This window comes from Romboutsia sp. (assembly GCF_035470145.1).
GTDB lineage: Bacteria > Bacillota > Clostridia > Peptostreptococcales > Peptostreptococcaceae > Romboutsia_D.
In genome coordinates this window covers 1-57,671 of record NZ_DATIRC010000168.1, presented here as the reverse complement: position 1 = coordinate 57,671, position 57,671 = coordinate 1, and the positions used below count along the sequence as shown (strand labels likewise).

54 protein-coding genes and 1 pseudogene (1 of these 55 running past the window's edge) are annotated in these 57,671 nt (G+C 29.0%); 45 read left to right on the top strand and 10 right to left on the bottom strand.

From position 1 onward, the window contains the following. A pseudogene (locus VLM92_RS06970) lies at window positions 1-140 on the top strand (Tn3 family transposase); its annotated part reaches 250 nt to the left of the window's first position; the annotation flags it as partial. Between the two features lie 107 nt (window positions 141-247). Further along, the gene (locus VLM92_RS06965) at window positions 248-1,543 is read left to right on the top strand and encodes a RidA family protein (RefSeq protein ID WP_325275623.1); all 1,296 of its coding nucleotides are present in this window, start codon (window positions 248-250) and stop codon (window positions 1,541-1,543) included. 186 nt (window positions 1,544-1,729) lie between these two features. Here the strand turns inward: VLM92_RS06965 and VLM92_RS06960 are convergent, their stop codons facing one another. Then, window positions 1,730-2,176, bottom strand: coding sequence for a hypothetical protein (locus VLM92_RS06960; RefSeq protein ID WP_325275622.1), 447 nt, complete (start codon window positions 2,174-2,176; stop codon window positions 1,730-1,732). 20 nt (window positions 2,177-2,196) lie between these two features. Continuing rightward, complete coding sequence (locus VLM92_RS06955; RefSeq protein WP_325275621.1) at window positions 2,197-2,430, bottom strand: recombinase family protein; 234 nt, start codon at window positions 2,428-2,430, stop codon at window positions 2,197-2,199. A gap of 365 nt (window positions 2,431-2,795) precedes the next feature. On the opposite strand from VLM92_RS06955, the gene VLM92_RS06950 reads away from it, so the two are divergent. Further along, window positions 2,796-3,611 (top strand): MerR family transcriptional regulator, encoded by an 816-nt coding sequence (locus VLM92_RS06950; RefSeq protein ID WP_325275620.1) that lies wholly within the window; start codon window positions 2,796-2,798, stop codon window positions 3,609-3,611. Between the two features lie 390 nt (window positions 3,612-4,001). Continuing rightward, on the top strand, window positions 4,002-4,346 hold the full coding sequence (locus VLM92_RS06945) for a zinc ribbon domain-containing protein YjdM (protein ID WP_325275619.1): 345 nt from the start codon (window positions 4,002-4,004) through the stop codon (window positions 4,344-4,346). 109 nt (window positions 4,347-4,455) lie between these two features. On the opposite strand, the gene VLM92_RS06940 is transcribed toward VLM92_RS06945, so the two are convergent. After that, complete coding sequence (locus VLM92_RS06940; RefSeq protein WP_325275618.1) at window positions 4,456-5,418, bottom strand: L-threonine 3-dehydrogenase; 963 nt, start codon at window positions 5,416-5,418, stop codon at window positions 4,456-4,458. 39 nt (window positions 5,419-5,457) lie between these two features. Next, the gene (locus VLM92_RS06935; protein ID WP_325275617.1) at window positions 5,458-6,666 is read right to left on the bottom strand and encodes a glycine C-acetyltransferase; all 1,209 of its coding nucleotides are present in this window, start codon (window positions 6,664-6,666) and stop codon (window positions 5,458-5,460) included. 608 nt (window positions 6,667-7,274) lie between these two features. Between VLM92_RS06935 and VLM92_RS06930 the strand changes: the two genes are divergently transcribed. The 7 genes from VLM92_RS06930 (at window position 7,275) to VLM92_RS06900 (ending at window position 16,355) form a co-directional block, all read left to right on the top strand. Then, window positions 7,275-8,465 (top strand): MerR family transcriptional regulator, encoded by a 1,191-nt coding sequence (locus VLM92_RS06930; RefSeq protein WP_325275616.1) that lies wholly within the window; start codon window positions 7,275-7,277, stop codon window positions 8,463-8,465. A gap of 416 nt (window positions 8,466-8,881) precedes the next feature. Then, window positions 8,882-10,105 carry an arginine deiminase gene (arcA, locus tag VLM92_RS06925; protein ID WP_325275615.1) on the top strand — a complete coding sequence of 408 codons (1,224 nt, stop codon included), beginning with the start codon at window positions 8,882-8,884 and terminating at the stop codon, window positions 10,103-10,105. Between the two features lie 160 nt (window positions 10,106-10,265). Beyond that, entirely contained in the window at window positions 10,266-11,261 is a 996-nt protein-coding gene (gene argF, locus VLM92_RS06920; protein ID WP_325275614.1) for an ornithine carbamoyltransferase, read from the top strand. Window positions 11,262-11,466: 205 nt separating this feature from the next. Continuing rightward, window positions 11,467-12,423: a carbamate kinase gene (gene arcC / locus VLM92_RS06915; protein ID WP_331681707.1), complete on the top strand. Its 957-nt coding sequence runs from the start codon at window positions 11,467-11,469 to the stop codon at window positions 12,421-12,423. A 202-nt stretch (window positions 12,424-12,625) separates the two neighbouring features. After that, window positions 12,626-14,167 carry a YfcC family protein gene (locus VLM92_RS06910; RefSeq protein WP_325275613.1) on the top strand — a complete coding sequence of 514 codons (1,542 nt, stop codon included), beginning with the start codon at window positions 12,626-12,628 and terminating at the stop codon, window positions 14,165-14,167. A 148-nt stretch (window positions 14,168-14,315) separates the two neighbouring features. Continuing rightward, window positions 14,316-14,741 carry a hypothetical protein gene (locus VLM92_RS06905; RefSeq protein WP_325275612.1) on the top strand — a complete coding sequence of 142 codons (426 nt, stop codon included), beginning with the start codon at window positions 14,316-14,318 and terminating at the stop codon, window positions 14,739-14,741. A 138-nt stretch (window positions 14,742-14,879) separates the two neighbouring features. Next, entirely contained in the window at window positions 14,880-16,355 is a 1,476-nt protein-coding gene (locus tag VLM92_RS06900; RefSeq protein ID WP_325275611.1) for a phytoene desaturase family protein, read from the top strand. A 135-nt stretch (window positions 16,356-16,490) separates the two neighbouring features. Here VLM92_RS06900 and VLM92_RS06895 read toward each other — a convergent pair whose 3' ends face one another. Then, a complete protein-coding gene (locus tag VLM92_RS06895) occupies window positions 16,491-17,216 on the bottom strand; it encodes a tRNA 2-thiocytidine biosynthesis TtcA family protein (RefSeq protein WP_331681706.1) in 726 nt (241 codons plus the stop codon). A 265-nt stretch (window positions 17,217-17,481) separates the two neighbouring features. Between VLM92_RS06895 and VLM92_RS06890 the strand changes: the two genes are divergently transcribed. The 4 genes from VLM92_RS06890 (at window position 17,482) to VLM92_RS06875 (ending at window position 22,216) form a co-directional block, all read left to right on the top strand. After that, the gene (locus tag VLM92_RS06890) at window positions 17,482-17,937 is read left to right on the top strand and encodes an S-ribosylhomocysteine lyase (RefSeq protein ID WP_325275610.1); all 456 of its coding nucleotides are present in this window, start codon (window positions 17,482-17,484) and stop codon (window positions 17,935-17,937) included. A gap of 5 nt (window positions 17,938-17,942) precedes the next feature. Continuing rightward, window positions 17,943-18,668 (top strand): vitamin B12 dependent-methionine synthase activation domain-containing protein, encoded by a 726-nt coding sequence (locus tag VLM92_RS06885; protein ID WP_325275609.1) that lies wholly within the window; start codon window positions 17,943-17,945, stop codon window positions 18,666-18,668. Further along, window positions 18,640-21,030 carry a homocysteine S-methyltransferase family protein gene (locus tag VLM92_RS06880; protein ID WP_325275608.1) on the top strand — a complete coding sequence of 797 codons (2,391 nt, stop codon included), beginning with the start codon at window positions 18,640-18,642 and terminating at the stop codon, window positions 21,028-21,030. Before VLM92_RS06885 ends, VLM92_RS06880 begins: the two co-directional genes overlap by 29 nt. 226 nt (window positions 21,031-21,256) lie before the next feature. After that, window positions 21,257-22,216: a carbohydrate kinase family protein gene (locus VLM92_RS06875; protein WP_325275607.1), complete on the top strand. Its 960-nt coding sequence runs from the start codon at window positions 21,257-21,259 to the stop codon at window positions 22,214-22,216. A 392-nt stretch (window positions 22,217-22,608) separates the two neighbouring features. On the opposite strand, the gene VLM92_RS06870 is transcribed toward VLM92_RS06875, so the two are convergent. Then, window positions 22,609-23,838: an aminopeptidase gene (locus tag VLM92_RS06870; RefSeq protein ID WP_325275606.1), complete on the bottom strand. Its 1,230-nt coding sequence runs from the start codon at window positions 23,836-23,838 to the stop codon at window positions 22,609-22,611. Between the two features lie 326 nt (window positions 23,839-24,164). Here VLM92_RS06870 and VLM92_RS06865 point away from each other — a divergent pair, with 326 nt between their 5' ends. From VLM92_RS06865 to carB, 4 genes are all read left to right on the top strand, one after another. Then, the gene (locus VLM92_RS06865; protein WP_325275605.1) at window positions 24,165-25,013 is read left to right on the top strand and encodes a nitroreductase family protein; all 849 of its coding nucleotides are present in this window, start codon (window positions 24,165-24,167) and stop codon (window positions 25,011-25,013) included. A 452-nt stretch (window positions 25,014-25,465) separates the two neighbouring features. Next, window positions 25,466-26,182 (top strand): orotidine-5'-phosphate decarboxylase, encoded by a 717-nt coding sequence (gene pyrF / locus VLM92_RS06860; protein WP_325275604.1) that lies wholly within the window; start codon window positions 25,466-25,468, stop codon window positions 26,180-26,182. Window positions 26,183-26,194: 12 nt separating this feature from the next. Beyond that, a complete protein-coding gene (locus VLM92_RS06855) occupies window positions 26,195-27,241 on the top strand; it encodes a carbamoyl phosphate synthase small subunit (protein ID WP_325275603.1) in 1,047 nt (348 codons plus the stop codon). A gap of 32 nt (window positions 27,242-27,273) precedes the next feature. After that, entirely contained in the window at window positions 27,274-30,480 is a 3,207-nt protein-coding gene (gene carB / locus VLM92_RS06850) for a carbamoyl-phosphate synthase large subunit (RefSeq protein WP_325275602.1), read from the top strand. Window positions 30,481-30,605: 125 nt separating this feature from the next. On the opposite strand, the gene VLM92_RS06845 is transcribed toward carB, so the two are convergent. Both VLM92_RS06845 and VLM92_RS06840 read right to left on the bottom strand, forming a co-directional pair. Further along, window positions 30,606-31,346 (bottom strand): DUF3298 and DUF4163 domain-containing protein, encoded by a 741-nt coding sequence (locus VLM92_RS06845; protein WP_325275601.1) that lies wholly within the window; start codon window positions 31,344-31,346, stop codon window positions 30,606-30,608. Between the two features lie 127 nt (window positions 31,347-31,473). Beyond that, the gene (locus VLM92_RS06840) at window positions 31,474-31,980 is read right to left on the bottom strand and encodes a ferritin (RefSeq protein WP_325275600.1); all 507 of its coding nucleotides are present in this window, start codon (window positions 31,978-31,980) and stop codon (window positions 31,474-31,476) included. A gap of 156 nt (window positions 31,981-32,136) precedes the next feature. On the opposite strand from VLM92_RS06840, the gene VLM92_RS06835 reads away from it, so the two are divergent. From VLM92_RS06835 to VLM92_RS06815, 5 genes are all read left to right on the top strand, one after another. Beyond that, the gene (locus VLM92_RS06835) at window positions 32,137-33,009 is read left to right on the top strand and encodes a class I SAM-dependent methyltransferase (RefSeq protein ID WP_325275599.1); all 873 of its coding nucleotides are present in this window, start codon (window positions 32,137-32,139) and stop codon (window positions 33,007-33,009) included. Further along, complete coding sequence (locus tag VLM92_RS06830; protein ID WP_325275598.1) at window positions 33,009-33,680, top strand: RluA family pseudouridine synthase; 672 nt, start codon at window positions 33,009-33,011, stop codon at window positions 33,678-33,680. The genes VLM92_RS06835 and VLM92_RS06830 overlap by 1 nt, the downstream gene beginning before the upstream one ends. A gap of 15 nt (window positions 33,681-33,695) precedes the next feature. Beyond that, window positions 33,696-34,400: a UPF0489 family protein gene (locus tag VLM92_RS06825; protein ID WP_325275597.1), complete on the top strand. Its 705-nt coding sequence runs from the start codon at window positions 33,696-33,698 to the stop codon at window positions 34,398-34,400. Between the two features lie 105 nt (window positions 34,401-34,505). Further along, on the top strand, window positions 34,506-35,003 hold the full coding sequence (locus VLM92_RS06820; RefSeq protein ID WP_325275596.1) for an SEC-C metal-binding domain-containing protein: 498 nt from the start codon (window positions 34,506-34,508) through the stop codon (window positions 35,001-35,003). A gap of 27 nt (window positions 35,004-35,030) precedes the next feature. Then, the gene (locus VLM92_RS06815; RefSeq protein ID WP_325275595.1) at window positions 35,031-35,174 is read left to right on the top strand and encodes a hypothetical protein; all 144 of its coding nucleotides are present in this window, start codon (window positions 35,031-35,033) and stop codon (window positions 35,172-35,174) included. 184 nt (window positions 35,175-35,358) lie between these two features. On the opposite strand, the gene VLM92_RS06810 is transcribed toward VLM92_RS06815, so the two are convergent. Together VLM92_RS06810 and VLM92_RS06805 are read right to left on the bottom strand one after the other, a co-directional pair. Then, complete coding sequence (locus VLM92_RS06810) at window positions 35,359-36,282, bottom strand: pseudouridine-5'-phosphate glycosidase (protein ID WP_325275594.1); 924 nt, start codon at window positions 36,280-36,282, stop codon at window positions 35,359-35,361. Beyond that, window positions 36,276-37,370, bottom strand: coding sequence for a PfkB family carbohydrate kinase (locus tag VLM92_RS06805; RefSeq protein WP_325275593.1), 1,095 nt, complete (start codon window positions 37,368-37,370; stop codon window positions 36,276-36,278). The genes VLM92_RS06810 and VLM92_RS06805 overlap by 7 nt, the downstream gene beginning before the upstream one ends. A gap of 170 nt (window positions 37,371-37,540) precedes the next feature. Between VLM92_RS06805 and yabG the strand changes: the two genes are divergently transcribed. From yabG to VLM92_RS06700, 21 genes are all read left to right on the top strand, one after another. Continuing rightward, window positions 37,541-38,401, top strand: a complete 861-nt coding sequence (gene yabG, locus VLM92_RS06800; protein WP_325275592.1) for a sporulation peptidase YabG — start codon at window positions 37,541-37,543, stop codon at window positions 38,399-38,401. A 140-nt stretch (window positions 38,402-38,541) separates the two neighbouring features. Further along, on the top strand, window positions 38,542-38,808 hold the full coding sequence (locus VLM92_RS06795) for a Veg family protein (protein WP_325275591.1): 267 nt from the start codon (window positions 38,542-38,544) through the stop codon (window positions 38,806-38,808). 92 nt (window positions 38,809-38,900) lie between these two features. After that, window positions 38,901-40,451, top strand: a complete 1,551-nt coding sequence (locus VLM92_RS06790) for a DUF3794 and LysM peptidoglycan-binding domain-containing protein (protein ID WP_325275590.1) — start codon at window positions 38,901-38,903, stop codon at window positions 40,449-40,451. 105 nt (window positions 40,452-40,556) lie between these two features. After that, window positions 40,557-41,438: a 4-(cytidine 5'-diphospho)-2-C-methyl-D-erythritol kinase gene (ispE, locus tag VLM92_RS06785; RefSeq protein ID WP_325275589.1), complete on the top strand. Its 882-nt coding sequence runs from the start codon at window positions 40,557-40,559 to the stop codon at window positions 41,436-41,438. Further along, window positions 41,431-42,111, top strand: coding sequence for a GntR family transcriptional regulator (locus VLM92_RS06780; protein ID WP_325275588.1), 681 nt, complete (start codon window positions 41,431-41,433; stop codon window positions 42,109-42,111). The genes ispE and VLM92_RS06780 overlap by 8 nt, the downstream gene beginning before the upstream one ends. 95 nt (window positions 42,112-42,206) lie before the next feature. Then, window positions 42,207-42,857, top strand: a complete 651-nt coding sequence (gene spoIIR, locus VLM92_RS06775; RefSeq protein ID WP_325275587.1) for a stage II sporulation protein R — start codon at window positions 42,207-42,209, stop codon at window positions 42,855-42,857. Between the two features lie 31 nt (window positions 42,858-42,888). After that, a complete protein-coding gene (locus tag VLM92_RS06770) occupies window positions 42,889-43,407 on the top strand; it encodes a cell wall hydrolase (protein WP_325275586.1) in 519 nt (172 codons plus the stop codon). Between the two features lie 143 nt (window positions 43,408-43,550). Then, a complete protein-coding gene (locus tag VLM92_RS06765) occupies window positions 43,551-44,618 on the top strand; it encodes a D-alanine--D-alanine ligase family protein (RefSeq protein ID WP_325275585.1) in 1,068 nt (355 codons plus the stop codon). 14 nt (window positions 44,619-44,632) lie between these two features. Then, entirely contained in the window at window positions 44,633-45,442 is an 810-nt protein-coding gene (gene murI / locus VLM92_RS06760) for a glutamate racemase (protein ID WP_325275584.1), read from the top strand. A 65-nt stretch (window positions 45,443-45,507) separates the two neighbouring features. Continuing rightward, window positions 45,508-45,924, top strand: coding sequence for a DUF1934 domain-containing protein (locus VLM92_RS06755; protein ID WP_325275583.1), 417 nt, complete (start codon window positions 45,508-45,510; stop codon window positions 45,922-45,924). Between the two features lie 206 nt (window positions 45,925-46,130). Beyond that, complete coding sequence (tilS, locus tag VLM92_RS06750; RefSeq protein ID WP_325275582.1) at window positions 46,131-47,516, top strand: tRNA lysidine(34) synthetase TilS; 1,386 nt, start codon at window positions 46,131-46,133, stop codon at window positions 47,514-47,516. 31 nt (window positions 47,517-47,547) lie between these two features. Continuing rightward, complete coding sequence (gene ftsH / locus VLM92_RS06745; RefSeq protein ID WP_325275581.1) at window positions 47,548-49,527, top strand: ATP-dependent zinc metalloprotease FtsH; 1,980 nt, start codon at window positions 47,548-47,550, stop codon at window positions 49,525-49,527. A 136-nt stretch (window positions 49,528-49,663) separates the two neighbouring features. Beyond that, window positions 49,664-49,774: a methylmalonyl-CoA mutase family protein gene (locus tag VLM92_RS17265; RefSeq protein WP_331681709.1), complete on the top strand. Its 111-nt coding sequence runs from the start codon at window positions 49,664-49,666 to the stop codon at window positions 49,772-49,774. 342 nt (window positions 49,775-50,116) lie between these two features. Next, complete coding sequence (locus VLM92_RS06735) at window positions 50,117-51,094, top strand: biotin--[acetyl-CoA-carboxylase] ligase (protein WP_325275580.1); 978 nt, start codon at window positions 50,117-50,119, stop codon at window positions 51,092-51,094. Next, window positions 51,087-52,046 carry a P1 family peptidase gene (locus VLM92_RS06730; RefSeq protein ID WP_325275579.1) on the top strand — a complete coding sequence of 320 codons (960 nt, stop codon included), beginning with the start codon at window positions 51,087-51,089 and terminating at the stop codon, window positions 52,044-52,046. The genes VLM92_RS06735 and VLM92_RS06730 overlap by 8 nt, the downstream gene beginning before the upstream one ends. A 134-nt stretch (window positions 52,047-52,180) precedes the next feature. Then, entirely contained in the window at window positions 52,181-52,810 is a 630-nt protein-coding gene (locus VLM92_RS06725) for an ECF transporter S component (protein WP_331681705.1), read from the top strand. A 17-nt stretch (window positions 52,811-52,827) separates the two neighbouring features. Further along, window positions 52,828-53,598, top strand: coding sequence for a type III pantothenate kinase (locus tag VLM92_RS06720; RefSeq protein ID WP_325275578.1), 771 nt, complete (start codon window positions 52,828-52,830; stop codon window positions 53,596-53,598). Window positions 53,599-53,700: 102 nt separating this feature from the next. Then, entirely contained in the window at window positions 53,701-54,675 is a 975-nt protein-coding gene (dusB, locus tag VLM92_RS06715; RefSeq protein ID WP_325275634.1) for a tRNA dihydrouridine synthase DusB, read from the top strand. Between the two features lie 101 nt (window positions 54,676-54,776). Beyond that, the gene (gene greA / locus VLM92_RS06710) at window positions 54,777-55,256 is read left to right on the top strand and encodes a transcription elongation factor GreA (RefSeq protein ID WP_325275577.1); all 480 of its coding nucleotides are present in this window, start codon (window positions 54,777-54,779) and stop codon (window positions 55,254-55,256) included. A 15-nt stretch (window positions 55,257-55,271) separates the two neighbouring features. Next, a complete protein-coding gene (lysS, locus tag VLM92_RS06705; RefSeq protein ID WP_325275576.1) occupies window positions 55,272-56,798 on the top strand; it encodes a lysine--tRNA ligase in 1,527 nt (508 codons plus the stop codon). 406 nt (window positions 56,799-57,204) lie between these two features. Next, the gene (locus VLM92_RS06700) at window positions 57,205-57,390 is read left to right on the top strand and encodes a hypothetical protein (RefSeq protein ID WP_325275575.1); all 186 of its coding nucleotides are present in this window, start codon (window positions 57,205-57,207) and stop codon (window positions 57,388-57,390) included. Window positions 57,391-57,671 lie beyond the last annotated feature (281 nt).

The window sequence follows — 57,671 nt, the reverse complement described above, 5'->3', positions numbered from 1 at the left end:
ATCTGAAAGATGAGGGTATTGAGATTTCGAAACAGGATATTAAGAATTTAAGTCTTTATTTGACCAGTCATATTAATGTGTGTACAGAAGATGTGGCTGGTTTTTACACGTATCTCGGTCTCCTCCGTACTTCAGAATAATAATAATAATAATACCTATTGACATTGGAGCTAGTCCAAGGTTTATTATTTACTTAGATGAATTTTAATGATTCTATCAATAAATATTACAAAAGGGGAATACTATCATGAATGGATGTAACGCAGTATTAACAAGAAATACGGAAAACGCAGTATTAGCAAGAAATACGGAAAATGCACCAAAAAGTTCTCTATATTCACAAACTGTAGCTTTCTCTCATTACAATAATCTTTCAGCTCAATTACCTATCGATCCAAAATCTGGTGAATTAGTAGCTGGTGGTATAAAAGAGCAGGCTGAACAGTGCTTTAAAAATATCAAGGCAATTGTAGATAGCATCGACCATGCTATGAGCGATGTTGTTAGAATCACTGTATTCGTTAAGAATATAAAAGATATTGACGCTGTAGACGAAGTTTATAAAACATTCTTCACAAGCTATGTTCCTACACGTACGATAGTTGCAGTTGCAGCTTTACCTATGGATGCTTTAGTACAAGTTGAAGCACTTGTTTCAAACGGTGAAGGTACAATTCCAAACGCACCACAAGCAGGCGACCTAATAAAGCTTACAAATAACACAGCAAATGCGCCAACAAGTACTCTATCTACGCAAACTGTAGCTTTCTCTCATTACAATAATATTTCAGCACAATTACCTATTGATCCGAAATCTGGTAAATTGGTAACTGGTGGTGTAAAAGAGCAAGCTGGACAATGCTTAAAAAATATAAAGGCAATTTTAGAAAGTATCGATGTTCCTTTTGACGACATTGTCAAAATTAATATCTTCCTTAAAAATATATCGGATATTGAAGCTGTAAATGAAGTTTATACAACATTTTTCCCAGACTCGGCTATCGCTAGGGCAGTAGCTTATGTTCCTGCACGTACAATAGTTGCAGCTTCAGATTTACCTATGCATGCTTTAGTTCAAATTGAAGCAGTTGTATCACACGGAGATGGTACACCTCCACAAGCTGTTGAAGACAGACATGGAATCATCATAAATGCAAACAATACAGAAAATGCACCAATATGTCCTCTATCTACACAAACTGTAGCTTTTTCTCATTACAATCATATTTCAGCTCAATTACCTTTAGATGCAAAAACTAATGAAATTGTAGCCGGTGATGTGAAAAAACAAGCTGGACAATGCTTAAAAAATCTAAAGGCAATTGTAGAAAGCATCGATCACGTTATGGACGATGTGGTTAAGGTAAACATTTTCCTTAAAAATATCGCAGATATTGATGCTGTAGACGAAGTTTACTCAACATTCTTCCCAGGCGGTGTTCCTGCACGAAGAACAGTTGGAGTATCAGCTTTACCTAAAGATGCTTTAATACAAATCGATGCAGTTGTATCAAACGCTGAAGGAACACCTCCAAAAGCATAACAGGCATTTGTTTGTAAATACAGGAACTATCAAAGTTACTTGTTGATGCCGACATACATATAAAAATAGGCCACATACTGGAATCAATATCCAGCATGTGGCTTTAGTTATTGAACAATATAAGAAGATAGCGAACCAATTTAACTACATGTTATGCTTATTAGTGGCTGTTAAAGAAGTAATTTATTAGGATTTCTCTACTACATAAATGATATTCATTCTGCAGTCAAGAGTTCCTTGTAGTTTTGTAAATTCAATCTCTTGCTTTACAATAAGTTCCCAAAACTCTTTATCTTGTCTTGCATTTTCTAATGCATCATTTCTTGATTGAGAGAACAAATCTGCTGAACTTTTTTCTACAACTTTTACTGAAAAATTTGAAAAGAGGGTATCCATTTCAGAACTCCTCATCATATGCACATAGTGCTTACTTGGGACAGGATAATGTTCTTCATCTTGAACCTCTGTATCAAATAACCATTTAGTTGCTTCAATTCCAAATAAGTTTTTTTCCTCCTGGATACCATCTAAATAAAATAATGATGCACCTATGAAACTCATGGCTACGATAATCAGTTTGCCTCCCGGTCTTAACACTCTAGGCCAACCTACGTTTTTTCTGCAAAATCGCACCAAAGTTTGCTCAATATAAGTTATGCCAATGAATGTATTAATTTAATAGGATAGATTCTTTTTTTATATTTAGGTCTATCAGTTGATTTACCTGATACTGCTTTATCTATGAACATTTTATCTATCACGATATCGTGAAGCTTAGAATACATTTTGATTTTATCTTCTTGGTTCTTTAATGATGTATTATCTACTTGCATTATTGTAGATATCCTACAATAGCCTACTGCTCTTTTCTTAATGTTTTCCTCCAAATGTATTTTATATAATAGTGTATCTCTTCCTAGGGACAACGAGATACGTGTAAAAATCGGCCACTTAATTTTGAAGTTCTTGCAATTACTGTCTTTGGTGATATTTTAGTATCTGCGTTTTTTTCGACTTTTTTGATCAAGCAAACTTTGGTGACTTTTTTCGCAAATGTGCTAGTAAGCCCTACAGAGCTTGGCGTTACTCAAAGGTCAACACGAAATTTTCAATTAATTTAATAATTCTAAGTATTGTATCTAGGTAGGATGGAGGGAATATATTTATAAGTTATTGATACAAAAAGTCTAGTAGAGTATAATTATTTTAGCTGATTTGAAGATTTTAATGGAAGGAATGTGTGAATATACTTATGAAGGATAAATTCATAATAGGAGATATGGCAAAGCTTTTTCATGTAAGTACAGATACACTAAGACACTATGATAGAATTGACCTATTAAAACCTGAGCATAATATGCAAAGTAAATACAGGTATTACAGTATCAGAAGCTTCTTCAAGTTAAGTAGAATCCTTTTTCTTAAGAATCTTGATATTTCCCTAGAGGAAATCAAGACGTATATGAATAATAAAAATAGAAGTAATTTATTGAGCTTGCTTAGGAAGAAGGAAGAGGAAATTGATGCTAAAATCATTACACTGATGAACCTAAAGAAGAAAATTAATGCTAAGCTTGGGCTGCTGGAAAGCATAAACGGTGAGCTAGACCAGGTAAAAGTAAAAAGAATTTCAGAGCGAATCGGTGTTTTTCTGGACATGAATTATATTGAGAACGACTTTGAAATTATAGAGAACTTTAAGAAAAATAAAAAATACTTAAAAAATAGCTCTTGGCTTATTGAGGGCCAAGTGTATACTTCATTGTCAAAAGAAAATATGGAGAGTGGAATTCTAAATAAGTTTAGATATTTTATTGAAGTTATAACATTAGACTCTCAACCATGCAAACAGGTGAAGATAATCCCTGAAAATGATTATGCATGCATTGCTTTTCTAGGGCCTTATAGAGATATGGGAAAACATTACAAACTACTTATACAATGGATTGAAGACAACGGATATCAAATAGTAGGAGATTCCATCGAAAAGAACATTGTAGATTATGACTTCTCAGATTTAGAACATGAGTACATTTCTGAGATACAAATACCCATTAAGAAATTATAGTGATAGAAATGGTGTTGGGTATCAAAGTTATCCAGTTGTTGAGATTGATATCAAAATTGAAAGCTACACATACATTTAATACAGTGAATAGTATTACAAGTAGTGGATTTTTTACAATAAATAATAAAAATATATAGACTAACCTTTGAAATGTTTATGAGTAACAATAAAGGGTTAGTTTTTTGGTTATAATAGAAGATATAAAATACATATGCTAATTTGAGCAAAGTTTGTCAATATAGGAAGAATATGATATTATATAATCCTATAAAAACTTCCTATTTTTACGAATTTTGAGTTTACAATTATTGTTATTGCAAAGTTGTAAAAAGGGAATTTAAAATAATTTTTATATATTAATTAATAATAATGAACGGAGGAAATAAAATTATGGAAAATTTACCAAATTGTCCTAAATGTAATTCAGAATATACTTACGAAGATGGAAGTCTTCTTGTTTGCCCAGAATGTTCTTATGAATGGTCTTTAGAATCAGGAAACGATGAAGATTCAAATGTTATAAAAGATGCAAATGGAAATGTATTAAACGATGGAGATGCTGTAACAGTAATAAAAGACCTTAAAGTAAAAGGAAGTTCATCATCTATAAAGATAGGAACAAAAGTAAAAAGTATACGTTTAGTTCCTGATGCAGCTGATGGACATGACATTGAGTGTAAAATAGATGGTTTCGGAGCGATGAAGTTAAAATCTAGTGTTGTTAAAAAAGCATAAATGTGGTTTTAAAATAGATAAACATATTTATATATTAAATTAAGATTTTAAGTCAATTAAAAAATATGATACCTATAGACTTAGGTATCATATTTTTATTTTTGGACAATTAATTATTAATGCCTATACCTTTTGATTTAAGTTTTTCTAACATATCTTTAGTCATCTTAGCCAAATCATACTCAAATTTAAATCCCCATTCATTTACAGCACATGATGCATCTAATGAATTAGGCCAAGATTCAGCTATAGCTTGACGTACAGGGTCCACATTGTATCCAAATTCAAAATCAGGTATATGTTTTTTGATTTCAGCAGAGATTTCTTCAGGATCAAAATTCATAGCAGTTATATTGAATGCATTTCTATGAATTAATTTAGAACCATCAGCTTCAATTAGATCAACTATAGCGGCAAGAGCATCTGGCATATACATCATATCCATTTTTGTTCCTTTAGCTATAAATGAATCATATTTTTTATTCTTTAATGCTTCATAATATATATCAACCGCATAATCTGTAGTACCGCCTCCAGGAGGTGTTACATATGATATTAAGCCAGGAAATCTCACACCCCTAGTATCTACTCCGTATTTATTAAAATAATAGTCACATAATAACTCTCCTGCTACTTTAGTTACTCCGTACATAGTACTAGGTCTTTGAATAGTATCTTGTGGAGTTAAGTCTTTAGGAGAACTAGCACCAAAAGCAGCTATAGAGCTAGGAGTGAATAATTTACAGTTAAGCTCTTTACAAACCTCTAAAACATTAGTTAATCCACCCATATTAAGTTTCCAAGCAAATTGTGGGTTTTGTTCACCTACTGCAGAAAGTAGTGAAGCTAAGTGAATTATAGTATCTACATTATATTTTTTTGCAATTAACGCCATAGAGTCAATGTCCATAACATCTAGTGTTTCAAAAATACCATCTTTTGCAACTTCACTATTTTCAATATAACGTATATCCGTAGCTATAACATTATTAATTCCATATTCATTTCTAAGTTTTGAAGTTAACTCAGACCCTATTTGTCCTAGTGCTCCTGTAATAAGTACTTTTTTCATCAAATTTTACCCCCTGTAAATTAATTTGAAAATAAAGCTTTATATTATTCCTAACTCTTTACCTACTTTTTCATATATAGCTAAAGCATTATCTAACATATCCTTTGTATGAGCAGCAGTTGGCATATTTCTAACTCTTCCTGTTCCCTTTGGTACTGTAGGAAAGACGATAGACTTAGCATAAACCCCTTCTTCTAAAAGCCTCTTACTAAATAATTGAGTTTTAGTTTCATCTCCTATTATGCAAGGTGTTATAGGTGTTTCGCTATTACCTATGTTAAAGCCTAAAGATTTTAAACCATTTTTCAAATAATTTCCATTTTCCCATACCTTATTAACTAAAAAATCACTTTCTATAAGAAGGTTTATAGATTCTGTACAAGCAGCTGCAGCTCCAGGAGTTAAAGATGTTGAGAATAAGAACGGTCTACCTCTTACTTTTAACCAATCAATAAGGTCTTTTGAGCCAGCAACATATCCGCCAACAACACCTATAGCTTTAGATAAAGTACCTATTTGAAAATCTATTTTATGAGATAGTCCAAAATGTTTGCATGTTCCAGCACCTTTTCCAGTAACACCAGAACCATGAGCATCATCAACATATGTAATTAAATCAAATTCTTCTGCTATTTTAACTATCTCAGGTAATTTTGCAATATCTCCATCCATTGAGAATACGCCATCAGTTATAACCATTATTTTATTATATTGACCACTTTCTTGAGCAACCTTAGCCTTTTCTCTTAAATCATTCATATCTGAATGCTTGTATCTTATAACTTTAGCTCCAGATAACCTGCATCCATCTATTATTGAGGCATGGTTTAATTCATCTGATAATATAGCATCATTTTTATCCATAATCGCAGATATAGCACCCATATTACAGTTAAAACCTGACTGAAAAGCAATAGCAGACTCAGTTCCTTTGAACTTAGCTATAGTATTTTCAAGTATATCATGAACTTCAAGCGTTCCATTGATAGTTCTTACAGCACCAGCACCAACACCATATTTATTTACTGCATTAATTTCAGCCTTTTTTAATCTATCATTTGTAGCAAGTCCAAGATAATTATTAGAAGATAAATTTATTAAATTCTTGTTATTTATTGTTATTATTGGACCATTAGAGCTTTGAAGTGAATCTATTTTATTATAAAGACCTTTTGATTTAAGCTCTGTTAGATTTTGTGATAAAAATTTAGATAAAGATTTATTTTTAGTAGCAATATCAATACTCATTTAAACCCTCCTTTAATTAAAAAACTTTTATATATAAAGTTTTTTTATAGAATACTGTAAATAATAACTATTTTTATAGATTAAACATATTTAAAATAGTATCATTATTATATATATGTATGTTTTAAGCTAATAAATAATTCGGAATTTAATAATTAGGGTAATGAAAAGGAAAGATTACGATGACAAAAGATACTACTAAATTCATTAGAAAGTTTAGTAGTATCTTTTGTTTTATAACTAGTATTAATGGTATAATTAAAATATATATTTTAATTACATAAAGGGAATAAAATTAAAAGTTAAAAAAAATAGTCATTTGAAATTTAAACTATAAAATTAAACTTAATATATAAATAAGAGAAAATTTATGAAAATTAAATATATATGTAAAATTTAAGAAAAACTTGAGAAAATAAAAATCAACAAAAGAGATTAAAAAATAATAAAAATCTAGAAAAAAACTTAATAAAACAAAGTCGAAATATAATTTTTCATGATTTATATATTGTTTTTTAAAAATTTAAAAAAATTAAAAAATATCTATTGACCATTACGTAACGTAACCTTATAAAATGATATTAGGCAATAGCTTTGGGGGAGATATAATGAAAGAAGAACGTTTATATACTACAGGTGAATTTGCTAAAATGGCTGGGGTAACAATAAGAACCATTAGATACTATGATACTAAAGGTATACTTAAACCCTCTCATCATAATAGCTCAGGACATCGGTTATACTCAAATGAAGATTTTATAAAGCTAAAGAAAATATTAGCTTTAAAATACTTAGGTCTATCATTAGACGAAGTTATGAACACTGAATTATATAGTTTTGAAAAAGATGATATGGTTAATTCTTTAAGATTACAAAAAAATATCATTAAAAATAAAATAAATCATATGAAAACAGTGTTAAATGCCATAGAAACAGCAGAAGTTAGCATTCAAAATGATGAAAACTTAGACTGGAATAAGACTATAGACATAATAAAAATACTAGAAAATGAAAAAGTATTATTACAACAATATGTAGACTCATCAAATTTAAATGCGATTGTTAAACTGCAAGATAGATTTAGTTCTAATAAACATGGTTGGTACAACTGGACATTCAGCAATCTAAAGTTAAAGAAAAATTATAAAGTTTTAGAAATAGGATGTGGGAATGGAGCTTTATGGGCTAAAAATATAGAGTATTTAAATGACAGCATAGAAGTAACCTTAACAGATATCTGCCAAGATATGATTAATGATGCACAAGTTAATCTTGATGGATATGATAAAAGGTTCAATTTTCAGATAGCAGACCCAAATAACATTCCTTTTGAAGGTGAAAGCTTTGATATTTTCATAGCGAATCACGTATTATTTTATATGAAAGATTTAAATAAAGTTCTTTCTGAAATTAAGAGAGTATTAAAAATAGGAGGACATTTCTATTGTTCAACTATTGATAATCATCATATGAAAGAATTAGAAGAACTTATGCTAGGATTTAATAATAATATAAAAATTTCTGAAGAAAGACTCTCAAGTAAATTTGGATTAGATAATGGCGAAAGCATTTTAAAAAAATATTTCTCTGATATACAGAAACATTTATATGAAGATAAGTTAATAGTTAATGATACAAAAGGTATACTAGAATATATATACTCTATACCAGGAAATATTTTAGAAGTAATAGATACTAAGAAAAAAGAATTTGAAATTTATGTTGATAAAAATATACAACAAAATGGAGAAATTCATATAACAAATAGTCAGGGTCTATTTGAAAGTATAAAAATTTAAATTAAAAAAGAATTGATTTTTAGTTTTAGTTTAAATTTAATCCAACAATGTTTAGAATGGTATTTTTAATTAAGCTTTTAATAAATTTATATTTTGTGTTTGAAATATATTTAAAAGTTGTATTTTATGCTTTTAAGATAACGGTTTCAATGTTAAAAAATAATCAAAAATAGGTTATTTTTAATGATAAATATTTAAAATGTTTATTTATTTATTAAAAAATAAAATTAAACATTTTTTTATTTAAAAACATAGAAAACGTTTTTTTCAGACAATAAAATAAAAAATTTTTAAAAAATATATTGATTTTTGTAAAAAAATGGATTACAATGAAATTGTCAATAAGTTAACATAAAAAGAAATAAGTTAACGAGTTTATTAGACAAAATTTTACAACAGATGGAGAGGGAATAGTTATGGGAATTAAAGTAACAAGTGAAATCAAACCGTTAAAAAAAGTTCTACTTCATAGACCAGGTGCAGAAATAGAAAATTTAACACCTGACTATTTAGAAAGATTATTATTCGATGATATTCCATTCTTAGAAGTAGCTCAACAAGAGCATGATGCATTCGCAGAGACTTTAAGACAAAATGGGGTAGAAGTTGTTTACTTACATGAATTAGCAGCTGAAGTTATAGCTGATGAAGAAATAAGAGAGCAATTTTTAAGTCAATTCATAGAAGAAGCTGGAATAACAAGTCCAGAATTACATAAAAATGTTTATGAATTCTTAAATAATATAGAAAACAATGAAGAGTTAATCAGAAAGACTATGGCTGGTATAAATAAAAATGAATTACCACAATTAAATAAAAAGAGCTTATCTGATTTAGCAGAAGATGATTATCCATTTGTAGCTGATCCAATGCCAAACTTATACTTTACAAGAGATCCATTTGCAAGTATAGGAACTGGAGTAAGTTTAAACAAAATGTACTCTGTAACAAGAAACAGAGAAACAATATATGCTGACTATATATTCAAATATCACAAAGACTTTAAAGGTGAAGTAGAAAGATTCTACGATAGAGATTTTGAATCTCATATAGAAGGTGGAGATATATTAATCTTAAATGAAAAAACATTAGCAATAGGTATATCTCAAAGAACTCAAGCTGATGCAATAGAGCATATAGCTAAACAAATATTCTTTAAGAGTACTAATAAAGATATAGAAACAATATTAGCATTTAATATTCCAAACAATAGAGCTATGATGCATTTAGATACAGTATTTACTCAAATAGATGTTGATAAGTTCACTATACATCCAGGAATACAAGGACCTTTACAAGTATTCGAAGTAACTAAAGGAGAAGTAGAAGGTGAATTAAAGATAGAAGAAGTTAATGCTCAATTAGAAGAAGTATTGGCTAAACACCTTGGAGTAGAAAAAGTTACATTAATCCAATGTGGTGGTGGAGATAAAGTTATAGCTGATAGAGAACAATGGAATGATGGTTCAAATACATTATGTATAAAACCAGGTGAAGTAGTTGTTTACTCTAGAAACTATGTAACTAATAGAATATTAGAACAAAATGGTATAAAAATACACGTAATACCATCAAGTGAGTTATCAAGAGGACGTGGGGGCCCAAGATGTATGTCAATGCCTTTAGTTAGAGAAGTATAATAATTGATAATTACTCAATAAAATTAAAAAATAGCTTAAAAACATATATATAAATAAAAAAAACTTCTTTAAAGGTTCAAAACTTGAGTCTTTAAAGAAGCAAATAAAATAAATTTTTAAAATATAAATTTTATTATAACTTATTAGGAGGATTTTTACAATGGCAGTTAATTTAAGAGGACGTTCATTTTTAAAATTATTAGATTTTTCAAGTGCGGAAATAAGATATTTATTAGATTTATCTAAAAACTTAAAGGATTTAAAAAGAGCTGGTGTGGTAAATAGAACTTTAGAAGGTAAAAACGTTGTTATATTATTCGAAAAAGATTCAACTAGAACTAGATGTGCATTCGAAGTTGGAGCAATGGATTTAGGAATGGGTGTTACTTACTTAGGGCCAACTGGTTCTCAAATGGGTAAAAAAGAATCTATAGCAGATACTGCTAGAGTTTTAGGAAGAATGTACGATGGTATAGAGTACAGAGGATTCTCTCAAGAAATAGTTGAAGAATTAGCTGCTCATGCTGGAGTACCAGTATGGAACGGATTAACTGATGAATTCCATCCAACTCAAATGATAGCTGACTTATTAACTATAGAAGAAAAATTAGGAAGATTAAAAGGCGTAAATTTTGTTTACATGGGAGATGCTAGAAACAACATGGGTAACTCTTTAATGGTTGCTTGTGCTAAGATGGGATTAAACTTTACAGCTTGTGCTCCTAAAGAATTATTCCCAGATGCAGAATTAGTAGCTACTTGTGAAGCAATAGCTAAAGAAAACGGATGCACTATAACACTAACTGAAGATGTTATGGCTGGAACTAAGAACGCTGACGTTATATACACTGACGTTTGGGTATCTATGGGAGAACCTGCAGAAGTTTGGGAAGCTAGAATAGCTCAATTAAAGCCATTCCAAGTTAACAAAGCTGTTATGGATAACGCTCATCCAGAAGCTATATTCATGCACTGTTTACCAGCGTTCCATGATACAAAAACTAAAACAGGAGCTGAAATGGCTGAAAAATTCGGTATAACTGAAATGGAAGTTACTGATGAAGTATTTGAATCTAAGCAATCTGTTGTATTTGATGAAGCAGAAAACAGAATGCATACTATAAAAGCTATAATGGCTTCTACTATAGGACAATAATCTATAGTAAACAAGTTAAGTTAAGGAAACTACCACTTTCAAGTGTGTAGACAGCTCATAATAATATGATTTAAGTTAAACATTGAGATGGTGGTTTAAATAGTAAAAGTTGTATAAAGGAAATTAAGTAACCCCCATTTTGTTATAGAAAAATATAGATGGGGGTTATATTTATCTAAAATATATTTAATAGAGGTGTAATATTATGAAGAGATTAGTTATAGCACTAGGGGGAAATGCATTAGGAAATAATCCAGAAGAACAATTAGAATTAGTTAAACATACAGCAAAAACAATAGTTGATCTTTCTGAAGAAGGTTACAACGTAATAGTTGGACACGGAAATGGACCACAAGTAGGAATGATAAATTTAGCTATGGATTTTGCAGCTAATAATGGTGCAAATACTCCAAGTATGCCATTTGCAGAATGTGGATCAATGAGTCAAGGATATATAGGATACCATTTACAACAATCTATAAAAAATGAATTAAATGCTAGAAAAATAAATAAGAATGTTGCATCTATAGTAACTCAAGTTGTAGTTGATGAAAATGATGAAGCATTCAAAAATTTAACTAAGCCAGTTGGTATGTTCTACTCTAAAGAAGAAGCTGACAAAATAGCTGCTGAAAAAGGATTTACATTTGTAGAAGATGCAGGAAGAGGATATAGAAGAGTTGTTGCTTCTCCACAACCACAAAAGATAGTAGAATTAGAAACAGTTAAGCAATTGGTTGATAACGGAAGTATAGTAATAACTGTTGGTGGTGGTGGTATACCAGTAATAGAAAAAGAAGACGGATCATTACATGGAGTAGCTGCTGTTATAGATAAAGATAAATCAAGTGCTAAATTAGCTAAAGATCTTGATGCTGAAATGTTAGTAATATTAACTGCTGTTGATAGAGTTTGTATAAACTTCAATAAACCAAATCAAGAAGCATTAGCATCTATAAATCTAGAACAAGCTGCTAATTATATAGAAGAAGGTCACTTTGCACCAGGATCTATGTTACCTAAAGTAGAAGCATGTGTAGATTTCGTACAGTCATCTACTGGTGGTAAAGCTTTAATAACTTCTTTAGAAAAAGCTAAAGAAGCTTTACATGGAACAACAGGAACTATAATATGCAAAGCTAAAGAAACGTGTAACGCATAAAGAATATATTATAAAAGGAAATGTTATTCTTATACAGGATAATATTTCCTTTATTTTTAAAAAATGCTATTATATAAAAAATGTGTAGTTTGAAATTATAAATAAAAAATTGAAGTTTTATGTAATGATTTTAGAGGTTTTTATAGAGGTATACTCTTAAAAATAATAGACAAAATTAAAAAACAAAAGGGGGAGAAACAAAATGTCTCAAGACAAAAAGAAAAAATTTAAATTCCCATCTGCGTATACTGTATTATTAGCAATAATGATATCTATCGCATTAATAACTCAAGTTGTACCTGGAGTTAAGAAAGCTCAATTACCTGATTTAATTATGGCACCAGTAACAGGTATGATTGGGGTAAAAGATTTAGCTCTAGATGAAGCTATAAGTACTTCTATGGATGAAGGTGGAGTAGACGCTGCATTAAAAACAATAAATGACGCAGAAGGTTCATACATGAATGTATGGAATGATGGACAACTTAAAGGAGCAATAGATGTTGCTTTATTCGTACTTATAATAGGTGGTTTCTTAGGAGTTGTAACAAAAACAGGAGCTTTAGATGCTGGAGTTGGAGCACTTGTTAAGAAATTAAAAGGAAAAGAATTAATGTTAATACCAGTTCTAATGTTTTTATTCTCATTAGGTGGTACTTCTTACGGAATGGCTGAAGAATCTTTAGCATTCTATGCATTAATAACTGCAACTATGATGGCAGCTGGATTTGACCCAATAGTAGGGGCAGCTACATTATTACTTGGTTGTGGTGTAGGAGTTTTAGGGTCAACAGTAAATCCATTTGCTATAGGTGCTGCAGTTTCAGCAGCAGGAGCAGTAGGTGTAGAAATAAATCAAGGTAGTATAATAATATTAGATACTGTATTATGGCTTGCAACTTTAGCAATATCAATAATGTATGTTATGAGATATGCTAAAAAAGTTTATGCAGATAAAAATGCTACAATATTATCTAAACATGAATTAGATGCAGCTAAGGAAGCATTCAGTAAAGATTCAGGCGAAATATTAGAACTAGATGGAAAGAGAAAGTTAGTTTTAGTTGTATTCGCATTATCTTTTGTAGTAATGATAGCAAGTGTTATACCATGGAATGATTTTGGGGTAACTATATTCGATAATACTACAGCATGGCTTAATGGCTCTCCTTTAGGTACTTGGTGGTTCCCAGAGTTAACAGTATGGTTCTTCTTAATGTCTGTTATAATAGGTTTAGTTTACAGAATGCCAGAAGAAGATATAGTTGGTTCATTTATAGCAGGAAGTGCTGACATGGTTGGAGTTGCTCTTGTTATAGGTATATCAAGAGGGGTATCTTTCATGATGGCAAACTCAGGATTAGACTTATACATATTAGACAGAGCATCAGGAGTATTAAGTGGAGTATCAGGTATGTTATTTGCTAACATGGCATACTTAATATACATAGCATTATCATTCTTAATACCATCAACTTCTGGACTTGCCTCAGTTTCTATGCCAATATTTGCACCATTAGCACAAAAGTTAAATATTGCGCCAGAAGTAGTAGTTGCTGCATTCTCTGCAGGAAGTGGTATAGTAAACTTAGTAACTCCAACATCAGGAGTTGTTATGGGTGGTTTAGCAATAGCAAAAGTAGATTATTCTACATGGGTTAAGTTTGTAACTAAATTATTAGTAATAATATTTATTGTTACAGTAATTGTATTAGCTGTTGGACCTATGATATTAGGAATGTAATATAAGATTAAAAACTATTGGTAATTGAATAAATATACATTTAAAAAACAAAACCATAAGGCTTTTAAATACAAGCTTTGTGGTTTTGTTTATATAATAGTATAATTTATATATGCATAAAAGTTTTCGATAAGGATAGGTGAGTGACATGAGTTTAACTAGCTTTTTAAGTTGTTTCTATTTTGCATTTACAATATTACTTTTACTAAAGAAAAATACTATGGGGAAGACATATATTATATTTGGTGTGTTAACATATGTTTTTGTAATAGGATATTCATCGATTCCAAAGATTCCAGTAGTAATTCAAGGATTTAGTATATTTATTATTTTCTCTTTAATGGTAATGCTATTTGGGTTAATGTTTGGTCTTATAATGAAGATGTTTAAGAAAAGTAATAAAATTTCTACAATAATGGCAATATTATCTTCAAGTTTATTAATAATTATATTATTCAATATTAGAGGATATCTAACATACATGTATATACCAGTATTATTATATATGATACAAAATAAACTTAATGTAAAAATAGATGAATCAACAGTTGTACTAAATAAAAAATACATATAGTTAAGAATAAAGACCTCAAAGTATCTTAGGATTTGATATTTGTAGGTCTATTATTTTGAAAAAATATCACAAATAATAATGTACTTACTAGGAATACTAACTATATTATAAAAAATTAGTATTAAGGGAGTGTATATTATGAAAAAAGTACTTATTGTTGGAGCTGGAATTGGAGGGCTTTGTACAGCAATAAGATTGTTAAAAAAAGGGTATAATGTAACTATATTAGAAAAAGAGAAAGCTATAGGCGGTAAGGTTAATATAAAAATTAGAGAAGGCGCTCGGTTTGATTTAACAGCATCTATATTAATGACTCCTCAAATATATACTGAAATTTTTGATACAGTAGGAAAAGACTATAGAGATTATTTTGAACTAGTAAAAGTAGATCCAGTATATAGAGTAAATTATAGTAATGGAGATAGATATGATTTTCATAGTGATTTAATTAAAATGGTAAGAAGGTTAGAACATATGCAAGAAGGCTTATCTGTTGAGTACTTAAGTTTTTTATCTAAGTCATTAGAAAAATATTTACATAGCAAAAAATATTTTCTAAATGAACCAATGACAAATATAAATAATGTGACAAATATTAGAACTTTAAAAAAGTTGATAGATATAAGGCCATTTACAACGGTTAATAATTACTTACAAAACACGATAAACAATAAACAACTAATAGAGTATATGATATTTCAGTCTATGTATATAGGTATAAACCCATACACTAATTCTAATTTATATACTTTAATACCTGCTATATCACACATTTATGGTCTGTGGTATATAAAAGGAGGATTTTATAAATACATAGAAGCTTTAGAAAAAATAATTTTAGAATTAGGTGGAAAGATAGAAATCGAAAATAATGTGGAAAAAATATTAGTAAATAATAATAATATTGTAGGGGTTAAATCCAATAAAGGAATTTATAAGTCTGATATAGTAGTATGTAATGCTGATTATCCATATGCTATAAATAACTTGATAAAAAAAACAAAAAATGCGAAGCCTAAAAAAATAAAAAAAGAAGATTATTCTTGTTCTGTATTTATTATGTACTTAGGCCTTAATAAAAAATATAATGATTTACAAGTACATAATATTTATATAGGAGAAGATTTTAAAAATAATATAGAAAGTCCATTTAAAGGTAAAATACCAGAAAATCCATCATTATATTTATACTATCCAAGCAAAATAGATGAATCAATATCAGGGGAATTTAAAAGTATTTTAAATGTAGTGGTAAGAGTGCCTAATTTACAATATAAAAATATAAAATGGAATAAACTTAATATACGTAAACTTAGAAATAATATTGTAAAACAATTAAAAAATATAACAGGATTAGAAGATATAGAAAGAAATATATTATATGAATCTTATTTAACTCCGATACAATTAAAGTATAAATTTAATTCATATAATGGAACAGCATTTGGACTAAGTCATAAATTAAATCAGACTATCTATTTTAGACCTCATATACAAGATAAAGACATAGAAGGCTTGTACTTTATAGGTTCATCTACACATCCTGGTAATGGTGTATCTGTAATAATTGAGGGTAGTAAAATTATATCAGATATAATATGTGAAAAGTATTAAGATGATATAATTTAAAAATACAGACTATAATTTAGATATAGATAAGCGTAGATATAAAAAGCATGGATATACTACTAATACATCCATGCTTTTTATATGATAATATATAAAATTAAATACACCCAATATAGTCAATTATCTTATTTTATCTTTATCCCATATAAATAGCTTTTCGGAGTTATTCAAAGCTCCAAATATATTTTTTTTAACTCCAGGCATATCTTTATTTAATTTAGTTATAAGTTCTTTAATATCTTGTCGTTTTGTATGACCATTAGCAGGACATGGGTTTTGTATAACAGGATAGTTAAATTCTTTAGTAATCTTTTTAGTCATATATTCTTCTATATAAACCATTGGTCTTATAATCGTTAAGTCTTGTTTAGTCAAATAAGTTTTAGGAGAAAAACAATTAACTCTACCTTCATAAAGCATTGACATTAAGAATGTTTCAATAGCATCATCTTTATGATGTCCTAAAGCTACCTTATTGCATCCTAGTTTTCTTGCATTATCATTTAGTGCACCACGTCTTAAATTGGCACATAAAGAACAAGGATTTTTTTCTTTTCTTATATCGAATACTATTTCTTTTATATTTGTTTGAATCTCGTAAAAAGGAACATCTAATTCTTCACAAAATTTGTATAAAGGAGAATTATCTACTCCTCCAGGATTTAGTGTTATTGCTATTAATTCAAATTTTTCAGGTGAAAATTTTTGATAGCTTTTGAGAATATGGAGTAAAGTTAAACTATCTTTACCACCAGAAAGACCAACGGCTATCTTATCATTTTCTTGTATCATATCGAAATCTTGTATAGCTTGACGAGCTTTACTAAGAAGTTTTTGCATAGGCATAATTATGTCCTCCATTAAAATAATACTATATTAATAAGTATTTATGTTTTTTAGTTATTTAAAACTATCTTGTAAAAATAACTAAAATATTATAACAAACTAACTAGTACTAAACAATAATAACATTATAAATGTTTTATGTGAAACTATGGCGAAATATGTAATTGAATATATTTATAGAGAAAAGATGCTATATATGTTTATTTTGCTATCTTGAATCATAATATTATCATGTAAATAAAATTAAAACAAAGGAGGAATTAAAATGCAAAAAGTAGAAAGTTTTAAATTGGATCATACAAAGGTTAAATCACCATATGTAAGAAAATGCTGTGTATTAGATGGAGTAAATGGAGATAAGGTAACTAAGTTTGATTTAAGATTTTTACAACCTAATGCTGAAACTTTTGGGACAGCTGCAATGCACGGATTAGAGCATTTATTAGCTACTTATTTAAGAGAAACATTAGATAATATAATAGACTTATCTCCAATGGGATGTAGAACAGGATTTTATTTAATATTATGGGGAGATGTAAAACCCCAAGTAGTTAAAGAAGGTTTAGAAAAAGCATTAAAGATGGTATTAGAAGCTAATGAAATGCCAGCGGCTACAGCTATAGAATGTGGAAACTACAAAGACTTATCCTTATTTGGAGCTAAAGAATATGCTAGAGAAGCTTTAGAAAAAGGATTTGCTCTTAATATATATGGAGAATAATTAATATGGCGCTTAACTTTGCTAATCTAATTGATATAAATAAAAATGAAGTTTTAAGATATTTAGAGTACAAAGACCAAGACATCAGTGACAATCTTAAAAATACTATTAATGAATGTATTGAAATAACTAAAGATAAGATAAATCCTCGATATGTTTTGAGGGTTTATCCTATATCAAGAGAAAATAAAAGCTTAAATAGGAATGAAGTATATATAAAAGGAAGTAATTTTAAGTTGAAGAGTAAAGATTTATATACCTTACTACATAGTTGCAATGAATGTATTATTATGAGCGCTACATTAGGAATAGAGATTGAGAAAGAAATAAGGAAATATTCATATTTAGAGTTAACAAAAAGTATAATAATAGATGCTTGTGCGACTACGGCAATAGAAGAAGTATGTGATTTAATACAAAGTGAAATAGAAAAAGATTTAAATAAACAAGGTAAATACATAACTATGAGATATAGTCCAGGTTATGGAGACTTATCAATAGAGTCGAACAAAGAAATCATAAACCTTTTAAATTTACATAAAGAAATAGGACTAACGATAACTGATAGTAAAATTATGATTCCTAGAAAATCAGTAGTGGCAATAATCGGTATAACATCAAATCAAGTAAATCAATCCCAAAAGTTATGTTCAAACTGTTCAAATTATAAAACTTGTAAATATAAAAAAGGGGATGAAACAAATGAATGTAATGGAATATATAAAAAATAATATATTAATATTTGATGGTGCAATGGGGACTATGCTTCAGCAAAAAGGTTTAAACTTGGGTGAAAATCCTGAGATATTTGGATTGGAAAATCCAAGTAAGCTTATGGAAATACATAAAGCGTATTTAGATGCAGGTTCTAATGTAGTTACTACAAATACTTTTGGAGCTAACGAATTAAAATTAGATAAGCTAGGATATACAGTTGAAGAAGTGGTAGGGAATGCTGTTAATATGGCTAAGCTTGCAATAGAGAATGCTGATAAATCTAAACCTAGATATATAGCATTAGATATGGGGCCAATAGGGGAAATGCTAGAACCTATGGGTACTTTGAGTTTTGACAAGGCTTATGAAATATTTAAAAGACAAGCTATACAAGGCGAAAAGTCTGGTGCACATATTATAATAATAGAGACTATGATGGATTTGTATGAAGCCAAAGCAGCTGTTTTAGCAGCAAAAGAAAACACAAACTTACCTGTATTTTGTACAATGACATTTGATGAAAATGGAAGAAGTTTTACTGGGTGTATGCCAGAGTGTATGGTTGCAACAATTGAAGGCTTAGGAGTAGATGCTATTGGAGTAAATTGCTCATTAGGTCCTAAACAACTTTTACCGATAGTTGAAAAGATAGCTAATATAGCTACTATGCCTGTTATAGTTCAAGCTAATGCAGGGTTACCTAATATAGTAGATGGTCAGTCCATATATGATGTTGATGCAGATGAATTTTATGAGGGTGTAAAAAAATTCATAACAGTAGGAACATCTATAATAGGAGGGTGTTGTGGTACAAATCCATCTTTTATAAGTAAAATATCACAAAACTTACATAATCTTAAAATGGTTAATATAGAAAAGAAAAATAGTTGTGTGGTTTGCTCACCATCCAAATATATAGAAATAAAATCACCAACAGTGATAGGAGAGAGATTAAATCCAACAGGAAGAAAGCTTTTAAAAGAAGCTCTTAAAAATGGTAATTTTGATTACATAATAAATTTAGGATTAGAACAAATTAGCGGAGGAGCTGAGATTTTAAATGTTAATGTTGGTTTGCCCGATATAGATGAAGCTAAAATGATGCCTAAGGTTTTAAAGGAAATACAGTCAGTTATAGATGTTCCACTACAAGTGGATTCATCAAATATAAAAGCTTTAGAACAAGGTCTTAGATATTATAATGGTAAAACTATAGCTAATTCTGTAAATGGAAAAGAAGAATCATTAAATAGTATATTACCAATAGTAAAAAAATATGGAGCTTGTGTAGTAGGTCTTACTTTAGACGAAAATGGGATACCTAATACAGCACAAGGAAGGTTTGAAATTGCAAAGAAAATAGTAGATAGAGCTATTTCTTATGGTATAAAGAAGGAATATATATTTATAGATTGTCTGTCGCTAACAGTATCATCACAACAAGAAGAAGCCGTACAAACTCTAAAATGTATAGAGATGGTTAAAGAAAAATTAGGAGTAAAAACTATACTAGGGGTGTCTAATATATCTTTTGGAGTTCCAAATAGGAAAGCTTTAAATAATGTATTTTTAACTCTAGCATTAGAATATGGATTAGATTTACCTATAATAAATCCTAATGAAGATAGCATTATGAAAGCTATAAACTCTTTTAAAGTTATAAAAAATATAGACAAAAACTGTGTTGATTATATAAATAAATATAGTGGAATTATAAATAATAAAAATACTGGAAAAACTAAAGAATGTAACATAGAGCTATCATTAGATAAAATAGTTGAAAGAGGATTGAAAGAAGAAGTAAAATATGCCACATTAAATCTTCTAAATAAACATACAGAAAACAAAATTTTAAATGAAATATTAATACCTGCATTAGATAAAGTGGGAAGCAGATATGATAGTGGAGAAATATTTTTACCTCAATTGATTCAATCAGCAGAAACGGTTAAAGTAGCATTAAATGTAATAAAAGAAAGTTTGATGAAAAAAAACAATAGAGTAGTATCTAAAGGGAAAATAATAATAGCTACTGTAAAAGGTGATATTCACGATATCGGAAAGAACATAGTTAAGATAATGCTTGAAAACTATGGATATGAGGTAGTGGATTTAGGTAAAGATGTACCTATTGAGTTAGTGGTTAAAGAAGCTAAAAGAAGAAATATAAAATTAATAGGTCTGAGTGCATTAATGACAACAACAGTAATTAGCATGAAAGAAACAATAGAGGCATTAAGAAATGCTAATATAGATGTAAAAGTATTTGTGGGTGGAGCAGTTCTTACAGAAGAATACGCACAAAATATAGGCGCAGATTTTTATTCTAAAGATGCAAAATCTGCAGTAGAAATAGCTAAATTAAACTTTAAATAAAAACAAGAATTATTTTGTGTATTGTTTTTATACCAATAAAATAAAAAAAATTCTCTTAAAATGGTAAAATCAATATAAAAAAGATAGATTTATTACAAAATATAGCAAAAAATAACAAAATTTTTGTAAAAATATGTATAAATGACATTAAAACATAAAATATATAGAAAAAAAGTATAAGAATGTGATAAAATAGGTAGGTGATTCTTAGGGAGGGTAGACAACGATGATTGAAAAAAGACAGCCTTATGCATTAGTTTTCGGAGTATCAGTTTTTGATATCTGCGGATTTACAGATAGAAATTATAGATGTAATGACTCTAATCCTGGTAAAATAAAGACTTCTTTTGGAGGCGTTTGTAGAAATATAGCAGAATGTATGGCGAGAGTAGGCGTTAATACACAGTTTATATCTATTTTAGGTGATGATGAAGCTGGAAATAGAATGATTGAACACTCTAAAATGATGAAATATGATATGAGCGAATCTTTAATTATTGAAGGTGGCCATACACCTACATACATGGCTATTTTAGACGAACAAGGTGAAATGGTATCAGCTATAGTAGATATGAAAATAATAGATATGTTTACTACAGAATTTATAGATTCAAAATCAGATATAATAAAAAAAGCAGAGTATATGATACTAGATTCAGATAGACCGGATATAGTAGAGTATATAATAAAGACATTTAGTGGACAGACTAAATTTATACTAGATCCAGTGTCTGCAGCAAAAGCAAAGAATGTAAAACATTTAATACAACATTTCCATACAATAAAGCCAAATAGATATGAAGCAGAAATAATGTGTGGATTTAAAATACACAATGATGAAGATTTAAGAAAAGCAGGACAATACTTTATAGAATTAGGGATACAAAATGTATTTATAACATTAGATGAAGATGGTATATACTATAACAATGGAACAGAAGAAGGTAAGATAAAAGCTAACGATGTTAAAGTCGTTAATGTTACTGGTGCAGGAGATTCTTTTGTTGCAGGTATTGCTAAGGGATATATGAATAATGTAAATATGGTTGATACTGTAAAATATGCAATAGCTATGTCGTCTATAACTATAGCTACAGAAGAAACTATACATCCAGATATGAGTAATGATTTAGTAGAGAAATATGTGGGTAATATAAAGTGGACTGAATTAAATTATAATAAATAAAAATTTACTATATCAAAAAAATTATATATAATTAAGTTATAGATTAATCTGTAATACATGAGATTAATTAATATAAAAAACATTTGTCGTCAACATATAAAAAGACTAATAGGAATTAAAAAACCTATTAGTCTTTTTATGTATTTAAAATAAAAATATAAAATATGTATATTAATTTTATTTATGTCCATAATCAAAATATAGGAGATATTTACTCCCCCTAAATAATAAATATCTCTTAATCTCCCCCAATAAGCATCTATAACGAAAAATAGATGCTTTTTTTATTACTAATGTTATAAAACATAAAAAAATATAAGATAAATAGTAAACTATTTATCTTATATTTAAAATTTAAAAAGAAGTAGAAACTTCAATTTAAGCTTACTATATTAAAAAGCCCAGTTTCCATCTTTAAATATTTGTATTTCCTTTCCATCATGAGTTTCTCCAACTATATTCATATCACTAGAACCAATCATAAAGTCAACATGAGTTAAACTTTCATTTATTCCATGTTTATCTAACTCTTCATCTTTAATAGTATCACTATTTTTGATGCATGTTTTGTATGCAGAACCAAGAGCAAAGTGACAAGATGCATTTTCATCATATAAAGTATTGAAGAATACTATATTAGTATCTGATATAGGTGATTTAAAAGGTACTAAAGCAACCTCTCCTAAGTAATGAGAACCTTCATCTGTATCTATAAGTTTACCTAAAGTTTCAGCACCTTTTTCAGCTGTAAAATCTATTATTTTTCCGTCTTTAAAAGTTAAAGAGAAATTATCTATAACATTACCACCATAAACAAGTGGTTTAGTACTATGAACAACACCATTAACTTTAAATTTATGAGGCATAGAGAAAACTTCTTCAGTTGGAATATTTGGATTGAAATCTATTCCATTAGGGTCTTGAGAAGCTCCACTTAACCATACATGACCTTCAGGTAAATCCATAGTAATATCAGTTTTTGATGATTTAAATTTTAAAGTCTTAAAGTTTTTATCATTTAAGAAGTTCATTCTTAGCTTTAAATCTTCATTATGATTTTTCCAAGCTTCTATTGGGTCTTGTTCATCTACTCTTGAACATTTGAATATTGCATCCCATAGTTTATCAACAGCTTCTTTTGAAGATACATCAGGGAAAACTTTCTTAGCCCAAGATTCAGTTGGAACAGATACTATGCTCCATTTACACTTATCAGATAAAGTATAAGATCTCCATTCTTTTAAAGCCATAGCAGAAGCTTTTTGGAAATTAGCTACTTTTTGAGGGTCCACATCTTTTAATAAATCCGGATTTTGAGCATAAACAGTCAAGAATGCCCCTCCCTCTTTTGCTATGTCTACATACTGTTCAGCTATCCATTTTGGGAATTCGTTAAATGTTTCTTCTGGAGCATTTAAATACTTTAATAAGGTACTTTCTTCATCTGACCATTCTATATGTACGTTTTTAGCACCAGATTTGTAAGCATGTACTAAAACTTTTCTTACAAAAGGAGCACACTCTATTGGTGACCTAACAAGTAAAGTTTGGCCAGGTTGAATGTTAACCCCAACTTTAACTGATAGTTCAGCATATTTGTCTAAATTTATTTCAAGTTCCATAAATACAACCTCCTAAAATTAATTATTTTTTAATTCTAATTATATTTTAATACATAAATCATTTAAAAATACAAAAAAAATAAAAATGTTAGATAAATTTTCCAATATAAATAATATATTTTTATTGGAAAAGTGTACAAAAAATCTAAAAAAAACTTATAATATAATATAGTATATAGATTTATTAAACTATTAGTAAATATATTATTTTTAGATATAAATCAAGTTAATAAATTTCAGATATAAACTAGCATAATTAGAAACGGTTAATTATATTAGTAAAGAGAATTTTTTATATACAGACGTAATTGATTAGGAGGACGTGAATGGAGTTATATGATGCTATTTTTTATAGAAGAACTATAAGAAATTACTCTAATAAAAATATAAATGCACCTTTGATGGAAGAAGTAAAAAAAATATGTAATGATATAACTTATCTAAATGAAGATTTAAGAATTAAGGCTCATGTTGTGGAAAGGGGACATTTAATTCACTTATTGATGGGGAAAAAGTGTAAAATAAAAGCACCTCATTATATAGTAGTAACATCAAACAAGGGTGAAGATTACTTACAAAATATTGGGTTTGCAATTGAAAAGGTAGTGTTACAGTTAACTACTTTAGGATTGGGAACGTGTTGGTTAGATTGTAGCTTAAAAAGAGAAGATATTATGGAGTTTATAGACCTGGATGATATAGAAACAGATGATGTTAATTTAAATGATTTTGAAGATTCATGTGAAAATGAGAATACAAAAAACAATAAAGAGGATGATATTGAAAATCCATATATCATAATAGCTTTTGGATATGCTCAGGAACAAGAAAAATTATTTAAAGCTATAAAAGTTGATCAAGATAGAAAGAGTATAAAACATATATCCAAGAAAATGGATAGAAAATGGATAAAGGTGCTAAATGCAGTGAGGGTAGCGCCATCTATAAAAAACTGCCAACCTTGGATGTTCTATTATTCTAAAGATGGAATTCATATATATGAAGAAAAACAAAAAAAATCGTTAGAAAATATGACCCATATAAGTATGGGCATTGCATTAAGACATTTTGATATGGCTTGTGAAAAATATAATATATCTGTGACGTATAATAAAATTGATAAAAAAAGAAAAATAGGAAAAAAATATTACATAAGTATATTAGAAGAATATTAAATTATATTAAAATAGAAATTATATAATTTAATATAAACAGTCAAAAGAATAGTTGACATGAAAGCTAATAAATGTAATAATTGTATACAAGATAAAGCTTTAAAATATCCCAGAGAGGATATGAAGCGATTAAATTGAAAATAAAATTCCTTGAAAGTAGTCCAGAGAGGCTAAAAAGGTTAAGTATAAAATGACTATTTAAATTTATATTTATAACCTCTAGCTGGATTAGTTAGAGGTTTTTTATATTAATAAAAAAATAAAAAAATAAAATAATAAAGTCTTTTAAACTAGTCCAGAGAGGCTGGGAAAGATATCTCATAGCTAAAGTATAAACTATAAAAGTTATGCATAGATAAAATCCTTATACCTCTATTGGTGTAAGGATTTTTTTAAAATCATATTTAAATAAATATGGATAGTTAGGGCTTTATTAAAAAGGAGAGTTCAAGATGATAAATGGAAAAGAAAAATTAATAGTTGCAATTGACACTAATGAATTTGATAAAGCTAAAGAATTGATAGATAAGTTAGAAGATAGCGTAGACATATTTAAAGTTGGTTTAGAACAATATGTATCAACTAGGGGAAAAACAATAGATTACTTAAAAGAAAAAGGAAAGAAAATATTCTTAGATCTTAAGTTTCACGATATACCAAACACTATGGAAAGTGCTGTAAGAGCAGCGGTAAGAGATAATGTATGGTTAATGACAATACATGTATCTGATATGGAAGGTATGAGAAGATGTGCTTTAGTTGCTAAGGAAGAAGCAAAAAGATTAAACATAGAAAAGCCATTAGTAGTAGGGGTTACAGTTCTAACATCATTAAGTAATCAAGATTTACAAGATATAGGATGTAACATGACTACAGAGGAATTAGCTATAAAAAGAGCCAAATTAGCGAAAGAATCAGGAATAGACGGAGTTGTTTGTTCAGCTCAAGAAGTTCATAAAATAGTAGAAGTATGTGGGAATGACTTCATAACTGTATGTCCAGGAATAAGACCAGCTACAGCAGAGGTGGGAGACCAAAAGAGAGTTGTTACTCCAGCAGATGCGATAAATAGAGGAGCGCACTACTTAGTAGTTGGCAGACCTATAACTCAAGCTGAAAATCCAAGCGAATCAGCAACTAGCATAGTAAATGAAATAGAAAATGCTTAGGAGGTAAGATAAATGAAGGGGAAATTAATATTGCAAGACGGAACAATATTTGAAGGAAAAGCCTTTGGATATCTAAATGACAGTATAGGTGAAGTGGTATTCAATACTTCTATGATAGGATATGGGGAAGTACTAACGGATCCTTCATATTATGGACAGATAGTAACAATGACTTACCCTCTTATAGGGAATTATGGAATAAATTTAGAAGATGTAGAATCAACAGGAGTTCATGTAAAAGGATTTATAGTAAGGGAAAAGAGTGATAATCCAAATAATTTTAGATGTGAAATGGATTTAGACACATATTTAAAACAAAATAAAGTTATAGGACTTGAAGGTATAGATACAAGAGCCTTAACTAAAATATTAAGAAATAATGGAACTATGAAAGGTATAATAACTTTAGAAAATGCTTCATTAGAAGATGTTCAAGCTAAATTAGATAGTTTCTCAAATACAACAGCTGTAAAAACAGTAACTAGAAAAAAAGTAGAACATATAAGTGGAGGGGGACCTAAGGTAGCTGTTATGGACTTTGGGGTTAAGCAAAATATCTTAAGATCATTTGCCAATCGTGGATGTGATATAACTGTATTCCCTGCAACAACTAAATCAGAAGAATTATTAGCAATAAACCCAGATTTGATATTCTTATCTAACGGACCTGGAGATCCAGAAGATTTGGAAGATGTCATAGAAAATATAAAAGAATTAGTTGGTAAAAAGCCTATAGTTGGAATTTGTTTAGGGCATCAACTTTTAGCCTTAACACTAGGTGGAAAAACATCTAAGTTAAAATTCGGACATAGAGGTGGAAATCACCCAGTTAAGGATTTAGAACAAAACAAAGTTTTCATAACGTCTCAAAATCATGGATACTATGTTTCTCAAATGCCAGAGAACATGGAAGTAACTCATATAAACTTAAATGATAATACTGTAGAAGGAATGAGACATACTCAATTACCTATATATAGTGTGCAATATCATCCAGAAGCTTGTCCAGGACCAAAAGACAATGATTATATATTCGACAAGTTTTTAGAATTAGTATAAATCATAAATTGTTTAGATAAGGAGAAAAAATCATGCCTAAAATAGATAGTATAAAAAAGACGTTAGTATTAGGTTCAGGACCTATAATAATAGGGCAAGCAGCGGAGTTTGATTACTCAGGAACACAAGCATGCCAAGCTTTAAAAGAAGAAGGAATAGAAGTTGTATTAATAAATAGTAATCCAGCTACAATTATGACTGATAGAGAAGTAGCGGATAAAATATATATAGAGCCATTAACAATAGAATTTATAGAAAAAATAATAGAAAAAGAAAGACCAGATAGCTTACTTGCAGGAATGGGTGGACAAACAGGACTTAACTTAGCAGTTGAATTACATGATGCTGGTATATTAGAAAAGTACAATGTAAAAATTATAGGTACTTCTATAGAATCTATAAAAAAAGGTGAAGATAGAGATACTTTCAGAGACGTAATGAGAGCAATAAATCAGCCAGTTATAGTTAGTGATATAGTAACGAGTTTAGAAGGTGGACTACAATTTGCACAAGAAATAGGATATCCAGTAGTTGTTAGACCAGCATACACATTAGGTGGAACTGGTGGAGGTATAGCTGAAACAGTAGAGGAATTAACAGAAATACTTACTCAAGGTTTACAACTAAGTCCAGTTAAGCAAGTATTATTAGAAAAAAGTATAAAAGGTTGGAAAGAAATAGAATATGAAGTAATGAGAGATGGTAACGGAAACTGTATAACTGTATGTAATATGGAAAATATAGATCCAGTTGGAGTACATACAGGAGATAGTATAGTTGTAGCGCCTAGCCAAACTTTAAGTGATAAAGAATATCAAATGCTTAGAAAAGCATCTATAGACATAATAAATGCAATAGAAGTTAAGGGTGGATGTAACGTACAGATAGCATTAAATCCGCATAGCTTAGAATATGCAATAATAGAAATAAATCCAAGAGTTAGTAGATCATCAGCACTAGCTTCAAAGGCTACTGGGTATCCAATAGCAAAAGTTGCAGCTAAAATAGCTTTAGGATATACATTAGATGAAATACAAAACGCAGTTACAAAGAAAACTTATGCGTGTTTTGAACCTACATTAGATTATGTAGTAGTTAAAATACCAAAGTGGCCATTTGATAAGTTTAAGCAAGCTAATAGAAAATTAGGAACAAAGATGATGGCAACTGGAGAAATAATGAGTATAGGAAGTAACTTTGAAGCAGCTATACTTAAAGGAATAAGATCTCTTGAAATAGGAAAATACTCTTTAGTTCATGCACCATCAGAAGAAAAGAGTATAGAAGATTTAAAGAAGAGTATAGTAGTTCCTGATGATGAAAGATTATTTGACTTAGCTGAAATGATAAGAAGAGGCTACAAATTAGAAATGATAGAACAAATCACTGGAGTAGATAAGTGGTTTATAAATAAATTTAAGTGGATAGTAGAACAAGAAGAGAAATTAAAGGAAATGAAGATAGAAGACTTAAATAAAGAATATCTATTACAATTAAAGAAAAAAGGATTCTCTGATAAAGGTATAGCTGATTTAATGAAGATAAGTCCAGAGAGATTATGTGAGTTAAGAAAGTTATACAACATACAACCATCTTACAAAATGGTCGATACTTGTGGAGGAGAGTTTGATGCATTATCTCCATACTACTACTCTACATATGAACAATATGATGAAGTTGAAGTGAGCGATAAGAAAAAGGTGATTGTTTTAGGTTCTGGACCTATAAGAATAGGTCAAGGTATAGAATTCGATTACTGTTCAGTGCACTGTGTAAAATCGTTAAGAAACATGGGAATAGAAACTATAATAGTTAACAATAACCCAGAAACAGTAAGTACAGACTTTGATACATCTGATAAACTATACTTCGAGCCATTAACGGAAGAAGAAGTATTAAATATAATAGAAAAGGAAAATCCGGATGGAGTTATACTTCAATTTGGTGGTCAAACAGCTATAAAATTAGCTAAGTTCTTAGATGAAAAGAAAATAAAAATATTAGGAACTGATTTTGCGGATATAGATGCTGCAGAAGACAGAGAGAAGTTTGAAGAATTACTAGAAAAATTAGATATAAACAGACCAAAAGGAAAAGCTATATGGTCAGTTGAAGAAGGTATAAAAGAAGCTAAAAAATTAGGTTATCCAGTGCTAGTTAGACCATCTTATGTACTTGGTGGGCAAGGTATGGAAATAACTTATGATGAAAATAAATTAGCTAGATATTTAGAAAGTGCTTTCCAAAGAGATAGTAAAAATCCAGTACTTATAGATAAGTACTTAGTAGGTAGAGAAATAGAAGTAGATGCTATATGTGATGGTAAAGATATATTAATACCTGGAATAATGGAACACTTAGAAAGAGCAGGAGTTCACTCTGGGGACAGTATAACGATGTACCCAAGTCAAAATATAAGTGATGAAATAAAGGCTAATATATTAGACTACACGAAAAAAATTGCATTAGAATTAAACGTACTTGGAATGGTTAATATACAATTTATAGAATTCCAAAATGAATTATATATAATAGAAGTTAATCCAAGAGCAAGTAGAACAGTACCGTATATAAGTAAGGTAAGTAATGTGCCTATAGTAGACTTAGCAACTAGATGTATGTTAGGTGAGAAGTTAGTAGATTTAGGATACGGAACAGGTGTATATAAAGAACCTAAATTAATATCAGTAAAGGTACCAGTATTCTCTATGTCTAAGTTAGCTAGAGTAGATGTAAGCTTAGGGCCTGAAATGAAATCTACTGGAGAAGTATTAGGCGTAGGTGAAAACCTAGAAGAAGCATTATACAAAGGATTTATAGCGGCAGGTAAAACTATGTCTGATAAAAAAGGTGTAGTATTAGCTACTATAAATAACTATGATAAAGAAGAGTTTATGGAAATAGCAAAGGATATGAAAGAATTAGGATATACTTTCGTAGCCACAGAAGGAACAGCGAGTTCTTTAAGAGAAAATGGAATAGAAGCTGCTATAGTTAATAGGGTAGAAGAAGCTAGACCTAATATATTAGATGCTATAAGAAACAAAGAAGTTGATATAGTAATAAATACTCCTACTAAAGGAAATGACTCTACAAGAGATGGATTTAAGATAAGAAGAACTGCAACAGAATTTTCAACAGAAGTAATGACATCATTAGATACATTAAAAGCTTTAGTAGACGTTAAGAAAAAACAGATAAAAAATGCTGGGTTAGAAGTTTATAATATAGCTAAATAATAAAAATGAAAAATGATAAATTCACTATAACGTGAATTTATCATTTTTGATTACAATAATAAGTTTATTATAAAAAATTGATTTACTTGATTTATATAAATCAATTCTAGAAGATAAGCAACTTATTATCTATACACCCTATATTTTCGTCTATAAAAATAATTAACATTTTGAGCAATACAATAAAAACGAGGGTTTATATAAGGTGCAAATTTATCAAATAAAATTTTAAATTTAGGGACTCCAAAGTTTTTAGGTGCTATTTCGCCTAATTCAAAATATATAACTATACCATCATCAGTTAAATAAAATGCTTGGTCATCAGAAATATCGATAGAAAAATTTTCATAATACCAATTTTTATTTTGATTAATTTTATAATTTACATAGTCAGTAATAACTTTGATATAATCTACACCTTGATTGAAAATATCTTTAAGATAAACTTTATTTCCTGTAAGTAAATCGAAATTATAGTTATTTATTTGGTTATATAGGGGGTCGTGATCTCCATCAAAACCCATTAGATTTAATGTTGTGCTTAAAATATGGTTTTTATTAAATGTAACTGCATAATCTGAGAAAACTTTATAATTTTTTTTAGAAAGATTATTTTTAGAAGCTAAATCGTTAAAATCTTTTTCTTCTTCAAGTAATCCATCTTTAAATGTATAAACATCAGTTTTAATTGTAGAATTTATATTGTTAAGTACATTTGAATCAACATGAAAATAAGTATTTTCAAAGTTATAGAAAGTAGGATATTCTAAACTATATGAAAAATAATTCTCTCTATCCATATCTTCATTAAATTTCACATAAAGTAAGTTATATATACAAGTATCAGGTTTTTTAGAACTTATCATTTTAAATTCACCCCTTATTAAAAAAATCAATCACAATATAATATGCTATATATATAAAATAGTTAATAATAAAATAGTGCTATTTCTTTTGGGAAAAAGAAAATAGCACTATTTTATTATATTAATATTAGACTACTGGAGGTATGTAAGCTCTTTGAGCTAGTTCTTGGTCTAACATAAAAAGTCCAGCAGGATTTTCATTTAATAATCTTAATTTTTTTACTATTTTACTCATAGATTCTTCTTCTTCAGATTGTTCATCAACAAACCAATTTAAGAAAGATGCTGTAGTATAATCTTTGTCTTCTAAGGCTAAATCTAACAACTCATGAATTGACTTTGTAATATATTTTTCATGGTCTAATGCTAATTCAAATACTTCTAGAGGACTACTGAAATCTACCCTAGGTTGATCTAAAGCTTCTAGTATAACTTTTCCTTCAGATTTATTTACATAATTAAAAAATTTATAAGCATGGTCTCTTTCCTCTTTAGCTTGAACATTAAAGAAATTTGAAAAACCATCTAGGTCATGCTCTGAAAAATATGCTTCCATAGATATATATAAGTACTCTGAAAAAAATTCTTTCTGAATTTGACTGTTTAAAGCCTGTAAAACTTTTTTACTTGCCATAAATAGACCTCCTAATAAATGAAATTAAACTTTATTAATATAATACTATTCCAAATAATTTATAATAAGAATATAAAGTGCTTAAAATACCGAAAATATAAAGTAAGAATATGGTATAATACATAAATTGAGATTAATAAATTTAGGAGGAAGTTAATGTTATTACTAGCAGATAAATGGAAAGACTATGAACTTATAGATATGGGTAATGGAGAAAAATTAGAACGTTGGGGAGATGTGGTACTTAGAAGACCGGATCCTCAAGTAATGTGGCCAATACAAAATGAAAGTGGATTATGGAAAAATCCACATGGGCATTACCACAGAAGTAGTAGAGGCGGAGGTCAGTGGGAACATAAGAAAAAATACCCAGAAAAATGGATTATAAGTTATAAAGATTTAAAGTTTAATATAAGCCCTACTGGATTTAAACATACTGGATTATTCCCAGAACAAGCGGCTAACTGGGATTGGTCAATGGATAAAATAAAAAATGCTAATAGACCTATAAAGGTATTAAATTTATTTGCATATACAGGTGGAGCTACTGTAGCATGTGCAGCAGCAGGTGCAGAGGTTTGTCATGTAGATGCATCTAAAGGTATGGTAACTTGGGCTAAAGAAAATTTACATACATCAGGACTACAGGACAGAAAGGTAAGGTTTATAGTTGATGATGTTGTTAAGTTTGTTGAAAGAGAAATAAGAAGAGGAAATAAATATGATGCTATAATAATGGATCCACCTTCTTATGGAAGAGGTCCAAAAGGTGAAGTTTGGCAAATAGAAGAAAAATTATTTGACTTAGTTAACTTATGTACTAAGGTATTATCTGATCAGCCATTATTCTTCTTAATAAACTCATATACTACTGGATTATCTCCAATAATTTTAGAACATATATTAGATGCTACGGTTGAAAAGAAATCAAAAGGTGGAAAAATATATGGTGGAGAAATAGGGATACCTACTTCTAGAGATGGGAAAGTTCTTCCTTGTGGTATATTTGGAAGATGGGAGTCTAAGTAATGATAAAGGTTATATATGAAGATAACCATTTATTAGTTGTAGAAAAACCGGTAAATATTTTATCTCAAGGTGATGACACTAATGATAAAGACATGGTTAATTTTTTAAAGCAATATGTAAAAGAAAAATACAATAAACCAGGAAATGTATATATAGGTTTGGTACACAGATTAGATAGACCTGTAGGAGGTGCTATGGTGTTTGCAAAAACATCTAAAGCTGCATCTAGGTTGTCTGAGCAAGTAAGAAATAAGACTTTTAAAAAGACGTATAGAGCTGTTATACATGGAACAATGAACAAAGAAAAAGATACTTTAAAAGATTACCTTTATAAAAATAAAAAAACTAATATGGTAACTGTAGTTAGAAAAGATCATAAGGAAGCAAAAAATGCAGAACTAAGCTATGAAACTTTAGGTAAAAAAGATAGATTTAGCCTTGTTGAGATAGATTTAAAAACAGGAAGATCTCATCAAATTAGAGTTCAATTTGCAAATAGAAATCACCCACTATTTGGAGACCAAAGATATGGACAAGATGTAAATAAAGTTGGTCAGCAAATATCTCTATGGTCTCATAAAATAGAAATAGAGCATCCAACTACTAAAGAAAAAATGGAATTTGTATGTGAACCTCCACAAGAATATCCATGGGATTTATTTAAAAAATAATAAAGAGGAAGTAATATGGATAAATATACAGGATTTTATATAGAAAAACCTACAGGTAATAATATTTTCTCATATGAAGATAGAAGCAATAAGAAAATATATGTACCTAAGCTAATAGAAGGAACTTTAGAAGATGTTTTTGTTGGTGATAAAGTAGTATTCAATGAAATAGATGAAGAACTTGAAATAAAAGCTAAAGGTTTAAAAAATATGATTAAGTATCCTTATGAAGATAAAGATGTTTACATATTTGATAATCACAATCATGCCTTTTATTTCTGGATAAAAAGTTTAAATCAAAAACACTTTAGTAAGGGATGTAAATTGGTTCATGTAGATCAACATAAAGACACTAGAGAACCTGAAAATTATAATGTAGATATAGAAGATATTGATGATGTATTTAGATATACAAATGAAGTTCTAAATGTAGGAAGTTTTATAAAACCAGCAATAAAACATAATATATTTTCTGAACTAATTATAATAGATAGTTCCTATGGATTTGATTTAAATATAGAAGGCGAGTATGTACTAGATATAGATTTAGATATATTCTCTAAAGATATGAACTATATTCCGTACAATATAAAAATATCTAAGATACAAGAGCTTATAAAAGGAGCAAAAGTTATTACTATAGCAAGTAGCCCATTTTTTATAGATCAAGAGTATGCCATAAAAGTATTAAAAGAATTATTTAATTATGATATAATGTAAGAGTTAATTTAAGAAATTGTGGTATAATATAGAGTTGAAAAAATTAAATTAAAATACAATCAATTTATACTATAAGTAAAAATGATATATTTAGGAGGAAAAAGTATGAGTTTATATACTGAATGGAGAAATTTAAGTGATAATCATGAAAGTCAAGAATCAGAAGTGAAATTCTGGGAAGAGTACTTAAAAGTAGAAGCTGGGATATACAATGAGCTTTTAAACAAGAAGATGGAAATTATAGAAGGAAAAGTTAGCGACTTAGCAGCTAGTCACAATGCTTCAGTTGAATACTTCATGGGATTCATAGATGGAATAAGTGAAAGTTTAAAGGAAGATATAACTTTAGAAACTATAGAAGCGGACAGTACAATAAAGTTAGACATAGACTGGGAAAAATTATATTACAACATGGTAGCTGTAGAAGCTCACTGGTTATATAATTTACAAGGATGGAATGATATATTACCAGAAGCACAAAGAAAAGAAATACAAAAAGCATACAAAAATTCTAAGACAGTAGTTAAAGAAGAAAAAATTGGAAGAAATGATGCTTGTATATGTGGAAGTGGAAAGAAATACAAGAAGTGTTGTGGAAAGTAAGGTAACTTTATGTTTATTTTAAGATTTATGAATGATGAAGAGGATCTATCTGTGAAAGAATTTACTTCTTTAACAAGTGTGAAAGAATATATAAATCAGAATAATCTAGAAAAAACATGGCACCAAATCGAAGAAGTCAAAAAAGTAATACCTAACTTAAAGGAAGACTAAAAAGAGATTGTCTCTAAGTGATTTATAAAATCATTAGTGAGACAATCTTTTTTATATACTAAGGTATTATGACTTATCTGGTTTGTGGATAAATTGTAATGCCAAGTGCTAAGTTTGAGAATATAGGTCGTTGGCGATATGAAATGGTTCGCCGACATGTCGCTCAAGCGAATCGAATTTTTTATTACTTATTGCTGATGTTAGCTAAATCTTTAGATATTTGAGCAGCAATTTTAGCGTTATTATAAACTAACTCTAAGTTAGAGTCTAAACTCTTACCAGCAGTTAGAGTTTTAACTTTATCTAACAAGAAAGGAGTAACTTTTTTTCCAGTTATATTGTTTTCATCAGCTTCTCTTAAAGCTATTTCTATAGCATTAGTTATAGCATCGTAATTCATTTCAAATTCTGTTGGTATTGGATTGCCTATAACCATTCCGCCTTTTAAATTTAAATCCCACTTAGCTTTTAAAGCTTGCGCAACTTCCATAGAAGAGTCTACTCTGTAGTCAACACCAAATCCACTTTTTCTAGTATAGAATGCAGGGAATTCATCTGTGCAAAATCCTATTACAGGAACTCCGTTAGTTTCTAAGTATTCTAATGTTAAACCTATATCTAATATAGATTTTGCTCCAGCACAAACTACACAAACATCAGAATTAGCTAATTCTTGCAAGTCAGCAGATATATCGAAAGTTTTCTGAGCACCTCTATGAACTCCGCCTATACCACCTGTAGCAAATACCTTAATACCAGCTAAGCTAGCTAATATCATAGTAGTAGCAACTGTAGTAGCTCCATTTAAATTTTTAGATATTAAGAAAGGTAAGTCTCTTCTACTAGCTTTAACAATATCTTTACTTGTTCCTAAGAACTCTATTTCATCTTCAGTAAGACCGACTTTTAATATACCGTTTATTATAGCTATAGTAGCTGGTACAGCTCCGTTTTTTCTTATTATATCACTTACATTTTTAGCCATTTCTATATTTATTGGGTAAGGCATTCCGTGAGATATTATAGTTGATTCTAAAGCAACTACTGGTTCTCCTGCTTCTATGGCCTTTTTAACCTCTGGATGTACTTGTAAATATTTTTCTAACATAGAATCATCTCCTTAAGTATTTTCTCGACATTGTCTACAGACATATTAGGATTAATTGTACTCTCATGAGACAGTGCTATTATAGATGTAGCCATAGCAAATTTAGCAGAATAATCAATGTCAAAGTTATTTAAATGACTATATACAAGACCTGCAGTGAATGCATCTTCTGCACCTGTGGAACTAATAATATTAACTTTCATGCTATCAATTTTTATATTAGTTTCTTTAGTAGAACAGAATACACCATCTTTTCCAAGTGTTATAAATAGCTTTTTAACACCTTGTTTTAATAAGTATTTAGAGCATAGCTCTAAATCATTTATACTATTTATTTTTATTCCAGATAAAGCTTCTGCTTCATACTTGTTTAATTTAATAGTATTAAATCTTCCTATTATGTCTTTTATCTTCATACATTTTGTTGTTGAGACTGTATCAATAATAATGGGAATATTTAAATATGTTAAAGTTATATAATCTATCACTTCTTTAGATAAATTAGTATCTATAACGATAGCTAATGAATCATTAATGTATTGATGTTTTGAATTAATATACGATATATCTATTTTATCTAGTATATCCATATGAGAGATAGCAGCTTGCATATCATTAGAATCATTAAGTATTGAAACATACATTGAAGTAGGTACTTCATTTGAAACATAACAATCATCAACATCTATTCCATAAATTTTACACTCTGATAATATTTGATTACCGTATAAATCATTTCCAACGGCAGAAATAAGTTTTGTATTTATGCCTAATCTACATATATTGTCGGCTATATTTCTGCCAACACCACCTAAAGATATGTTAACCTTACCAGGATTAGAGTCAAACATAACTATAGATTTATTAGGAATACCTTGTATATCAATGTTAGCTCCTCCTATAACAGTTACATAATTACTCTTGTTTAAAATATATCCTTTACCCTTTATATATCCTTTTTTCATAAGGTTAGTTATATGTACTGCAATAGAAGAGCGAGTTATACATAGCTTACTAGCTAATTCTTGTTGAGAAATCATAGGATTTTCTCTTAAAATATCTAAAATTTCTTTTTCTCTATCAGTCATACTTATCACCTTTATATAGATATTTGCTTATCAGAATAAACATTTGATTAGAAAAATATTAACATTATGTTACTAATTTTTCAACAAAAAAATGTTTTATATTCTTAAGGAACAAAAAAAAATATCAAACATAGTATAAATTAAGATAAAAGTTATTAGGGAGGACAACTATGAAGATAGGAGATATAGTAGCAAGAAAATCATATAACAAAGATATTGTATTTAAAATTGCAGGGTTCAGCATAGATGAAAATAACCAAAAATTAGCAATATTGAAAGGTATTGCATTTAGAATAATAGCAGATGCATACTTAGATGATTTAGAGATTGTAAAACTTCCAAACATAAAAGAAGTTCTATTAGATAAAAATGTAGAAAGCTTATTATATCAATCAATGAGAAATGCAAAAGAAAGGCAACAAAATATGAATAGAGCAGCACCTAAATTACAAGCAAATACTAATGTTTATGGTATGCCAGGAAAGGTGTTGCAAATAGATGGTGATAAAGAATATTTAAAAATATGTTTAGATGTATATACAGAATTAGGAATTCCAGCCATAGGGGTTGCTATATCAGAAGCAAATCAGTATAAAGAAGTGCGAGCTTTGTTAGAGAAGCATAACCCAGACATACTTGTAATAACGGGCCATGATGCTTTAACTTCTAGAAAAGGAAATGTAACAGACTTAAATAATTATAAAAATTCAATGAATTTTATAAAGGCAGTAAAACAAGCACGTAAATGGCAACCTAATTTAGATAGTTTAGTGATATTTGCAGGTGCATGTCAATCTAATTATGAACAAATAATAAAAGCAGGTGCAAATTATGCAAGCTCACCAGGAAGAATAATGATACATGCACTAGATCCTGTTTTTGTTGTAGAAAAAATAGCTTGTTCAAGAATCGATACAATAGTACCTATAGATGAGGTTATAGAACAGACAGTTACTGGTATGAAGGGGGTAGGAGGATCAGAGACAAGAGGTAAATTTAGATGGGCAATGCCTAAATCAATTTTGTATTAACTAAGCTTAGCTAAATTATACTGTATATTCTAAAAAATACTATTGACTTTTGTATTGAAAATATATAAAATAATTAGTTTGACAAAAAAAAATATATATGATATTATGTAAACATACAAACGTTTAAAGAAGGTGATATTATGGCCACTGTTCAAACTTTAGATAATATAAGAGCAAGTTTGGAAAGATACTTAGGTAAGAAAATATTACTTAAGGCTAACAAAGGAAGAAAACAGATTGTTACCAAAAAAGGAATACTAGAAAAAGTTTATCCAAGTGTGTTTGTTGTAAAATTAGATGATGACGGAAGTGGATATTCGAGAGTATCATATAGTTATTCAGATTTATTGACATCTAATGTAAAGTTGCAAGTATTTAAAGATCAAAATAAATTACATGTAAGTTAAAATTATACCTATTAAAAATAGGTGTAATTTTTTTTTTGTTCCTGAAATATAAATATAGTGTGATAGTTTTATTTAATACAGGGGGGACAAATATGGAATTAATTAAAGATGTAATTAAGGTGGATAATAGAATAGACTTTGGCAAATTTCAAACATTTATAGAAACAGAGGCTGTTGTACCAGATAAGAAATCAGATGTTTATGATATTGTAAAAACTGAAGGGTACATATCTATTAAAAAGATAGAAGTTGCAGACGGAAAGATCGTTTGTAGAGGGAGTTTTAATTATAATGTAATTTATATTACAGATGATAAAAACACAGTTTCTAGTGTAGATGGAAAGATAGACATAAATGAAGTTATAGAAAAAGATAATATAATTCAAGATATGGAATATATGCTATTCCCAGAAATCGAACATGTAGATTGTACAATAATGAATGAAAGAAAAATAAGAGTAGGTGCTCTTATGAATATAAGAGGTAGCTTATTTGATAAACAAAAACTAGATATAATAAAAGATGTATCTCAGGTAGAAGGTATACAAAAATATAGAAAAGAAATAAACTACCAAGATATTATAGGGATAGAAAAATCAGAAAGTGTAATAAGAGATACTATAACTATAAATACTGAAGAATTACAATCTATAATAAGTTTGAATCCGTATACTAGAATAAAAGAAAGTAGAGTAGCTGACAATAAGGTTATAATAGGGGGAGTAGTAGAATTAAATCCATTAGCTTGTACATATGATGGTGAGCTAGTTGAATTAGATAGAATAGGAATAGACTTTACTCAATTTATAGAAGTTCCAGGGGTTTGTGATGGAATGACAGAAGAAACTTTATTATCTATGGGAGATTTTAATTATACATTTAAACAAAATGGAGAGAACAATGCAGGTATATTGGAAATAGATTGCACAGTAGGTTGCAAGGTTAAAGTAACGGATGAAATAACAAGAGAAGTTTTACAAGATGCTTACTCTCCACAAAAAATAATAAAATTTGATCATAGATCAATAGAAGTTAATAAAACTTTAAACAGTGGAACAGAAACTTTTATTGTAAGAGAAAGTATAAAGAACGCTAATGACGATATACAAATAAAAGATATAGTTAGTGTATGCCCAAGTATATCTATAGAAAATGCTTATATAGAAGAAGATAAAAGTATAATACAAGGTATAATAAAAGTAGATATACTATATGTTCCGGTAGAAGGGTTAAAAATAGTTTACAAGATAAGTGAAGAAATACCTTTTGAACATGATACAGTAATAGAAAACTTAACAGATACTTGTAAGGTATTCAGTACAGCATGTATAGAAAAAGTAGATGTAGATTTAAATAGAGATCAAATAGATTTAAGTATAAAAGTTAAAAGATTTACAGAGGCTGTAGACAAGAAATCGGAAAGCTTTATAGTAAAAGGTGACGATCTTGGTGTATATGATTTATCTAAAGCTCCAAGTATAATAGTTTATATATGTAAAGAAGGAGATAATCTTTGGAATATAGCTAAGAAATATAACACAACTGAATCTGAAATAGCTGAATTAAATGAGCTAAAAATGGAAGAACCATTAAGTCCAGGAAAATGTTTAATACTAGAAAAGAAAGTTATTTTAGCAGATTAGTATAATATAAAAAAAATAATAGGGGATTATAATCCCCTATTATTTTTTTTTGTAGTATAATATTAATAGTTAGAAATGCATTATAATATATACAAGGAGGCTACAATGAATTCTATAGAGTTAAAAAGTAGAGCTAAAATAAATTTATCCATAGATGTATTAGGAAAAAGAGAAGATGGATATCATTTAGTCGAGATGATAATGCAGACAATCGATTTATATGACACCATAAAAATAAAAGAATTAAGTACGGAAGATATAATTATAAAAAGCAATAGTTCTGATATACCATTAGATGATAATAATATTGTTTATAAAGCTATTAATTTATTGAAAAATAAATTCAACATAAATAAAGGTGTGGAAGTATTTATACAAAAAAACATTCCGATAGCAGCAGGGATGGCTGGAGGAAGTTCAAATGCAGCTGCAGTTTTAGTAGGACTTAATAAAATATGGGAGCTGAATTTATCAGAAGTAGAGTTACAAGAAATAGGGTTTAACTTAGGAGCAGACGTACCATTCTGCATTTTGGGAAGAGCTGCTTTAGCACAAGGGGTAGGAGAAAAATTAACCTACATAAAAGGTTTACCTAAAAATGTTAGTATATTAGTGTGCAAGCCTAATTTATTTGTATCTACTAAAAAAGTCTACGAAGGGTTAGATTTAAAAAATATTCAAAGTAGGCCAGATAATAAATTCTTAATAGATTGTCTAAACAAAGGAGATATAAAACCTGTAGCAGAAAATATGGTTAATGTTCTTGAAACTGTAACAAGTAAATATCATAAAGAAATAAAAGAAATAGAAGATATTATGATGAAAAGTAATGCTTTAGGATCTATGATGAGTGGTAGTGGACCGACAGTATTCGGTTTATTTGAAAAAAAAGAGGATGCCTTAAAAGGTGAAAAAATGTTATTAGAAAAATACTCTCAAGTATATGTTGTTAATAGTAGTGAAAAAGGAGTTGAGATTAATGGATAATTTAACTAAACTAAATTTGGATGATTATAAACCATTAAGGGATGTAGTATTTGAAAACTTAAGAGAAGCAATAGTAGAAGGGAAACTGAAACCTGGACAAAGATTAATGGAAGTTCAGTTAGCAGAGCAATTAGGAGTAAGTAGGACACCAGTTAGAGAAGCCATAAGAAAGCTTGAATTAGAGGGATTAGTTATTATGCTTCCTAGAAAAGGAGCTTATGTAGCGAATATGTCTTTAAAAGATATAATCGATGTATTAGAAATTAGAGCTAGTTTAGAAGGATTAGCAGCATCATTAGCAGCAGAAAGAATAAACTCTGATGATATTAAAAAACTTGAAAAAATAGCTAAAGATTTTGAGCAAAGTGTTAATAATTCAGATGTAGATATTTTACTTAAAAAAGACGTTGAGTTCCATGAATGCATATTTAAAGCTACTAATAATAAAAAGTTACATCAGTTAATAACTTCGTTATGGGAACAAGTATATAGGTTTAGAGTAACTTATGTTTCTGATTTTGATTCGTCTGCAAATCTAATAAAAGAGCACAAACTTATTTTAGATGCAATTAAAAAAGGTGATACTGAGCTTGCAAAAAAATACGCTACAGAGCATATAGAAAATGCAGAGCAATTTATGATAGAAAGAGCAATGCATAATAAACATCTTTAAAAAAAGAGGGTTAGACCTTCTTTTTTTTTATTTTTGTATAAATGAAATTAAATTGGATATACTCAAAATAGAAATATTTTGAGGGGGAATTAACTATGAATAAAATTAAAATTAGATTAATAATATTAATTCTGAGTTTTATAGGGATTATATCAATAATGACTATGACGATAAGTGGGGAAACAAAAAAAATAGATTCAATATCAGAAAATTACAAAGATAAGTTAATAAGGTTTCATGTTATAGCAAATAGCAATTCAGATGAAGATCAACAATTAAAGCTTAAGGTTAGAGATGAAATTATAAGATATTTGCAGCCAAAGTTAATAAATTCAAGCAGCATAGCTGAAAGTGAAGAAATTATAAAAAAAGAATATAGTGAATTGGAAGAAATAAGTAAAAATATTATTTTAGAAAATGGATATAATTATGACGTAAAGGTAGGAATTCAATATAGTACATTTCCTACAAAACAATACTCTAGTGTAATACTTCCAGCAGGTGAATATAAGGCATTAAAAATAGTTATAGGACAAGGTCAAGGTAAAAATTGGTGGTGTGTTATGTTTCCTCCATTATGTTTTGTAGATGAAGAAAGTGGAGTAATAGACAAGGATACAGACGAAAAGTTAAAAGAGATTTTAACTGAGGAGGAATACAAATTAATAACACAAAAAACAGAAAAAGATATGAGTAGAATGAAAGTTAAATTTAAAATAGTTGAAATATTAGAGTCAATATTATAAAAATCAAAAATTAAAAGGAGTGACTTTAACTATGGATAGGTGCTATAAGTTTATAGTATCACTATTAGTTTTAACTTATGTATTGGTACCCAAAAATCAAGTTTTAGCATTAGATATAGATTCACGAAATAATCAGGGAATACCTGCAGTACAAATAAAATCTACAACACAACAAAAAAGGGAAGTAATAAGTATAACAAGTGATGAAATGTTATTATTATCTAAGTTAGTTACAGGAGAAGCCAGAGGAGAAAGTTATGAAGGTCAAGTTGCAGTAGCAGCCGTAGTTATAAATAGAGTTAAAGATTCAAGATTTCCAAATAGTATAAAAGATGTTATATACCAAAAAAATGCATTTTCTGTAGTCAAAGATGGATCGATAAATATGCAACCTACTGAAAATGCATATAAGGCTGCTGAGGAAGCTTTATACGGATTAGATCCAACTAATAAAGCAATTTATTTTTGGAACCCAGATATAGCTACGTGTCAGTGGATAAGAACACTAGACCCATATATGAGAATAGGGAATCATGTATTTGCTAAATAATTATATAAGATACTGAAAATTTAGTTAAAGGAGCTTTTGCTCCTTTATTTTTTTATTAAAATAAACTATAATAATCATTTAGATAATAAAATGCATATAATATTTGATACTAATAAATATAAAGCAGGAAGGTGAGCAAAATTATGGATAAACTTAATGTAGCTTTAATATTTGGTGGAAAGTCAGGAGAGCATGAGGTTTCATTAGCATCATCAGCTTCGATATATACTCATATTGATAAAAATAAATACAATGTTTTTACTATAGGAATAACTAAAGATGGAAGATGGATGTATTACGAAGGAAGCGAAGAAAATATAAAAAATGGGGAATGGGTTAATTTAGCTAATAAAAATGTTGAAATTAATTTAGTTCCAGTTGGAAATAGAGAAGTAGGAATAGTATTTGAAGATGGAAGAGTAGAAAAGATAGACGTATTATTCCCTGTTCTACATGGACCTTATGGAGAGGATGGAACTATTCAAGGGTTATTTGAAATAAGCCAAATACCATATGTGGGTTGTGGAGTTTTAGCTTCAAGTGTAGGTATGGATAAACTTATCTGTAAGAAAGTTTTTTCACAAATAGGATTGCCTCAGGTTAATTACACGTACACAAATAAATGGTCATTTAACAAAAATATAGAAGCGGAATTAAATAATATAGAATCAAAATTAAATTATCCTATTTTTGTTAAGCCAGCTAACTTAGGTTCAAGTGTAGGAATTTCAAAGGCAAATAATAGAGAAGAACTTTTAAATGGAATAAATGAGGCATTAAAATTTGATGCTAGAATAGTTTTAGAACAGGGAATAGATGCTAGAGAAATAGAAGTTTCAGTGCTTGGAAATGATGAAGTTAAAGCATCTATAGCAGGAGAAATAAAACCAGCTAAAGATTTTTATGATTATGAAGACAAATATATAAATGGCGCATCAACATATGATATACCAGCGAATATAAATGATGTGGATATGGAAAATATAAGAAGAATGGCTATAGAAGCATTTAAAGGTATAGATGGAAAAGGTCTTTCTAGAGTTGACTTCTTTATCGATAAAAATTCAGGAGAAATATTTATAAATGAAATAAATACTTTACCAGGGTTTACAAGTATAAGTATGTATCCTAAAATGTGGGAAGCTACAGGATTAGAGTACTCTAGTCTTATAGACAGTCTTATAGAATTAGCTTTAGACGCTAAGAAGTAAAGTGGGTGTGAAAAATGAGTGATAGACCTATTGGTGTATTTGATTCGGGATTAGGTGGATTGACGGTTCTAAAGGAAATTATGAAAATATTACCTAATGAAAATATAGTTTACTTTGGAGATACCGCTAGGGTACCTTATGGACCAAGATCAAAAGAAACAGTAATAAAATACACATTTCAAGCTATAAACTTTTTAATGTCTAAAAATGTAAAGGCAATAGTTATAGCGTGTAATACAGCAACAGCTAGAAGTTTAAGAGAAGCAAATGAAAGATATGATATACCTATAATTGGGGTTATAGAAGCTGGAGCTAGGACAGCAGCATACTCTACTAAAAATAAAATTGTAGGAATTATTGGAACAGAAGGAACAATTCGTTCAAAAGCTTATAACTTAGAAATAGGAAAGATAGATAAAGAAATTAAGATAATTGATAAAGCATGTCCTTTATTTGTACCTATAGTAGAAGAAGGGTGGTCAAATACAGAAATTGCATCATTAACTGCTCAAAAATATTTAGAAGAGTTAATAAATCAAGGGATAGATTCTTTAGTCTTAGGATGTACTCACTATCCCTTATTAAAAAGAACTATAGGAGAAATAGTAGGAAAAGATATAAAATTAGTAAATCCAGCTAAAGAAACAGCTGAAGACCTAAAAAAAATATTACAAGATCAGGAATTAGTAAGATTAAGTGAAAGTATTAAACCATCATATGAATACTATGTGTCTGATATACCTGAGAAGTTTGCTAATATAGGCGAAGAATTCTTAAAAAAGGAAATTCAAGATATAAAAAATGTAGAGATACAAAAATATTAGTTGAATAAGTATAAACTTTAGACTGTATAGTCTAAAGTTTATACTTATTTAGGAGGTAAATGATTATGAATGCAAAAGTTAATATAGTTACAAAACAATATGATGAAAATGGAAAATTAGATATTATAAAGTTAAATACAACTGCTGATGTATACTATAAAAATAATGATATATATGTAGTTTATAAAGAAGAGGAAGAAGGAAATAAAACAACAAGTACAATAAAAATATCTGAAAATGAAGTTAGTATAAAAAGATTTGGAAATACGAACTCTAATATGAGTTTTAAAAAAGACAATATTGATGAGATTAAATATAGAACACCTCAAGGTTTGTTCATAATAGAAACAAAAACTACAAAATTAAAAATAGATAAAAATGAAGAAAAATGCATAAAATTAGATATAGATTACGATATTAAAATTATGGATTTATTTAAAGGCAAAAATAAAATAAATATTTTAGTAGAAATAAAAGAATAATATATATTTGTAAAAACTAATGTTGTGATATCTAATTGTATAAATTTTATAAAGGTAGTTAAAGTACTACCTTTTATTTAATTTATTTGGTATTATAATAATTATACTAAACTTTGTATGTTTTAAAAAAAGATACAAGGGTTTATGGTTTTTTTATAGAAACTATACATAAAAGTTAATAAAAACTAAATGTAAGAGGTATAAATATGATTTTAGAAAAAGTACTAAGTACTATAAATAAATATAATTTAATAGAAGATGGTGACAAAATAGTATTGGGACTTTCTGGAGGTCCAGATTCAGTTTGTTTACTACATATACTTTATAGATTAAAAGAAATATTAAATATAGAAGTATATGCAGCACATCTAAATCATCAAATAAGAGGAATAGAAGCACAAAAAGATGCATTATACATATCACAAATTTGTGAAGATTTAGGAATTACGTCTTTTGTTAAGTCTATAAATGTTCCACAATATTGTAAAGAAAATGGATTATCTATAGAAGAAGGCGCTAGAAAGCTTAGATATGAAATGTTTGAAGAAATAAAACAAAAAACAAAATCAAACAAAATAGCGATAGGACATAATTTAAATGATCAAGCAGAAACTATTTTAATGAGAGTTATGAGAGGAACAGGACTTCAAGGTTTAAGAGGTATAGAATACATAAGAGATAATGGAATAATAAGACCTATTTTAGATATAGAAAGAAGTGAAATAGAAGCTTATTGTGATAAATATGAATTAAATCCTAGGATAGATAAAACAAATTTACAAACTATATATACTAGAAATAAAATAAGATTAGAACTCATACCATATATGAAGGATAATTTTAACCCTAGTGTAATAGAATCTATAGTAAGAATGAGTAAAAGTTTAAAAAGTGATAGTGACTATATTGAATATGAAGCGAAACTTAAATTTAAAGAGGTTTCGAGTTTAAATTCTGATTCAGTAGAAATAAATTTACAAAAATATGTGAACTTACATGATGCTATTAAGGTTAGGGTTTTAAGAAATGGAATAAAGCACATATTAGGTGATACTAATTTTGTAGACCAAAGACATATAGAAGATGTCATGGAATTAGAAAATGAAAATAAAATAAATAAAATGATAACTCTCCCAAGAGGAATTTTTGCATATAGAAGAAAAAATATCATAATATTAACTACAAAAGAAATAGTTAGTGAAGATATAGATTTTTGCTATAATATACCTAGTAATGGATTTATTAAAATAAAAGAGTTAAATTTAGTTTTAGAAACCCAAACAATGAGTATAGATAGATACAAAAGTATAAAAGTAGATAAGACATCTAAAGGGTTTGATTTTAGCAAAGTAAAAGGGGGTATAGTTGTAAGGAGTAGAAATCAAGGTGATAAAATAAAACTTGCTGCAGGTAGTAAAAAAATTAAAGAATTATTTATAGATTTAAAAATCCCAAGAGAAGACAGATGCAAAATTCCTGTAGTAACAGATGATGAGGGCATACTGTGTGTAGGTGATTATAAAACTAGTGAAAATTATAAAATTGATTCAAAAACAAAAGAAGTCTTAAAGATTAGCTTTAAGAAACTATAGAATAAAACAATGTATGAAAGGAGGGCTTCTTTTGAATAAATTTTTCAAGGGAATCGGTTTCTACCTACTAATTCTTATAATCATAGTAGGAATAGTGCAGTTTTCAGGTAAGCCTACAGAAAAGATAGAGCCAATGGAATTCTCTAAAGTATATAGAGAATTATCAGATGGGAATGTATCGAGGCTATATTTTATAAATGAAACTGCGGTAGAAGGAACTATAAAAGATAAAAATATTAAGTTTAGATCATATGTGCCAAAAGAAATAATGGGAGATAAACTTGCTGATGAGGTTTTAGCGCAAGCTAAAGAAGGTAAGTTAGTACTTGGTGGAGAAGCAAAACCGTCAGCACCGTGGTTTGTAGAAATGTTACCAACATTACTATTAATATTCTTCATGGTAATTCTTTGGTTTGTTTTCATGAATCAGTCTCAAGGTGGAGGCGGAAAGGTTATGAATTTTGGTAAATCAAAGGCTAAAGTACATAAAGATGATGAAAAAACTAGAGTTGCGTTTAAGGATGTAGCTGGATTAAATGAAGAAAAAGAAGATTTACAAGAGGTTGTTGACTTCTTAAAAAATCCTAAAAAATATATTGATTTAGGTGCTAGAATACCAAAAGGTATACTTATGGTAGGGCCTCCTGGTACTGGTAAAACTTATTTATCAAGAGCAGTTGCTGGAGAAGCGGGGGTACCGTTTTTTAGTATAAGTGGTTCTGATTTCGTTGAAATGTTTGTTGGGGTAGGAGCTTCAAGAGTTAGAGATTTATTTGAGCAAGCTAAAAAGAATGCTCCAGCTATAATATTCATAGATGAAATAGATGCTGTTGGTAGAAAAAGAGGAGCTGGCCTTGGTGGAGGTCATGATGAAAGAGAACAAACTCTAAATCAATTATTAGTTGAGATGGATGGATTTGGTGTAAACCAAGGCATAATAATAATGGCTGCTACAAATAGACCTGATATACTTGACCCAGCGTTACTTAGACCAGGTAGATTTGACAGACAGGTTGTTGTTGGAGCACCAGATGTTAAAGGGAGAGAGGCAATATTCAAAGTTCACTCTAAGAATAAACCATTAGCAAATGATGTTAAGGTAGAAGTTTTAGCAAGAAGAACTCCTGGATTTACTCCTGCTGATATAGAAAACTTAATGAATGAAGCTGCTATATTAACAGCTAGAAAAAGAGAAAAGAAGATTCAAATGGAAACTATAGAAGAAGCTATAACAAAAGTTATAGCAGGGGTTGCTAAGAAGTCTAGAGTTATAAGTGAGCCAGAAAGAAGACTTACAGCTTATCATGAAGCGGGTCATGCAGTTTGTGCCCATGTACTTAATAATGTAAGCCCAGTTCATCAGGTTACAATAGTTCCAAGGGGTATGGCTGGTGGATTTACTATGCAACTTCCTGTAGAAGATAAATTCTACGCTACTAAGAATGAAATGAAGGAAAATATAATTGTATTACTTGGTGGTAGGGTAGCTGAAGAGTTAGTACTAGACGATATATCTACTGGTGCATCAAATGACTTAGAAAGAGTAGCTGCTACTGCAAGAAATATGGTTACTAAGTACGGAATGAGTTCGAAACTTGGGCCAATGGCATTTGGTGATGGTGATGGTGAAGTCTTCTTAGGTAATAGCTTTGCAACTAAGAGAAATTACTCTGAAGAAGTAGCTTCTGAGATAGACAAAGAAATAAGAAAAATTGTTGATAATTCATATATAGAAACTAAGAAATTACTAGAAGACAATATGGATAAATTAGAGTATATAGCTCAAGCTTTATTAGTTTATGAAACTCTAGATGCAAATCAATTTATAAAAGCATTCAATAAAGAGTTATCATTAGATGTGATTGACGATAAAAAAGAAGATGCATCAGCAATAACATTAGATAAAAAAGAAGACTTATCTGAAGAGGTTGTATCTAATGAAGATTTAGCAAAGAAGGAAATAATTGAAAATACTGTAGAAGACATAAATGATATAGATGAAAATAAATAATTAATGAAAATAGGACTTAGATTTTAGGTCCTATTTTTATTGCTTAAACAGCAAAAAATATTATATAGGAGCTCTAAATTTATTAACTACATAAATGAAGAGAAATTAAAATGAGTAAACAACTTGAAACTATTAAATAAATATCCTTTTACAAGAGGGAGGGGTAACATCAATAGCACAACAACCAGAGAATAACATTATGAGAGTTATTATACAGGCTTTAGCGGCGGTATTAGGAGGGAATTAATCATTATATACAAACTCAAGATACAAAGCTTTGTCATTGCCAACAGCGGATTCAGTAACTATAGTTCTTAGAGCACAACAGATTATACGTAAAAAAAGTGGAGTGTGTGATACTAAGGAAAGGATATATAATGAGTAATGATACATTTAGATATGAATCATGAGGAGCTAATATAGCGCTTTGTCACCCTAAATCAAAATATATAACATGATAGGAATTTTTTGATAGGATTAAGATAAAAATTAATTGAAGGAAATATTTTAAATATAAATATTTAAAAATTTAATTCATAAGGTATAATTAGTTATTAGATATGAAAATTGCATTAAATAGAGGTGTAATATGAGAGATAAAATAATAGAAATTATATTGAATAATCAAGACGAATTTACTTCGGGAGAAGAGTTATCTAAGCGACTGGGTATATCTAGAGCAGGTATATGGAAACATATAAAAGCTTTAAAAGAACAGGGTTACAATATTGAATCGGTGAACAAAAAGGGATATAAATTAATAGAAAAACCAGGTGATTTATTAACTTATAAAAATATTTGCCATGAATTAAATACTAAGTTCATAGGGAATAAAATAATACACTTTGATACAATAGACTCTACTAATGATTATGCAAAAGAAATAGCATCGGCAACAAATGAAGGAACTGTGGTTATTAGCGAAGAACAAACAAAAGGAAAAGGTAGATTAAGTAGACATTGGCACTCTAAATCTAATGAGGGAATATGGATGAGTATTGTGTTAAAGCCTAATATAATGCCATATAAAGCTCCATTTATAACATTAATAGCAGGGGCAAGTATATCAAGTGCATTAAATAATTTAGGTGTGAAAACATTGATAAAATGGCCTAATGACATAATATTAAATAACAAGAAAATATCAGGAATACTTACAGAACTATCTGCTGAAATTGAAAGAGTAAATCATATTGTGTTGGGAATTGGAATAAATGTAAAAACAATGGATTTTTCCCAGGAAATATCTGATATAGCAACATCATTATATAAAGAAAATTATAAAATATCTAGGGTGGATATAGTGAGAAATATTTTTACTGAATTTGAGAATCTATATTTAGACTATATTAACAATAATTCAAAAGATAAAACTTTGGATATATGTAGGAAATACTCAGCTATAATAGGGAAAGATATATATATATTACAAGGTGACGATAAAGAATTGGTAAAGTGCTTAGATATAAATGAAGATGGAAATTTAGTTGTGGAAAAACAAGATAAAACCATAAGAGAAATAATGTCAGGAGAAGTTTCTATAAGGGGTGTTAAAGGGTATGTATAACAATATACTAGATGTAAAAGGTTTAAAAGTAGGACAAGTAGAAGATGCAGAAGGATTAACGGGTTGTACGGTTGTAATATGCGAAGAAGGTGCAGTTTGTGGTGTAGATGTTAGAGGGGCAGCACCAGGAACTAGAGAAACTGACTTACTAGATCCGATAAATATGATTCAAAAAGTACATGCAGTGGTATTATCTGGAGGGTCAGCATTTGGATTAGAATCTACATGCGGTGTTAGCAAATATTTAGAAGAACAAAATATAGGTTTTGATGTAGGTGTTGCTAAAGTGCCGATAGTTGTAGGAGCTGTATTATTTGACTTGGCGGTAGGTGACCCTAAATGTAGACCTAACATAGATATGGGCTATAGAGCCTGTGAAATAGCGAGTACAACTGAATTGAAACAAGGGAATTATGGTGCTGGATGTGGAGCTACAGTGGGCAAAATAAAAGGTCCAGACTATGCTATGAAAGGTGGTATAGGTAGTTATTCTATAAAATTACCAAATGGACTTGTAGTATCCGCTTTAATAGCTGTAAATGCATTAGGAGATGTATATGAAAATGGACAAATTATAGCAGGAGTATTAGATGATAATAAGTCAAAAACACTTAGTACATATGAAATTATGAAGAGCGGAATTGCTAAAGGTGGATTTAGTATTGATAATACTACAATAGGAGTAATAGCAACTAATGCAAAACTAACAAAGGCGGAGTGCAAAAAAGTATCTCAAGTAGGTCATAATGGATATGCAAAAACTATATTTCCTATACATACTCCTCATGATGGAGATACTATATTTACAATGGCAACAGGTGAAATTGAGACAGATATAACATTATTAAGTTCTATAGCGACAGAAGTAGTAGAAAAAAGTGTTATAAATGCAATAAAAAATGCTAATTCTGTAAAAAACATACTTGCATATAAAGATATATCTTGCGAATAAGAGTTGTTGACAATCTCATGCGCTATTGATAAAATTATTTTTGTTACAGCTGGTATCCAAATTAATTTGGAGCTTGACTTGACATAAATATAATGGCATAAATCAGCTAAACTAAAAAAAGTCCGGCATCTTTTATGAGCTGGAACGGAGGTGTATTTTTTATGATGAACACACAATCATCAGCAACAAAAAAAGTAAATGTAAGAAGAATGACAGTGATAGGGGTTTTATCAGCAATATCTATCATGTTATCTATGATTCCAGGTATAGGATATATACCTATAGGCCCTACTAATGCAACTATAATGCATATACCAGTTATTATTGGTGCGATTATAGAAGGTCCTATAGTTGGAGCTACAGTAGGATTTATATTCGGTCTAACAAGTCTTTTAAAAGCATTAACAGCACCAACTGTAACATCTTTTGCTTTTATGAATCCATTAGTATCTATACTTCCAAGAGTGTTGATAGGAATACTAACATATTATATATATGAATTAGTTATGAAAGTAACTAAAAGGGTGTATGTATCTGGATTAGTAGCAGGAGCTTTAGGTTCTTTAGTAAACACAGTAGGTGTTTTAAGTATGATTTATATTTTATATGCTGGAAGATTTGCTGAAGCTTGTGGAGCAAGTGCCTCCGCTGCAGGGAAGTTTATATTTACGATTGGAACTACTAATGGTATACCTGAAGCTATAGTTTCAGCTTTAGTAGTATCTGCTGTTGTAGTGTCTCTAAAAAAAGTCATTAAAAGGTAGAAGGAAGGTTAAAATAGATGCTTTTAGTATTTGACGTTGGGAATACCAATATGGTTTTAGGTATATATAAGAATAAAGAATTAATAAAATATTGGAGAATTAATACTGATAAAGAAAAAACATCAGACGAGTATGGCATGCTTATAAATAATTTATTCCAATATGAAAATATAGATATGAAATCTATAGATGATGTTATAATATCATCTGTAGTACCTAATGTTATGCATTCTCTTGAAAATTTTTGCATAAAATATTGCAACAAACAACCTAAAGTAGTAGGTCCTGGGATAAAAACAGGATTAAATATAAAATATGATAATCCTAAGCAAGTTGGTGCGGACAGAATAGTAAATGCTGTTGCAGGGATTGAAAAATATGGATATCCCTTAATAATGGTAGACTTTGGAACTGCCACTACATTCTGCGCTATATCTGATAAAGGAGAATACTTAGGTGGAACTATAGCTCCAGGTATAAAAATATCAAGTGAAGCATTATTCCAAAGAGCGTCAAAGCTTCCGAGGGTTGAGTTGGTTAAACCAGGTTCAACTATATGTAAAAGTACTGTATCAGCTATGCAATCAGGTATAATATATGGGTACGTAGGATTAGTTGATAAAATAATAGAAATGATGAAAAAAGAATTAGGCAACGATGACGTAAAAGTAATAGCAACGGGAGGCCTAGCAACTCTTATTGCGTCAGAAACTAAAAGTATAGATAATGTAGATAGATTTTTAACTTTAGAAGGTTTAAGAATTATACATGATAAAAATAGAGAATAGTAGCAAGGAATTGGGTTATATATCCAGTTCCTTTTTTGCAATAATAGGTAAACTTATGGATATATAGTAATAAAATTTACAACTTATAGGAGGAGACAAATGATAAAAATAGGTAATGTTGAATTAAAAAATAAAGTTTTTTTATCACCTATGGCAGGTGTTACAGATCTTCCATTTAGATTAATATGTAAAGAACAAAACTGTGGAATGCTTTATACTGAAATGATAAATGCAAAAGCTTTATGTTATGATGATGAAAATACAAAAAAGATGTTAAAAATAGAAGAAGAGGAACATCCAGTTGCTGTTCAAATATTTGGATCAGACCCTGAATTTATGGGAAGAGCTGCTCAAATAATGAATGAATACCCAAATGAAATACTAGACATAAATATGGGATGTCCGGCTCCTAAGGTTGTAAAAAACGGAGATGGTTCTGCTCTTATGAAAAATCCTAAATTAGCAGAAGAAGTATTAAAGGCAGTAGTTAAAAACTCTAAAAAACCAGTCACTTTAAAGATAAGAAAAGGTTGGGATGACCAAAGTGTAAATGCAGTAGAAATATCAAAAATTGCTGAGGCATGTGGTATAAGTGCTTTAGCTATACATGGAAGAACTAGAGAACAATATTATTCAGGAAAAGCAGATTGGGATATAATAACTAAAATAAAGGAAAATATAAGTATACCAGTTATAGGTAATGGAGATGTATTTACAGTAGAGGATGCTATAAATATGTTAGACAAAACTAATTGTGATGCTATAATGATAGGTAGAGGATCACAAGGAAATCCTTGGATATTCAAGAGAATAAACCATTATATACAAACGGGCGAAATATTACCAGAACCTACTATAGAGGAAAAAATAAATACTGCTATAAAACATTTAGGACTTGCAGTAGAAGAACATGGAGAATATATTGCTGTAAGAGAAATGAGAAAACATATTGCATGGTATTTAAAAGGTCTTAGAAATTCTGCTAGAGTAAGAGATGAAGTTAATAAGATAGAAAGTTACGAAGATGTAGTGAATAAGCTTAAGGCATACATGCAAGACTGCTTGACATTAGAATAAGAGTAACTTATAATATAGCGCATAAATTAAAACAAAGTATATAAAAAATTTAAATAAAATTGGGAAAAATCCTAATACATAGTGAAGGAGTTGTAGGGGTTATGGAAGATAAGAAAGAAATACTGTTAACTCAAGAAGGATATCAAAAATTAGAAGAGGAGGTAGAACTTTTAAAGACGGTAAGAAGAAGAGAAGTTGCTGATAGGATAAAGGTAGCTATATCTTTTGGAGATATATCTGAGAACTCTGAGTATGATGAAGCTAAAAACGAGCAAGCTCAAGTAGAAGAAAGAATATTAAAATTAGAAAATATGATAAGAAGAGCTGTTATCATAGATGAAAGTAAAATAGATGTTAATGTTGTTACTATAGGTTCTATAGTAAAAGTAAAAGATGTTGAATATGATGAGGAAGTTGAATATGTGATAGTAGGTTCGGCGGAAGCTGATCCATATGAAGGAAGAATATCAAACGAATCACCAGTAGGAAAATCTCTTTTAGGAAGAAGCATAGGAGATGTTGTAGAAGTTCAAGTTCCAGATGGAGTTGCAAAGTTTGAAATATTAGAAATAAAAAGATAATCGGGAGGAAAACAAATGAACAATGATCAACAAAATGTTAATAATGACCAATTACAAGAAGATCTTAGTGAAGTTCTTCAAGTAAGAAGAGATAAGTTAGCTAAATTACAAGAAATGGGAAGGGATCCTTTCCATGTGAGTAGATATGACAGAACTAGTAACTCTATGGAAATAAAAAATGATTTTGAAAATTTCGAAGGAAAAGTAGTTAAGATAGCTGGTCGTATAATGAGCAAGAGAATCCAAGGTAAAGCAGGATTTATCGACATACAAGATCAAGAAGGAAGAATCCAATGTTATGTTAGATTAGATAGAATAGGAGAAGAAGAATATTCTATATTCTCTACATATGACATAGGTGACATATTAGGTGTAGAAGGTGAAGTATTCAAGACTAAGAAGGAAGAGATATCTATAAAAGCTAATGAAGTTGCATTATTATCTAAATCTCTTCAAATATTACCAGAAAAATATCATGGTTTAAAAGACCAAGATTTAAGATATAGACAAAGATATGTTGACTTAATAGTTAACCCAGAAGTAAAAAATGCTTTCTTAACAAGAACTAAAGCATTAAAAGCTTTAAGATCATATTTAGATACAAGAGGATTCTTAGAAGTTGAGACTCCTATATTAAATACTTCAGTTGGTGGAGCTAATGCTAGACCGTTTATAACGCATCACAATACGCTAGATATACCAATGTACCTAAGAATAGCTAACGAGTTATACTTAAAGAGACTTATAGTTGGTGGATTTGATAAAGTATATGAAATGGGAAGAATGTTTAGAAATGAAGGTATGTCTATAAAGCATAACCCAGAGTATACTGCTATAGAATTATACCAAGCATATGCGGATTATACAGATATGATGGAAATAACAGAAAATGTTATAGCTCATATGGCTGAAGCTGCAACAGGGAGTATGAAAGTGAATTATCAAGGTACTGAAATAGATTTCACTCCTCCGTGGAAAAGAATGACTATGGAAGATTGTGTTAAGGAATATACAGGTGTAGATTTCTCTAATATAAATACAGATGAAGAAGCTTTAAAGGTAGCTAAGGAAAAAGGAATAGAAATAACTCCTGGAATGAGAAGAGGAGAAGTTATAAATGCAATGTTTGAAGAGTTTGGAGAAGATAAATTAATCCAACCTACATTTATAACTCATCATCCAGTTGAAGTGTCTCCATTAGCGAAGAGAAATGTGGAAGACCCAAGAAGAACAGATAGATTTGAAGCTTTTGCAAATAAATGGGAATTAGCTAATGCATTCTCTGAGCTTAATGATCCAATTGACCAAAAAGGAAGATTCTTAGATCAATTAAGAAAAAGAGAATTAGGAGATGACGAAGCTTGTGATATGGATGAGGACTTCATAAATGCTCTAGAAGTAGGTTTACCTCCTACAGGAGGACTTGGAATAGGTATAGATAGAGTTATGATGCTATTAACTAACTCTCCATCTATAAGGGATGTTATATTGTTCCCTACAATGAAACCGATAGATAGTTCTTCAAATAAAATAGAAGAATAATCTATTTATTATAAAAGACTTATGCGAATTGAGTTTAATTTTGAGCATAAGTCTTTTTTTATATTAGAGAAATAAATTTTACATGATTTATTGATAGGTATAAATTATGAATTAGGCTATTAGCGTATTTTTTAATAAAATAAGCATAAATATTAAAATTATTGACCGGATAAAGTGAATTTTTCATTGTTAAAAAGTACATAAAGTATATTTTGTATAGTTTTTATTTGATATTTTTAACAGTAAATATTAAAAATTACTAAAGAATAGTGCAGATTAAATGTTTTTAATGAAAAAAAAACAGTCAAATTATTAGAATATAAAAGTACATAGAAGAATTTTTGTAAAGGAAAGTATCATAAAAATAAAGAACTTTATATAAAATAAAAAATTGGGGGTAAATTCTATGTCTCAAGTTATGAATTGGTTATGTTTAATATGTATTAGTTTTTTGGTGCTTGATGTTATGATTTATTTTTGTAAAGATGTAATAAAAATATTTAATAGTGTAGAAAATAAAAAGCGCAAACCTATTGTAAAAACTAAAGTTGCAACGGTTGAATATATATACGAAACTAAAATAGCAAAATAAAATTAAAAAAAATAAGAAAAACTATTGACGATATAGAAATGAGATGGTATAGTTATACTTGTCCTTAAGAAAAGGGCAAACAACAAAAACAAAAAGGCAAGACTGATTCAGAAAAGTATGATTGACGATGAGGTAGCCGATAAGAACTTTGAAAATTAAACAGTAGGTTAATTTATAGAATTTGAAACAAACCAAACAAACAAAGCCAGATATATAACAGTATCTGAGCCCGTTAAACTTTTATTTGAGAGTTTGATCCTGGCTCAGGATGAACGCTGGCG

Coding starts and splice junctions, on each gene's coding strand:
- VLM92_RS06825 (WP_325275597.1), top strand. CDS start 33,696: ATGGATAAATATACAGGATTTTATATAGAAAAACCTACAGGTAATAAT.
- VLM92_RS06830 (WP_325275598.1), top strand. CDS start 33,009: ATGATAAAGGTTATATATGAAGATAACCATTTATTAGTTGTAGAAAAA.
- ispE (WP_325275589.1), top strand. CDS start 40,557: ATGAATTCTATAGAGTTAAAAAGTAGAGCTAAAATAAATTTATCCATA.
- VLM92_RS06870 (WP_325275606.1), bottom strand. CDS start 23,838: ATGGAACTTGAAATAAATTTAGACAAATATGCTGAACTATCAGTTAAA.
- VLM92_RS06725 (WP_331681705.1), top strand. CDS start 52,181: ATGAGCTGGAACGGAGGTGTATTTTTTATGATGAACACACAATCATCA.
- tilS (WP_325275582.1), top strand. CDS start 46,131: ATGATTTTAGAAAAAGTACTAAGTACTATAAATAAATATAATTTAATA.
- VLM92_RS06885 (WP_325275609.1), top strand. CDS start 17,943: ATGGCGCTTAACTTTGCTAATCTAATTGATATAAATAAAAATGAAGTT.
- VLM92_RS06755 (WP_325275583.1), top strand. CDS start 45,508: ATGAATGCAAAAGTTAATATAGTTACAAAACAATATGATGAAAATGGA.
- VLM92_RS06965 (WP_325275623.1), top strand. CDS start 248: ATGAATGGATGTAACGCAGTATTAACAAGAAATACGGAAAACGCAGTA.
- VLM92_RS06815 (WP_325275595.1), top strand. CDS start 35,031: ATGAATGATGAAGAGGATCTATCTGTGAAAGAATTTACTTCTTTAACA.
- VLM92_RS06845 (WP_325275601.1), bottom strand. CDS start 31,346: ATGATAAGTTCTAAAAAACCTGATACTTGTATATATAACTTACTTTAT.
- arcA (WP_325275615.1), top strand. CDS start 8,882: ATGGGAATTAAAGTAACAAGTGAAATCAAACCGTTAAAAAAAGTTCTA.
- VLM92_RS06795 (WP_325275591.1), top strand. CDS start 38,542: ATGGCCACTGTTCAAACTTTAGATAATATAAGAGCAAGTTTGGAAAGA.
- VLM92_RS06820 (WP_325275596.1), top strand. CDS start 34,506: ATGAGTTTATATACTGAATGGAGAAATTTAAGTGATAATCATGAAAGT.
- carB (WP_325275602.1), top strand. CDS start 27,274: ATGCCTAAAATAGATAGTATAAAAAAGACGTTAGTATTAGGTTCAGGA.
- murI (WP_325275584.1), top strand. CDS start 44,633: ATGAGTGATAGACCTATTGGTGTATTTGATTCGGGATTAGGTGGATTG.
- VLM92_RS06805 (WP_325275593.1), bottom strand. CDS start 37,370: ATGACTGATAGAGAAAAAGAAATTTTAGATATTTTAAGAGAAAATCCT.
- VLM92_RS06810 (WP_325275594.1), bottom strand. CDS start 36,282: ATGTTAGAAAAATATTTACAAGTACATCCAGAGGTTAAAAAGGCCATA.
- VLM92_RS06895 (WP_331681706.1), bottom strand. CDS start 17,216: ATGCCTATGCAAAAACTTCTTAGTAAAGCTCGTCAAGCTATACAAGAT.
- VLM92_RS06935 (WP_325275617.1), bottom strand. CDS start 6,666: ATGAGTATTGATATTGCTACTAAAAATAAATCTTTATCTAAATTTTTA.
- VLM92_RS06855 (WP_325275603.1), top strand. CDS start 26,195: ATGAAGGGGAAATTAATATTGCAAGACGGAACAATATTTGAAGGAAAA.
- VLM92_RS06780 (WP_325275588.1), top strand. CDS start 41,431: ATGGATAATTTAACTAAACTAAATTTGGATGATTATAAACCATTAAGG.
- VLM92_RS06930 (WP_325275616.1), top strand. CDS start 7,275: ATGAAAGAAGAACGTTTATATACTACAGGTGAATTTGCTAAAATGGCT.
- lysS (WP_325275576.1), top strand. CDS start 55,272: ATGAACAATGATCAACAAAATGTTAATAATGACCAATTACAAGAAGAT.
- VLM92_RS06765 (WP_325275585.1), top strand. CDS start 43,551: ATGGATAAACTTAATGTAGCTTTAATATTTGGTGGAAAGTCAGGAGAG.
- VLM92_RS06905 (WP_325275612.1), top strand. CDS start 14,316: ATGAGTTTAACTAGCTTTTTAAGTTGTTTCTATTTTGCATTTACAATA.
- pyrF (WP_325275604.1), top strand. CDS start 25,466: ATGATAAATGGAAAAGAAAAATTAATAGTTGCAATTGACACTAATGAA.
- VLM92_RS06770 (WP_325275586.1), top strand. CDS start 42,889: ATGGATAGGTGCTATAAGTTTATAGTATCACTATTAGTTTTAACTTAT.
- VLM92_RS06865 (WP_325275605.1), top strand. CDS start 24,165: ATGGAGTTATATGATGCTATTTTTTATAGAAGAACTATAAGAAATTAC.
- VLM92_RS06840 (WP_325275600.1), bottom strand. CDS start 31,980: ATGGCAAGTAAAAAAGTTTTACAGGCTTTAAACAGTCAAATTCAGAAA.
- yabG (WP_325275592.1), top strand. CDS start 37,541: ATGAAGATAGGAGATATAGTAGCAAGAAAATCATATAACAAAGATATT.
- argF (WP_325275614.1), top strand. CDS start 10,266: ATGGCAGTTAATTTAAGAGGACGTTCATTTTTAAAATTATTAGATTTT.
- VLM92_RS06890 (WP_325275610.1), top strand. CDS start 17,482: ATGCAAAAAGTAGAAAGTTTTAAATTGGATCATACAAAGGTTAAATCA.
- VLM92_RS06940 (WP_325275618.1), bottom strand. CDS start 5,418: ATGAAAAAAGTACTTATTACAGGAGCACTAGGACAAATAGGGTCTGAG.
- VLM92_RS06900 (WP_325275611.1), top strand. CDS start 14,880: ATGAAAAAAGTACTTATTGTTGGAGCTGGAATTGGAGGGCTTTGTACA.
- VLM92_RS06875 (WP_325275607.1), top strand. CDS start 21,257: ATGATTGAAAAAAGACAGCCTTATGCATTAGTTTTCGGAGTATCAGTT.
- VLM92_RS06950 (WP_325275620.1), top strand. CDS start 2,796: ATGAAGGATAAATTCATAATAGGAGATATGGCAAAGCTTTTTCATGTA.
- VLM92_RS06910 (WP_325275613.1), top strand. CDS start 12,626: ATGTCTCAAGACAAAAAGAAAAAATTTAAATTCCCATCTGCGTATACT.
- VLM92_RS06720 (WP_325275578.1), top strand. CDS start 52,828: ATGCTTTTAGTATTTGACGTTGGGAATACCAATATGGTTTTAGGTATA.
- VLM92_RS06880 (WP_325275608.1), top strand. CDS start 18,640: ATGAATGTAATGGAATATATAAAAAATAATATATTAATATTTGATGGT.
- VLM92_RS06730 (WP_325275579.1), top strand. CDS start 51,087: ATGTATAACAATATACTAGATGTAAAAGGTTTAAAAGTAGGACAAGTA.
- VLM92_RS06790 (WP_325275590.1), top strand. CDS start 38,901: ATGGAATTAATTAAAGATGTAATTAAGGTGGATAATAGAATAGACTTT.
- spoIIR (WP_325275587.1), top strand. CDS start 42,207: ATGAATAAAATTAAAATTAGATTAATAATATTAATTCTGAGTTTTATA.
- VLM92_RS06700 (WP_325275575.1), top strand. CDS start 57,205: ATGTCTCAAGTTATGAATTGGTTATGTTTAATATGTATTAGTTTTTTG.
- VLM92_RS06835 (WP_325275599.1), top strand. CDS start 32,137: ATGTTATTACTAGCAGATAAATGGAAAGACTATGAACTTATAGATATG.
- VLM92_RS06735 (WP_325275580.1), top strand. CDS start 50,117: ATGAGAGATAAAATAATAGAAATTATATTGAATAATCAAGACGAATTT.
- VLM92_RS06945 (WP_325275619.1), top strand. CDS start 4,002: ATGGAAAATTTACCAAATTGTCCTAAATGTAATTCAGAATATACTTAC.
- greA (WP_325275577.1), top strand. CDS start 54,777: ATGGAAGATAAGAAAGAAATACTGTTAACTCAAGAAGGATATCAAAAA.
- arcC (WP_331681707.1), top strand. CDS start 11,467: ATGAAGAGATTAGTTATAGCACTAGGGGGAAATGCATTAGGAAATAAT.